At 70.6% G+C, this 57,245-nt stretch carries 53 protein-coding genes and 1 riboswitch (1 of these 54 only partly in view); of the genes, 27 read left to right on the top strand and 26 right to left on the bottom strand.

Annotated features, from left to right (window positions below; translation table 11 throughout):
* Positions 1–447: the 3' portion of an MFS transporter gene (locus JOD54_RS08905; RefSeq protein WP_307859902.1), read on the top strand. The gene continues 1,008 nt to the left of window position 1, outside the view; only the last 447 of its 1,455 coding nucleotides appear in the window; its start codon lies off the left edge, out of view; it ends in the stop codon at positions 445–447.
* A gap of 2 nt (positions 448–449) precedes the next feature.
* Here the strand turns inward: JOD54_RS08905 and JOD54_RS08910 are convergent, their stop codons facing one another.
* The 3 genes from JOD54_RS08910 to thiE form a co-directional block, all read right to left on the bottom strand.
* The gene (locus tag JOD54_RS08910) at positions 450–1,397 is read right to left on the bottom strand and encodes a threonine ammonia-lyase (protein WP_204450067.1); all 948 of its coding nucleotides are present in this window, start codon (positions 1,395–1,397) and stop codon (positions 450–452) included.
* Between the two features lie 49 nt (positions 1,398–1,446).
* Positions 1,447–1,947 carry a hypothetical protein gene (locus JOD54_RS08915; protein ID WP_204450068.1) on the bottom strand — a complete coding sequence of 167 codons (501 nt, stop codon included), beginning with the start codon at positions 1,945–1,947 and terminating at the stop codon, positions 1,447–1,449.
* A gap of 106 nt (positions 1,948–2,053) precedes the next feature.
* Positions 2,054–2,725: a thiamine phosphate synthase gene (gene thiE, locus JOD54_RS08920; RefSeq protein ID WP_204450069.1), complete on the bottom strand. Its 672-nt coding sequence runs from the start codon at positions 2,723–2,725 to the stop codon at positions 2,054–2,056.
* Positions 2,726–2,757: 32 nt separating this feature from the next.
* Positions 2,758–2,864, top strand: a riboswitch (TPP riboswitch).
* On the opposite strand from thiE, the gene thiO reads away from it, so the two are divergent.
* The 4 genes from thiO (at position 2,859) to JOD54_RS08940 (ending at position 5,851) form a co-directional block, all read left to right on the top strand.
* Positions 2,859–3,974, top strand: coding sequence for a glycine oxidase ThiO (thiO, locus tag JOD54_RS08925; protein ID WP_204450070.1), 1,116 nt, complete (start codon positions 2,859–2,861; stop codon positions 3,972–3,974). (Overlaps the previous riboswitch by 6 nt.)
* Entirely contained in the window at positions 3,971–4,171 is a 201-nt protein-coding gene (gene thiS, locus JOD54_RS08930) for a sulfur carrier protein ThiS (RefSeq protein WP_204450071.1), read from the top strand. Before thiO ends, thiS begins: the two co-directional genes overlap by 4 nt.
* Position 4,172: 1 nt before the next feature.
* On the top strand, positions 4,173–4,928 hold the full coding sequence (locus JOD54_RS08935; protein WP_204450072.1) for a thiazole synthase: 756 nt from the start codon (positions 4,173–4,175) through the stop codon (positions 4,926–4,928).
* Between the two features lie 485 nt (positions 4,929–5,413).
* The gene (locus tag JOD54_RS08940; RefSeq protein WP_204450073.1) at positions 5,414–5,851 is read left to right on the top strand and encodes a MarR family winged helix-turn-helix transcriptional regulator; all 438 of its coding nucleotides are present in this window, start codon (positions 5,414–5,416) and stop codon (positions 5,849–5,851) included.
* A 54-nt stretch (positions 5,852–5,905) separates the two neighbouring features.
* On the opposite strand, the gene thiD is transcribed toward JOD54_RS08940, so the two are convergent.
* The 5 genes from thiD to JOD54_RS08965 all read right to left on the bottom strand — a co-directional run bounded on the left by thiD (position 5,906) and on the right by JOD54_RS08965 (position 10,491).
* Positions 5,906–6,757, bottom strand: coding sequence for a bifunctional hydroxymethylpyrimidine kinase/phosphomethylpyrimidine kinase (thiD, locus tag JOD54_RS08945; protein ID WP_204450074.1), 852 nt, complete (start codon positions 6,755–6,757; stop codon positions 5,906–5,908).
* Complete coding sequence (thiC, locus tag JOD54_RS08950) at positions 6,754–8,406, bottom strand: phosphomethylpyrimidine synthase ThiC (protein WP_204450075.1); 1,653 nt, start codon at positions 8,404–8,406, stop codon at positions 6,754–6,756. The genes thiD and thiC overlap by 4 nt, the downstream gene beginning before the upstream one ends.
* A gap of 170 nt (positions 8,407–8,576) precedes the next feature.
* Positions 8,577–9,191 carry a hypothetical protein gene (locus tag JOD54_RS08955; RefSeq protein WP_204450076.1) on the bottom strand — a complete coding sequence of 205 codons (615 nt, stop codon included), beginning with the start codon at positions 9,189–9,191 and terminating at the stop codon, positions 8,577–8,579.
* A gap of 84 nt (positions 9,192–9,275) precedes the next feature.
* Complete coding sequence (locus tag JOD54_RS08960; RefSeq protein ID WP_204450077.1) at positions 9,276–9,878, bottom strand: LysE family translocator; 603 nt, start codon at positions 9,876–9,878, stop codon at positions 9,276–9,278.
* Between the two features lie 43 nt (positions 9,879–9,921).
* Positions 9,922–10,491, bottom strand: a complete 570-nt coding sequence (locus tag JOD54_RS08965; protein WP_204450078.1) for a peptide deformylase — start codon at positions 10,489–10,491, stop codon at positions 9,922–9,924.
* 141 nt (positions 10,492–10,632) lie between these two features.
* Between JOD54_RS08965 and JOD54_RS08970 the strand changes: the two genes are divergently transcribed.
* A complete protein-coding gene (locus tag JOD54_RS08970) occupies positions 10,633–10,947 on the top strand; it encodes a DUF3263 domain-containing protein (protein ID WP_204450079.1) in 315 nt (104 codons plus the stop codon).
* On the top strand, positions 10,944–11,573 hold the full coding sequence (locus JOD54_RS08975) for a LytR C-terminal domain-containing protein (protein WP_204450080.1): 630 nt from the start codon (positions 10,944–10,946) through the stop codon (positions 11,571–11,573). Before JOD54_RS08970 ends, JOD54_RS08975 begins: the two co-directional genes overlap by 4 nt.
* 775 nt (positions 11,574–12,348) lie before the next feature.
* On the opposite strand, the gene JOD54_RS08980 is transcribed toward JOD54_RS08975, so the two are convergent.
* The 4 genes from JOD54_RS08980 to moeA all read right to left on the bottom strand — a co-directional run bounded on the left by JOD54_RS08980 (position 12,349) and on the right by moeA (position 18,397).
* Complete coding sequence (locus JOD54_RS08980) at positions 12,349–14,574, bottom strand: AAA family ATPase (RefSeq protein WP_204450081.1); 2,226 nt, start codon at positions 14,572–14,574, stop codon at positions 12,349–12,351.
* A gap of 664 nt (positions 14,575–15,238) precedes the next feature.
* A complete protein-coding gene (gene pssA / locus JOD54_RS08985; protein WP_204450082.1) occupies positions 15,239–16,210 on the bottom strand; it encodes a CDP-diacylglycerol--serine O-phosphatidyltransferase in 972 nt (323 codons plus the stop codon).
* A 3-nt stretch (positions 16,211–16,213) separates the two neighbouring features.
* Positions 16,214–16,927, bottom strand: coding sequence for a phosphatidylserine decarboxylase (locus tag JOD54_RS08990; RefSeq protein ID WP_204450083.1), 714 nt, complete (start codon positions 16,925–16,927; stop codon positions 16,214–16,216).
* 255 nt (positions 16,928–17,182) lie between these two features.
* Positions 17,183–18,397 carry a molybdopterin molybdotransferase MoeA gene (gene moeA, locus JOD54_RS08995; protein ID WP_372440281.1) on the bottom strand — a complete coding sequence of 405 codons (1,215 nt, stop codon included), beginning with the start codon at positions 18,395–18,397 and terminating at the stop codon, positions 17,183–17,185.
* Between the two features lie 100 nt (positions 18,398–18,497).
* Between moeA and JOD54_RS09000 the strand changes: the two genes are divergently transcribed.
* The 3 genes from JOD54_RS09000 to JOD54_RS09010 all read left to right on the top strand — a co-directional run bounded on the left by JOD54_RS09000 (position 18,498) and on the right by JOD54_RS09010 (position 23,981).
* Positions 18,498–19,763 (top strand): protein kinase domain-containing protein, encoded by a 1,266-nt coding sequence (locus tag JOD54_RS09000; protein ID WP_204450084.1) that lies wholly within the window; start codon positions 18,498–18,500, stop codon positions 19,761–19,763.
* A 171-nt stretch (positions 19,764–19,934) separates the two neighbouring features.
* Positions 19,935–21,560, top strand: coding sequence for a chaperonin GroEL (gene groL, locus JOD54_RS09005; protein WP_204450085.1), 1,626 nt, complete (start codon positions 19,935–19,937; stop codon positions 21,558–21,560).
* 183 nt (positions 21,561–21,743) lie between these two features.
* Complete coding sequence (locus tag JOD54_RS09010; protein WP_504739765.1) at positions 21,744–23,981, top strand: HelD family protein; 2,238 nt, start codon at positions 21,744–21,746, stop codon at positions 23,979–23,981.
* 16 nt (positions 23,982–23,997) lie between these two features.
* Here JOD54_RS09010 and JOD54_RS09015 read toward each other — a convergent pair whose 3' ends face one another.
* From JOD54_RS09015 to JOD54_RS09040, 6 genes are all read right to left on the bottom strand, one after another.
* Entirely contained in the window at positions 23,998–24,474 is a 477-nt protein-coding gene (locus tag JOD54_RS09015; RefSeq protein WP_204456165.1) for a carboxypeptidase regulatory-like domain-containing protein, read from the bottom strand.
* A 5-nt stretch (positions 24,475–24,479) separates the two neighbouring features.
* Positions 24,480–25,085 carry an RNA polymerase sigma factor gene (locus JOD54_RS09020; RefSeq protein WP_204450087.1) on the bottom strand — a complete coding sequence of 202 codons (606 nt, stop codon included), beginning with the start codon at positions 25,083–25,085 and terminating at the stop codon, positions 24,480–24,482.
* A gap of 131 nt (positions 25,086–25,216) precedes the next feature.
* Positions 25,217–25,534 carry a protease inhibitor I42 family protein gene (locus tag JOD54_RS09025; protein ID WP_204450088.1) on the bottom strand — a complete coding sequence of 106 codons (318 nt, stop codon included), beginning with the start codon at positions 25,532–25,534 and terminating at the stop codon, positions 25,217–25,219.
* A 90-nt stretch (positions 25,535–25,624) separates the two neighbouring features.
* A complete protein-coding gene (locus JOD54_RS09030) occupies positions 25,625–25,786 on the bottom strand; it encodes a hypothetical protein (RefSeq protein ID WP_204450089.1) in 162 nt (53 codons plus the stop codon).
* Positions 25,787–25,911: 125 nt separating this feature from the next.
* The gene (locus JOD54_RS09035) at positions 25,912–26,208 is read right to left on the bottom strand and encodes a hypothetical protein (RefSeq protein ID WP_204450090.1); all 297 of its coding nucleotides are present in this window, start codon (positions 26,206–26,208) and stop codon (positions 25,912–25,914) included.
* A gap of 17 nt (positions 26,209–26,225) precedes the next feature.
* Complete coding sequence (locus JOD54_RS09040) at positions 26,226–26,447, bottom strand: PspC domain-containing protein (protein ID WP_204450091.1); 222 nt, start codon at positions 26,445–26,447, stop codon at positions 26,226–26,228.
* A gap of 95 nt (positions 26,448–26,542) precedes the next feature.
* Between JOD54_RS09040 and JOD54_RS09045 the strand changes: the two genes are divergently transcribed.
* Positions 26,543–27,385 carry an AAA family ATPase gene (locus tag JOD54_RS09045; RefSeq protein ID WP_204450092.1) on the top strand — a complete coding sequence of 281 codons (843 nt, stop codon included), beginning with the start codon at positions 26,543–26,545 and terminating at the stop codon, positions 27,383–27,385.
* A 270-nt stretch (positions 27,386–27,655) separates the two neighbouring features.
* Here JOD54_RS09045 and JOD54_RS09050 read toward each other — a convergent pair whose 3' ends face one another.
* Positions 27,656–29,017, bottom strand: a complete 1,362-nt coding sequence (locus JOD54_RS09050) for a M1 family metallopeptidase (protein ID WP_204450093.1) — start codon at positions 29,015–29,017, stop codon at positions 27,656–27,658.
* 32 nt (positions 29,018–29,049) lie between these two features.
* On the bottom strand, positions 29,050–32,928 hold the full coding sequence (locus JOD54_RS09055) for a Pls/PosA family non-ribosomal peptide synthetase (protein ID WP_239573321.1): 3,879 nt from the start codon (positions 32,926–32,928) through the stop codon (positions 29,050–29,052).
* Between the two features lie 279 nt (positions 32,929–33,207).
* On the opposite strand from JOD54_RS09055, the gene JOD54_RS09060 reads away from it, so the two are divergent.
* From JOD54_RS09060 to JOD54_RS09100, 9 genes are all read left to right on the top strand, one after another.
* On the top strand, positions 33,208–33,507 hold the full coding sequence (locus tag JOD54_RS09060) for a PadR family transcriptional regulator (RefSeq protein WP_239573322.1): 300 nt from the start codon (positions 33,208–33,210) through the stop codon (positions 33,505–33,507).
* 34 nt (positions 33,508–33,541) lie between these two features.
* Positions 33,542–34,639 carry a vWA domain-containing protein gene (locus tag JOD54_RS09065; RefSeq protein ID WP_204450094.1) on the top strand — a complete coding sequence of 366 codons (1,098 nt, stop codon included), beginning with the start codon at positions 33,542–33,544 and terminating at the stop codon, positions 34,637–34,639.
* A complete protein-coding gene (locus JOD54_RS09070; protein ID WP_204450095.1) occupies positions 34,632–35,744 on the top strand; it encodes an XdhC family protein in 1,113 nt (370 codons plus the stop codon). Before JOD54_RS09065 ends, JOD54_RS09070 begins: the two co-directional genes overlap by 8 nt.
* Before the next feature lie 182 nt (positions 35,745–35,926).
* Positions 35,927–36,418: a (2Fe-2S)-binding protein gene (locus JOD54_RS09075; protein WP_204450096.1), complete on the top strand. Its 492-nt coding sequence runs from the start codon at positions 35,927–35,929 to the stop codon at positions 36,416–36,418.
* Positions 36,418–38,853, top strand: coding sequence for a xanthine dehydrogenase family protein molybdopterin-binding subunit (locus JOD54_RS09080; RefSeq protein WP_204450097.1), 2,436 nt, complete (start codon positions 36,418–36,420; stop codon positions 38,851–38,853). The genes JOD54_RS09075 and JOD54_RS09080 overlap by 1 nt, the downstream gene beginning before the upstream one ends.
* Complete coding sequence (locus JOD54_RS09085) at positions 38,850–39,704, top strand: FAD binding domain-containing protein (RefSeq protein ID WP_204450098.1); 855 nt, start codon at positions 38,850–38,852, stop codon at positions 39,702–39,704. The genes JOD54_RS09080 and JOD54_RS09085 overlap by 4 nt, the downstream gene beginning before the upstream one ends.
* A gap of 11 nt (positions 39,705–39,715) precedes the next feature.
* Positions 39,716–40,399 (top strand): SRPBCC family protein, encoded by a 684-nt coding sequence (locus JOD54_RS09090; protein WP_204450099.1) that lies wholly within the window; start codon positions 39,716–39,718, stop codon positions 40,397–40,399.
* Positions 40,400–40,507: 108 nt separating this feature from the next.
* Positions 40,508–41,446: a ribose-phosphate diphosphokinase gene (locus JOD54_RS09095; protein WP_204450100.1), complete on the top strand. Its 939-nt coding sequence runs from the start codon at positions 40,508–40,510 to the stop codon at positions 41,444–41,446.
* Entirely contained in the window at positions 41,443–42,573 is a 1,131-nt protein-coding gene (locus tag JOD54_RS09100; RefSeq protein ID WP_204450101.1) for a CapA family protein, read from the top strand. Before JOD54_RS09095 ends, JOD54_RS09100 begins: the two co-directional genes overlap by 4 nt.
* Here JOD54_RS09100 and JOD54_RS09105 read toward each other — a convergent pair.
* A complete protein-coding gene (locus JOD54_RS09105) occupies positions 42,570–43,532 on the bottom strand; it encodes an o-succinylbenzoate synthase (RefSeq protein ID WP_204450102.1) in 963 nt (320 codons plus the stop codon). The genes JOD54_RS09100 and JOD54_RS09105 overlap by 4 nt on opposite strands.
* A gap of 66 nt (positions 43,533–43,598) precedes the next feature.
* Here JOD54_RS09105 and JOD54_RS09110 point away from each other — a divergent pair, with 66 nt between their 5' ends.
* Positions 43,599–44,414, top strand: coding sequence for a serine hydrolase domain-containing protein (locus JOD54_RS09110; protein WP_204450103.1), 816 nt, complete (start codon positions 43,599–43,601; stop codon positions 44,412–44,414).
* Here JOD54_RS09110 and JOD54_RS09115 read toward each other — a convergent pair.
* Positions 44,394–46,046: a DNA repair helicase XPB gene (locus JOD54_RS09115; protein ID WP_204450104.1), complete on the bottom strand. Its 1,653-nt coding sequence runs from the start codon at positions 46,044–46,046 to the stop codon at positions 44,394–44,396. The two genes, JOD54_RS09110 and JOD54_RS09115, sit on opposite strands and share 21 nt — an antisense overlap.
* Before the next feature lie 127 nt (positions 46,047–46,173).
* On the opposite strand from JOD54_RS09115, the gene JOD54_RS09120 reads away from it, so the two are divergent.
* Together JOD54_RS09120 and JOD54_RS09125 are read left to right on the top strand one after the other, a co-directional pair.
* Positions 46,174–46,773, top strand: coding sequence for an LppU/SCO3897 family protein (locus JOD54_RS09120; RefSeq protein ID WP_204450105.1), 600 nt, complete (start codon positions 46,174–46,176; stop codon positions 46,771–46,773).
* Between the two features lie 141 nt (positions 46,774–46,914).
* Positions 46,915–47,709: an LppU/SCO3897 family protein gene (locus tag JOD54_RS09125; protein ID WP_204450106.1), complete on the top strand. Its 795-nt coding sequence runs from the start codon at positions 46,915–46,917 to the stop codon at positions 47,707–47,709.
* Between the two features lie 501 nt (positions 47,710–48,210).
* Here JOD54_RS09125 and JOD54_RS09130 read toward each other — a convergent pair.
* The 4 genes from JOD54_RS09130 to JOD54_RS09145 are packed head-to-tail and all read right to left on the bottom strand — an operon-like array spanning position 48,211 to position 51,639.
* Positions 48,211–48,978, bottom strand: coding sequence for an ABC transporter ATP-binding protein (locus JOD54_RS09130; RefSeq protein ID WP_204456168.1), 768 nt, complete (start codon positions 48,976–48,978; stop codon positions 48,211–48,213).
* A gap of 7 nt (positions 48,979–48,985) precedes the next feature.
* A complete protein-coding gene (locus JOD54_RS09135; protein WP_204450107.1) occupies positions 48,986–49,837 on the bottom strand; it encodes an ABC transporter permease in 852 nt (283 codons plus the stop codon).
* The gene (locus JOD54_RS09140) at positions 49,783–50,559 is read right to left on the bottom strand and encodes an ABC transporter permease (RefSeq protein ID WP_307859905.1); all 777 of its coding nucleotides are present in this window, start codon (positions 50,557–50,559) and stop codon (positions 49,783–49,785) included. The genes JOD54_RS09135 and JOD54_RS09140 overlap by 55 nt, the downstream gene beginning before the upstream one ends.
* 39 nt (positions 50,560–50,598) lie before the next feature.
* On the bottom strand, positions 50,599–51,639 hold the full coding sequence (locus tag JOD54_RS09145; protein WP_204450108.1) for an ABC transporter substrate-binding protein: 1,041 nt from the start codon (positions 51,637–51,639) through the stop codon (positions 50,599–50,601).
* Positions 51,640–52,285: 646 nt separating this feature from the next.
* Between JOD54_RS09145 and JOD54_RS09150 the strand changes: the two genes are divergently transcribed.
* The 4 genes from JOD54_RS09150 to JOD54_RS09165 are packed head-to-tail and all read left to right on the top strand — an operon-like array spanning position 52,286 to position 56,976.
* Positions 52,286–55,228: a nitrate- and nitrite sensing domain-containing protein gene (locus tag JOD54_RS09150; protein WP_204450109.1), complete on the top strand. Its 2,943-nt coding sequence runs from the start codon at positions 52,286–52,288 to the stop codon at positions 55,226–55,228.
* Complete coding sequence (locus JOD54_RS09155; RefSeq protein ID WP_204450110.1) at positions 55,225–55,650, top strand: roadblock/LC7 domain-containing protein; 426 nt, start codon at positions 55,225–55,227, stop codon at positions 55,648–55,650. The genes JOD54_RS09150 and JOD54_RS09155 overlap by 4 nt, the downstream gene beginning before the upstream one ends.
* Before the next feature lie 29 nt (positions 55,651–55,679).
* Positions 55,680–56,390 carry a DUF742 domain-containing protein gene (locus JOD54_RS09160; protein WP_204450111.1) on the top strand — a complete coding sequence of 237 codons (711 nt, stop codon included), beginning with the start codon at positions 55,680–55,682 and terminating at the stop codon, positions 56,388–56,390.
* Positions 56,371–56,976 carry a GTP-binding protein gene (locus JOD54_RS09165; protein ID WP_204450112.1) on the top strand — a complete coding sequence of 202 codons (606 nt, stop codon included), beginning with the start codon at positions 56,371–56,373 and terminating at the stop codon, positions 56,974–56,976. The genes JOD54_RS09160 and JOD54_RS09165 overlap by 20 nt, the downstream gene beginning before the upstream one ends.
* Positions 56,977–57,245 lie beyond the last annotated feature (269 nt).

Here is a 57,245-nt window from a genome sequence, read left to right on the forward strand (position 1 = left end):
CTGGGTCCGCTGGTGATCGCCGCCGCGATGCTGCTGATGACCCGGATCACCCCTGGCGCGTCCTACTGGGGCTCGGTGCTGCCCTCGGTGCTGCTGTTCGGTCTCGGGCTGTCCATTGTGGTCGCACCGGTGACGGCGACCGTCCTGGCCGCCGCGCCGGACCGGTACGCGGGTATGGCGTCCGGGGTGAACAACGCGGTGGCCAGGACGGGTGGATTGCTCGCTGTCGCGGTCTTACCGGCCGCGGCGGGCCTGACCGGCGCCGCCTACACCGACCCGACCGCGTTGACGTCGGGCTGGCGCACGGCCCTGCTGATCTGCGCGGGCCTGGCCGCGGTCGGCGGTCTGCTCGCACTGAGCATCCGCGACAACGTCCTCGCACCGTCGACCCCGCCGCACTCGTGCGCGATCGACTCGCCGCCCACCCAGGTCGCCGAGCAGGCCTGAGGTCAGGCCTTCAGCAGTTCGACCAGGACGTCCGGGTCGATGTTGCCGCCGCTGACCACGGCAACCGTGCGACCAGCGGGCAGTTCGTCGGCGTGGTGCAGCACCGCGGCCGTGGCCACCGCGCCGCTGGGCTCGGCGACCAGGCGGGCCTGTCGGGCGAGCACCGCGACGGTCGACCGGATCTCATCCTCTGAGACGGTCACGATGCCGTCCACCAGGGCCCGCTGGTGGGCGAAGGTCAGCGGGGACGGCTGGCTGCGCAGCCCGTCGGCGATGGTCCGGTTGCGGTCCTCGACCGACCAGGACACCAGTTCGCCGCTGGCCAGGCTGGCCGCGGTGTCGGCCGCCAGCTCCGGCTCCACCGCCCACACCTGCGCCTGCGGCCGCAGCGCCTTGACCGCCGCGGCGATGCCCGAGATCAGCCCACCGCCGCTGACCGGCACCAGCACCAGGTCCACATCGGGCAGGTCGGCCACGATCTCCAGCCCGATCGTGCCCTGCCCGGCGATCACGTCCGGGTGGTCGAACGGCGGCACCAAGGTGGCGTCGCGCTGCTCGACGATCTCGTAGGCCTTCGACTCGCGCTGACCGGTCTCGACCAGCACCACCTCAGCCCCGTGCGACCGGGTCGCCTCGACCTTCACGGTGGGCGTGTCGTGCGGCACCACGATCCACGCGGGCACCCCGAACGCCTTCGCCGCGTACGCGACGGCCTGGGCGTGGTTGCCGCTGGAGTACGCCACCACACCGCGCTCCCGCCGCCCCGGCTCGATGTTGGCCACCGCGTTGTAGGCGCCGCGGATCTTGAACGCGCCGATCGGCTGCAGGTTCTCCGGTTTGATCCACAGTGGCCGGTCCGCCCACGGCGCGGGGACCAGCGGGGTCCGCACGGCGTGCCCGGCGATCCGGTCGGCGGCTGCGGTGATGTCGGCGAGGGTGACCAGGTTCACCGCACCAGTGTGCCCGGCCCGGCGGTGCGCGCGGTGTCGCGCTGCTCACTCACAACTCGTCGGCCCAGTCGTAGTCGTCGTGGTCCGGCGGCGTCGTGCTCACCCCGATGGCGGCCAGGTCGTCCTGGGTGAACACCCGGTCGGCCTTGTCGCCGAGCAACTGGGCGACCAGCGTGTCCAAGATGTCCAGGTGCGCGGCCTTGGACTCGGCGTTGATCTCCGTGATCCGCCCCATGTCGCGCAGCACCACCTCGTGGATGCCCGCCCGCTCCAGCCGCGAGTGGATCAGACCCGCCTCCAGGAACCCGCTCATCGGCCCGGTGATCGCCAGGTACGACCTGGTCGTGGCCCGGAAGAGCATGAACAACGGCCCGTCGGGAGCGGCCTCCATGGTCAGCTCGAGCTCGAACAGCCGCTCCAAGCCCGCCAAGAGCTCGGCCCGGTGCCTGCGCACCGCGTCGAAGTACCCCCCAGGCTTGGGATCGGTGATGTCAGGGTCGTTGGCCTTCGCGTAGGCCAGCACGAACGCTTTGCGATCGTAGGTGTCCACCTTTCGGAGGCTAGGCCGCTCCCGCCCAGCCCGCCTGCGCTGAGCAGCGCTTTCACCCGTGCCCACCCGCCCTGCCTGGGCCGCTCGCTCCCAGCGCGGCAGTGGTTCACTCCTGCCGCAGTGCCGCCGAGAGTGCCTCTGCCGCTGCCTTGGGGTCCTCAGCCTCCGTGATGGCCCGCACCACCACCGCCCTGCGGGCACCGGCGGCGAGCACCTCCGGCAGCCGCTGCGTGTCGATCCCGCCAATGGCGAACCAGGGCAAGGCAGGAGCCGCGGCCGCAGTCGCCCGGACCAGGTCGAGGCCAGCGGCCGGGCGGCCGGGCTTGGTGGGGGTCGTCCAGCAGGGGCCGGTGCAGAAGTAGTCCACTCCCGGCTCGGTCGAGGCGGCGATGGCCTGGGCGAAGTCGTGTGTCGAGCGGCCGATGACCATCTCCTCTCCGACCACGCGGCGGGCGGTGGGTACGGGGAGGTCGTCCTGGCCGAGGTGCAGCACGTCCGCCTGCGCGGCCAGGGCGATGTCGGCGCGGTCGTTGACGGCCAGGAGGGCGCCGTGGGCGGCGCAGACCTCGGCGATCACCGACAGTGCGCGCAGTTGCGGGCCCGCCTCCAGCGACACCCCGGCCCGCTTGTCGCGCAGCTGCACCACGTCGACCCCACCCGCCAGTGCCGCGTCCACGAAGTCGGCGAGGTCGCCGCGCTCGGTGCGCGCGTCGGTGCACAGGTAGAGCCGTGCGTCAGCGAGCCTGCGCCTGATCTGGGTCCCGTCGAGTCCTGGCATGGAGTTGACGCTAGCGCCTGCGCTACGGTGGGGATCGGTCGCACGGGAGTCCGGGAACGGGCTGAGAGGGAGCTGAACCGCTCCGACCGTCGAACCTGATCCGGGTCATGCCGGCGCAGGGAGCGTGAGGGACATGGGACATGAGCGGGTTGTCGCCGTCGTCGGCGGCGGGGTCATCGGGTTGTCGGTGGCGTGGGCGGTCGCCGACGCCGGGTTCTCGGTGCGCCTGATCGATCCGACCCCGGCGCGGGGCGCGTCGTGGCTGGCTGGCGGGATGCTGGCCCCGGTCACCGAGTCCTGGCCGGGGGAGGAGCACGTCCTCGAGCTGGGCAGCGCGTCGCTGGCGAGCTGGCCGGACTTCGCGTCCCGGTTGGCCGCTGCCGGTGGTGACCCGGGGTTGCGGTTCGACGGGACCCTCGCGGTCGCCATGGACTCCGCCGACGCGGCCACGCTGGAGGTCCTCGCGGAGTTCCTGCGCGGACTCGGCCGTTCGGCGGTGCGGTGCTCGGCGCGGGAGCTGCGCGAGCTGGAACCCGGCCTGGGCCCAGGTGTCCGAAGTGGACTCCACGTGCCCGGCGATTTGGCCGTGGACAACCGGGCGCTGCTCACCGCGTTGCACACCGCGTGCCGCCGTTCGGGTGTGGAGTTCATCACGGCCGCTGCCGCGCGGGTCCACCCGAACGCCGTGACACTGGCCGACGAGTCCACTGTGGAATGTGCGGCGGTGGTCGTCGCGGCAGGCGCGTGGAGCTCTGGTCTGCACCCCGCGCTCGCGCCGCTGGTGCGCCCGGTGAAGGGCGAGATCCTGCGGCTGCGCGCCAGGCGGGCGACCCTGCCGATCCCCACCCGCACGATCCGCGCGCACGTCGAGTCCCGCCCGGTGTACCTGGTGCCCAGGGCCGACGGCGAACTGGTCCTCGGCGCGACCCAACTCGACGTCGGTTTCGACGAGTCGGTGACCGCTGGCGGTGTCCGCGACCTGCTGCGCGACGCCGAGCAGGTGCTGCCCGGGATCGCGGAGTACGAGCTCACCGAGGTCGCGGCCGGTCTGCGCGCGGGCAGCCCGGACAACCTGCCGCTGATCGGCACCCTCGAACCCGGCCTGCTGGTGGCGACCGGTCACCACCGCAACGGCCTGCTGCTGGCCCCGGTCACCGCGTCGGCGGTGGTCTCCCTGCTGCGCGGCGATCCGCTGCCGGGGCCGGTGCTCGCCGCCGACCCCGCGCGGTTCACCGGGAGGAACACATGATCGTGACGGTCAACGGCACCGAGCGGGAGTTCGCCGACGGTGCGACGGTCGCCGACGTGCTCGCCGCGTTGGCGGTGCCCGGTTCGGGGATCGCGGTGGCGCTCGACGGAGAAGTCGTGCCCAGGGCGGCGCACGGGAGTACCGCGGTGCCCGCCGGGGCCGCGCTGGAAGTGCTGACCGCGGTGCAGGGGGGCTGAGGTGGACGACCCGCTGGTCATCGCCGACCGGGAGTACTCGTCCCGGCTGATCACCGGAACCGGTGGCGCGGCGAACCTGGAGGTGTTGCGCCGGGCGCTGGTCGCGTCCGGGACGGAGTTGACCACGGTGTCGCTGCGCCGGGTCGACGCGCACGGCGGCACCGGTGTGCTCGACCTGCTGCGCGGGTTGGGCATCGATCCGCTGCCCAACACCGCGGGCTGCCGCACCGCCGCCGAGGCCGTGCTCACCGCGCGCCTGGCCCGCGAGGCCCTCGGCACGAACTGGATCAAACTGGAGGTCGTCGCCGACGACAGGACCCTGCTGCCCGACCCGGTGGAACTCCTCGACGCCGCCCGCACCCTCGTCGACGACGGCTTCGTGGTCCTGCCCTACACCAACGACGACCCGGTCCTGGCCCTGCGGCTGGAAGAAGCGGGCTGCGCGGCGGTCATGCCACTGGGCTCGCCCATCGGCACCGGCCTGGGCATCCGAAACCCGCACAACATCGAGCTCATCGTCGCCCGCGCGGGCGTCCCCGTGGTGCTCGACGCGGGCATAGGAACGGCCTCGGATGCCGCCCTGGCCATGGAACTCGGCTGCGCCGCGGTCTTGTTGGCCACCGCGGTAACCCGCGCGACCGACCCGGAGAAGATGGCCACGGCCATGCGCTCCGCCGTCCACGCGGGCCGCCTGGCCAGGGCGGCGGGTCGGATCCCGCAGCGCTTCTGGGCCCAGGCCTCCAGCCCCCCGCGCTGAGACCCCGCGCGCCGCTGGGAAGCCGCGACGGCCAGGTGTCGCCGAACCCTCGGACCGGCGGCGCCGCAACGACACCGAGCCCACCGGGCTGGGTGTCGGGGTCCCGGTGAGCGGCTGCCAGTTTCCACGCGCCATGTGGGCCGCTTGGCCAGGGCGGCGGGCCGGATCCCGCGGCGGTTCTGGGCTCAGGCCTCCAGCCCCCGCGGAGGCCCTGCGAGTCCGCTGGGGAAGCTCTGGCGGCCACGTGCCGCTCGGCCCTCGGATCGGTGGCGATCGTCGCCACCGCAACGCCGCCAGTGCGCTGGGTGTCGGGCCGTGCGCGCGGTGTCTCGGCCCTCTCGTCGAGCCGCCGCCGGATTCGCGCGGCGATCGGGAAGGCCGCTAGGTGCTCTTATGCGCGGCGGTGCACTTGTTGGGGGTCGGGTGGCGTGGGGCGGGTGGGGGTCGGGTCGTTGAACTCCGGGTGGTTCCCGGCACAATGAGGTATGACGACATCGGCCGCCGAGCCCGCCGTCGGGGACGTGCCAGCCCGGTTGTACCTCGCGATCGGGCGGTTGTCCCGGGCGCTGCGCCGGTCCGGGTCCCCTGGCCTGGGGCACGGGTCCATCTCCGCTCTGTCCACTCTGGTCAACTGCGGCGAGCTGCGCCTGGGCGACCTGGCCGCCAAGGAGGGCGTCGCGGCGCCCACCATGTCCCGGATCGTGGCCAGCCTGGTCGAATCCGGGTACGTCGGTCGCGAACCGGATCCGGCCGATCGCAGGGCGTGGTTGGTGCGGGCCACCGATTCCGGCGAGCGGATCGTGTCCGGGGTGCGTTCCACCAGGGTGCTGGAGCTTGGCAGGCGGCTCGACCGGCTCGCCCCGGACGAACGCGAGCGACTGGTCGCCGCCATCCCGGTGCTGGAGTCGTTGCTCGCCGACTGAGCCGGGGCGGGCTTCGCTTGCGGTGCAAGGCAAGTCCGCCCCGGCTGGTCGTGCTCAGCCCTCCAGCAGGAAGGTGTCCCAGTCCGGCAGTCGCCACCGCGGCGACACCGGGCCGACGCCTGCGCCGAGCGGGTACGCGTCGAGTACGGACCGCTGGATGAACGACTTCGCCGCGCCGACCGCCGACACCATGTCCAGGCCCTTCGCCAGGGCCGAGGTGACGGTCGACGCGAGGGTGTCCCCGCTGCCGTGGGTGTGCTTGGCGTCGTAGCGCGGGCCGACGAACTCGTGGAACTGCGACCCGTCGTAGAGCAGGTCGAGGCACTCGGCGTCGTCGAACAGGTGCCCGCCCTTGACCAGCACCCACTGCGGCCCGAACTCGGCCAGTGCCTTGGCCGCGTCCCGCTGCTGGGCCTGCGACCGCACCTCGATCCCGGTCAGCAGCCGCACCTCGTCGAGGTTGGGCGTCACCAGGCTCGCCACCGGGAACAGCAGCGTGCGCAGCGCGTCGAGCGCGGCTTCGCTGAGCAGCGGGTCGCCGTGCATCGACGCCGACACCGGGTCGACGACGAACGGCGTGTCGCCGGAGCGTCCGATCCGGACCCGCTCGCAGGCCCCCGCGATGGCCTCGATGATCTCCGCCGTGGCCAGCATCCCGGTCTTGGCCGCCTGCACGCCGATGTCGGTGGCCACCGCCTCGATCTGCGCGGCGACCACCTCCGGCGGGATGGTGTGGAACCCGCTCACCCCGAGCGAGTTCTGCACGGTCACCGCGGTGATCGCGGTCATCCCGTGCACCCCGCAGGCGAAGAACGTGCGCAGGTCGGCCTGGATGCCCGCGCCACCACCGGAATCCGATCCGGCGATGGTCAGCGTGCGCGGCGGCGTCCCAGGTGGGCTCGTCACTGACCGACCACCGGGAGGTAGACCTTGCCGCCCTGCTCGGCGAACTCGTCGGACTTGGCGGCCATCCCGGCTTCGATGGCCTCCACAGAGGACAGACCGTGCTCGTCGGCGTACTTGCGCACGTCCTGGGTGATCTTCATCGAGCAGAACTTCGGCCCGCACATGGAACAGAAGTGCGCGGTCTTGGCCGGTTCGGCTGGCAGCGTCTCGTCGTGGAAGGAGCGCGCGGTGTCGGGGTCGAGCGCCAGGTTGAACTGGTCGGTCCAGCGGAACTCGAAGCGCGCCTTGGACAGCGCGTCGTCGCGCTCCTGCGCCCTGGGGTGGCCCTTGGCCAGGTCCGCGGCGTGCGCGGCGATCTTGTAGGTGATCACCCCGGTCTTGACGTCGTCGCGGTTGGGCAGGCCCAGGTGCTCCTTGGGCGTGACGTAGCAGAGCATCGCGGTGCCCAGCCAGCCGATCTGCGCCGCGCCGATGGCCGAGGTGATGTGGTCGTAGCCGGGCGCGATGTCGGTCGCCAGCGGCCCGAGCGTGTAGAACGGCGCCTCACCGCACAGCTCCTCCTCCAGCCGCACGTTCTCCGCGATCTTGTGCATCGGCACGTGGCCGGGCCCCTCGATCATCACCTGCACGTCGTGCGCCCTGGCGATGTGGGTCAGCTCGCCGAGCGTGCGCAACTCCGCGAACTGCGCCGCGTCGTTGGCGTCGGCGATGGACCCGGGCCGCAGCCCGTCGCCGAGGGAGAAGGTGACGTCGTAGGTGCGCAGGATCTCGCACAGCTCGGCGAAGTTGGTGTAGAGGAAGCTCTCCTTGTGGTGCGCCAAGCACCACGCGGCCATGATCGACCCGCCCCGGGACACGATCCCGGTCACCCGCCGCGCGGTCAGCGGCACGTACCGCAGCAGCACCCCGGCGTGCACGGTCATGTAGTCGACGCCCTGCTCGCACTGCTCGATCACGGTGTCGCGGTAGACCTCCCACGACAGCTTCGCCGGGTCACCGTCCACCTTCTCCAGCGCCTGGTAGATCGGCACCGTGCCGATGGGCACCGGCGAGTTGCGCAGGATCCACTCCCGCGTCTCGTGGATCCGCTTGCCGGTCGACAGGTCCATCACGGTGTCGGCGCCCCAGCGGGTGGCCCACACCAACTTGTCCACCTCGTCCTCGATGGACGAGGAGACCGCGGAGTTGCCGATGTTGGCGTTGATCTTCACGTGGAAGTTCTTGCCGATGATCGCGGGCTCGGACTCCGGGTGCCGCCGGTTCACCGGGATCACCGCCCGCCCGCGCGCCACCTCGTCGCGCACGAACTCGGCCGCGACGCCCTCGCGCTCGGCGCAGAACCGCATCTCCTTGGTGATGATCCCGGCCTTGGCGTAGGCCAGCTGGGTCACCGCCCCGTTCACCGGCCCCCGCTCGGCTATCCAGTCGGCCCGCAGCGCGGCGAGTCCACTGTGGACGTCGATGGTGGCCTCCGCGTCGGTGTACGGCCCGGAGGTGTCGTAGAGGTCCAGGTGCTCCCCGTTGGTCAGCTCGACCCGGCGGACCGGGATCCGCAGCCCGTCCTCGGTCAGCCGGTAGGCCTTCTTCGACCCGGAGATGGGTCCGGTGGTGACGGTGGGCCGCACGGAACGGTCGTCAAGAGCGGTCACGGAACAAATCCTCCCTACGCCGGCATTACCCGGTCAGGTTCATCGGTCGGCGGCACCGGGTCCTCGAATGGACACCAGCCGCCCTCTCAGCCCGCCATGGCGCGAGCTCCCGCGCTGTCTTCAGTTGTCGCCCCGACCCTAGCCGGCCGCGGCACCACTGCCAAGTGACGCTAGCCGGTGCGCCACGGCAGGTCGGCGAGCGCGGCCATGGCCGCGAAATCGGGGGCCTCGGCCAGCTCGTCGGCGCGGCCCGCGATCAGGTGCACCCGGATCCGGCCCACCTGCACCGGCGTGGCGACCGCGCCGACCAGCAAGAACGGCAGTGACAGCCGCCAGAACGCGAGAACGGTGTCGCGGCGTTCCCCCGCCCCCCGTAGGGCGGCGACGGCCAGCCGCAGCGCGTGTTCGTTGGCGGTGATCGCCCCGGCGGGCGCCGCGTGGTCCCAGCCCCACCTGGCCTGGTCGGCCTTGACGCAATGCGGGCACGCCGGGCCGGTCCCCAGCTCGCTGCGGCACACCGGGCACGGGAACACCCGCATGGCCCAGTCCGTGCAGGTCCACGCGTGCGTGCCCAACGGCGCGGCGAGCACCGCCGCGGCGAGCTCCCGCTCGTCACCTGCCGCGGCCGCCAGCGCCGCCCAGTCCGCCTTCCAGAAGGCGTCGACCCGCTCGGCGCAGGTGGGACAGGTCGGGTAGCCGCGGCCGAGGGGGTCCGCACACGCCGGACACGGCTCGACCGCCTCGGGTCTGGCCAGAAGCCGGGCTCCAGGCGGGTACGGCGGCATGGGGGAACCTTAGTGCTCACGCCCCGATCCCGGCGCGGTGCTCACAAGGCTTCCCCCGTGCCCAAGCTCACGGCCCCGGCCGGTTCAGGACTGCACGGCCAGCTTGATGCCGAGGCCGATGAGCACGGCACCGGAGACCCGCTCCAGCCGGGTGCGCACAGTGGCCCGCCGCAGCCAGCCCACGATCTTGGTGAGCAGGGCGATGATCAGCAGGTACCAGAGCGTGTCGACCAGGACCCAGAGCCCGGCCAGGGTGACCAGCACCCACTTGCCCGCGCCGGGTTCGACGAACTGCGGCAGGAAGGAGATCGCGAACACCGCCAGCTTCGGGTTCGCCACGTTGACGACCAGACCCGCGCGGAACCCGGAACCGCTGGTCGGCGGCTCCGGCTCGACGTCCTTGTGCTTGCCGAACAGGGCTTTCACGCCGAACCAGAGCAGCACGGCGACGCCGCCGATCCGCAGCGCCTGGTAGGCCACCTCCGAGGCGACCAGCAGAACCGACAGGCCCAGTGCCGCCGCGACCGCCCACACCGCGACCCCGACCTCCATGCCCGCGACTGTGGCCAGCGCGGCCCGGCGGCCACCGCGGATCGACTGCCGCAGCAGCATCGCCGTACCCACGCCGGGGACCATGGCGAGGATCAGGGAGGCCAACAGGAACGCGAGGAAGCCGGACCAGGTCATGGCGCGATGATGCGCTCAGCCCGGCCCCGGTCGCGACCGGATATCAGGCGAACGGGTCGTCGGACACCGACGGGTCCCAGGACAGGCCGGGCACGCCCCACTTGTTGGCCTTGAGCATCCGCTTGGCCTCGCGCTGGTTGCGGCCCACGAGGCGGTTCAGGTAGAGGTACCCGTCCAGGTGATCGGTCTCGTGCTGCAGGCAGCGCGCGAAGAACCCGGTGCCCTCGACCTCGATCGCCGCGCCCTCGAGGTCCTGCCCGGTGACCTTCGCCCAGCTGGCCCGACCGGTGGGGTAGGTCTCGCCGGGCACCGAGAGGCAGCCCTCGTAGTCGTCGTCCGGGTCCGGCATGCCCTCGGGGATCTCCGAGGTGGTCAGCACCGGGTTCACCACGACGCCGCGGTGGCGCACCCCTTCGTCGTCGGGGCAGTCGTAGACGAACACCCGCTGGTCGACGCCGATCTGGTTGGCCGCGAGCCCGACCCCGTTGGCCGCCGCCATGGTGTCGTACATGTCCGCGACCAGCGCCGAGAGTTCCTCGTCGAACCGCTCGACCGGCTTGGTCGGGTTGTGCAGTACCGGGTCGCCGACGATGCGGATCGGGTGAACTGTCATGGCGCAAGGGTAGAAGAGGTGGGGAGCCGGACGCGCCGCGGACGTGACGATCACATCCGGCGGTGACGTGGTGTAATGGCCACCGGCGGGTGGTGGGCGTGCGCCGCCCCGCCGGAGCCGACCCGTGAGGCGAGGAGCCAGATGGACGCAGCTGAGTTGCCCCCGCCGGAACCGGCGACGTCGCGGGCACCCGCTGGTCCGCAGGGGCTCAGTGAGCGCGACCGCGCGATCCTGGCGTTCGAGCGGCAGTGGTGGAAGTACGCGGGGGCCAAGGACCAGGCGATCCGCGAGCTGTTCGAGCTCTCCAGCACCCGGTACTACCAGGTGCTCAACGAGCTGATCGAGAAGACCGAGGCCCTGGAGGCAGACCCGATGCTGGTCAAGCGCCTGCGCCGGATGCGGGCCACCCGGCACCGCGCCCGCGCGGCCCGACGCCTGGGGATGGACCCGCGATGAGCACCGACCCCACCGGCCAGGCCCGCACCGCCCGCGTCGTCGGCCTGACCCTGCTGGCCGTGGCCGCCGCGGCCGCCGTGATCGGCGTGATCACCCTCTTCGACACCGGTGAGGAAGCGCCCCCCTCGGCCCAGGCCCCCCAGACAACGGTGACCACCACCCAACCCGCCCCACCCAGCGGCGACCTCACCAGCCTCCCGCCGCGCCCCACGACCCCCGGGTTGACCAGCGCCCAGCCCACCACCACGGCGCAACCCCCGGTGACCTCCGCGCCGCCGGTCAGCACCGCGCCCCCGGTCACCACCAAACCGGGCAACACCGCGGACGCCCCGAGCGAACCCCTCCGGATCTACAACAACAGCACCGTCGCAGGCCTCGCCGCCCGAGCCGCCGAGGACATCGGCTCAGCAGGCTGGAAAATCGCCCAAACCGGCAACTACTCCGGCGGCAAAATCCCCACGACGACCGTCTACTTCGAACCGGGAACCAGCCAGGAAGCGGCCGCCCGCCAGTTGGCCGACCAGTTCGGCTTCCGCGTCGAAGCCCGCTTCGACGGCATCAAGGACGCTTCCCCCGGCCTGATCCTGATCGTCACCAACGACTACAAGGTCGTCAAGGAGAAGTAGCCCTCCCGGAAGCACCCCCGCCAACCCAGCTCCCCGAGCCCACCGAGCCAGCCCCGCCAGCCCAACCACCCGACTCCGACCACTCGAACCCAGCCACTGGACACTCGGAAGTCGCTGGTGCCACCCCAGCCCGCTGAGTCAGCCCCGCCAGGCCGGCCACCGCTCCCGGAAGTCGCTGGTGCCAACTGCTCGATGGGGTGGACCTGTTTTGTGTGGGGTGGCGGCGTTCGTAGCGTTGTGCGCTGCAGGGCCATGCTTTTCGGCCCCAGCTTTGCGGTCCTGCCACGGGCGGTGCAGGGGCCCCGCGCAAAACAGGTCCACCGCATCGAGCTTTCGCTTTGTCGCGGATCCAGCCGATGGCGCAGCCGAGGCGAGGATCCGATGCAATGCCGAAGGCGAGCCGACTGACTACGACCCCATCGAGCCTTCACCCACGCGCATCGGGTCGCGTCGCGACCCGGTCCCGTCGTGGTGCGGTGTGCTCGATGGGGCGAACTTGGTTTGCGCGGGGCCCCTGCGCCACCCGTGGCAGGACCGCAAAGCTGGGGCCGAAAAGCATGGCCCTGTCCGCGCACAACGCTACGGGCACCGCTCCCCCACGCAAACCAAGTCCGCCCCATCGAGCATTGGGTGGGCGGCTTCCTGGGAGCGGTGGTGGGGCTGGCGGGGCTGACTCGGTGGGGCGGGTTGGCGGGACCGGCTCGGTGGGCTGGGTTGGCGGGGTCGGGTCGTGGTGGCTGGGTGGGCCGGCTCGGTGGGCTGGCGGGGGTTGGGTCTAGGTGCGGTTCGCATAGGCCTCCAGCTCTGCCAACTGCTGCGCATCCAGCGAAGGCCGCACGTTCTCTCGTGCTGCCTCAAGGTGCTTGGCGGTGACGACCGTTGCCTCCAGCGACTCCCGCATCGCGGTCAGTGCTGCCTCGCGAACCAGTGCCGCGCAGTCGGCGGCTGAGTAGCCCTCCAGCGTCGTCGCGTAGGTGTCTAGGTCTACGTCTTCGGCGAGGGGGGTGTTTTTGCTGGTCGCGCGCAGGATCGCTGCTCGGGCTTCCGCGTCGGGTGGGGGGACGTAGATGAGGCGTTCTAGGCGGCCGGGGCGCAGGAGGGCGGGGTCTACCAGTTCTGGGCGGTTGGTGGCGCCGACGACCACCACGTCGCGGAGGGGTTCTACGCCGTCGAGTTCGGTGAGGAGGGCGGCGACTACTCGATCGGCCACGCCGGAGTCTGAGGATTGGCCTCGGCGGGGGGCCAGGGCGTCGATTTCGTCGAGGAAGACCAGGGCGGGGGCGGCTTCGCTGGCTTTGCGGAACAGTTCGCGGACCGCGCGTTCGGACTCGCCGACCCACTTGTCCATCAGTTCGGCGCCCTTGACCGACAGGACGTTCAGCTGGCCGGTCCCGGCCAGGGCCCGCACGAGGAACGTCTTGCCCCCACCCGGCGGCCCGTACAGCAGGACACCGCGCGGCGGCGCGACCCCGAGCCTGGCGAAGGAATCGGGGTACCGCAGGGGCCACAGCACGGCCTCGGTGAGCGCCTGCTTGGTCGCCACCATGTCGCCGACGTCGTCGAGCTGGATGTCGCCGGTGCGGACCGAGGTGGTGCTGATCGACGTCGGGCGGACCGACTGCAGGGCGCCGAGCAGGTCATCGGCGCTGATCGTCCCGGCTTCGCGCAGCGCGGCGCGGATGGCCGACTCCCGGCGCAGCGCGACCAGGTCGGCTGCGACGAACCCGGGCGTGCGCTCGGCGACCACGGTGAAGTCCACTCCGGACTCGACCGGCAGGTCGCGGTAGAGCACGCGCAGCAACTCCGCCCTGGTCTTCGCGTCCGGCGACGGCAACCGCAGTTCCCGGTCCACCAGCTCGACCCCGCGCAGCCGCGGGTCGACCGCCTCCGGGTGCGCCGTCGTGGCCACCAGCGCGACCCGCGCGATGCCCATCGCGGACCGCAGGGTGTCCAGCACGACCGTCGACAGCGGCGGCGGTGCTGTCGCGGGCAGCAGCGCGTCGACGTCGTTGATCATCAGGACCGCGGCGCGACCGGCGGTCGAGTGCGCCCGCACCTCCTCGACCGCGGCACCGACCCTGGCCGCCGCCGCGTTCGCCTCCAGGACGGCGATCGTCGGCCCGGCCAGCTCCACCACCGGCGCCTCGACCGACTGCGCCACCGCCCGCACCACGCTCGCCTTGCCGACCCCCTCCGGGCCGCACACCAGCACCCCGAGCCGTGGCGCCGCGCCGAGCCGCTCCAGCAGCTCCGGCCGCAGGAACGCCAGCTCAAGCCACTCGCCGAGGGTGCGAACCGCCTCCTGCGCGCCGACCAGGTCCGCCAGCGGCACCGGTTCCGGCAGAGGTGCCGTCACCGCCGCGGGCTCCACCGGCCGCTCGACCGCGACGACGACCTCGCCCCCACCGACCGCGACGGCCGCCCGCTCACCCGTGCGCACCCCGTCCCGCCAACCGACCACAGTGGACGGGTGCACCGTCACAGCGCCGGGCGGCTCGACCGAGGTGACCGTCAGCAACTCGTTGGTCCAGGTCATCCCGATCGCACGGGACAGCTTGCCGCGCACCGCAGGCACGTCGGCCCCCGGCGGCGGCGCCAAGTCCTGCGGCAGCAGCGACACCGCATCGCCCACGGTGAGCACCTTGCCGATCAGCGCCAGCCGCACCGTCTCCGGACTCAGCGACGTCGCCGCCAGCCGGGAACCGGAGACCGTGACCGCGCGCGCCGCCGCCACCTCGACCGGCGCCACCACGACCTCCGAGCCCTCGGTGACCCCAAGGTTGGACATGGTGACGTCGTCGAGCAGCAACACCCCGGCGGCCCCGCCCGGGTCCCCCTCGGCGGCCAGCGCGGCGCTCACCCTGGCCCCGGTCAGCCGCACGGCGTCCCACTGCCGCAACCCGAGCGCGTCGAACACCTCGGGGTGCAGCCGAACAACACCGCGGCGGGTGTCCAACGCGGACGGCGTGAGCCGCGCGGTCAGCGTGATCTGATTTCCCACAGGACCAAGAGTAGTTCTTCTTCGAAGATCACCGCGGAAGTTGTCCACAGCGCCGCCCGCCCCTGCGGCACCGACTCACCGCACCGAGCGACCGCCCCCGCCAACCCCGGCTCCCACATCCGCGCCCGCTCCCCACCGGCGACCCACCCCAGAGGACGGCTGTCCCTCGCGCTGGCGGGTCACTGTTCCCCCACCCTGGCGGACGACAGACCCCGCCCACCTCGGGGGCCGCCCGCTTCCAGCGTAGTCGGTTCTCCGCGCTGTCAAGGGGGTTCGGGGGGAGCTGTGGATGGGCGAGCGGGTTGTGGACAAAGCCAACTGCGGGGAGCGCCGGGATCAGCGGGCTTGTTCTCGCCGGTCGGTTGTCACGCCTGCGGGCGGCTGTCCCTCACGCCGGTGGGCGGTTGTTCTCCATGCTGGCGGACGACAGACCCCGCCCACCACGGGGGACCGCCCGCTTCCAGCGTAGTCGATTACTGGGGCTGTCAAGGGGGTTCGGCGGGGGCTGTGGATGGGTGAGCGGGTTGTGGATGGGCGAGCAGCGGCGGCCAGCCAGGTGCGGCGGTTGGCGCGGGGAGAATGGGTGGGAGCCCGCAGCGTTGGGTCAGCCGCTCTCGGAGGCCGGGCGGGAGCGGTCCGAGTAGGCGGGGAACTGCTGGCGAGGTCAGCGGGGCTCGCCGGGGCGGTTGTTCTTGCGTAGGCCTGTGCGCCGCCACGCCCGGCCTCGGGCGCTGGGTGGGCGGGGGTCGGTGGGCAGGGAGATGCGCGGCCACTCGCCGTTGCGCATGGGGCGGAGGACGGCTCCGGCTGCTCGGCGTAGTGGGGGGCGTAGGCCCAGCCTGCGGCGCGAGCCGTGCGCTCGGCGGATGGCTCGGCGTTCCTTGGGGGGCACGTCCCAGGCTTCGGGGTGGTTCGCCAGCCAGTGCTTGCGGCGGACCGCGTAGGGGATGTGCAGCAGGTAGACGACCAGCACCACGGACAGGGTCACCAGCGGGTAGGTGATGACGGCGGCGGCTAGGAGTCCGACGAGGACCAGTAGCGGGGCCACCGCGCGCGGGGACACGCGGACCGTCTTGACCGACAGCGTGGGGAGGCGGCTGATGGCCAGGGCGGCCACCGCGACCACCCACACCATCACCGCGGCCTTGGACTGCCACCATTGGCCCGTGTCGCCGAACTCGTTGGTCAGGATCAGCGGCAGCAGGACCAGCAGCCCGCCTGCGGGTGCGGGGACGCCGACGAAGAACTCCTTGGTGTACACCGGTTGTTCGGTGTCCTCTAGGAGCGTGTTGAACCGCGCGAGCCGCAGCACCATGCAGACCGCGAAGATGAGGGCGAACACCCAGCCGACGCGGTCTCCGCTGAATCGCCAGATGTAGAGCATCAGCGCGGGTGCCACCCCGAACGAGATCGCGTCCGCGAGCGAGTCGAGCTCCGCGCCCATCTTGCTGGTGGCGTCGAGCAACCGGGCGATGCGCCCGTCGAGGCTGTCGAGCACGGCGGCGATCGCGATGGCGGCGATCGCGGCGCTGTACTGGCGGTTGAGGGTGAACTGGACGGCGGACAGGCCCGCGCACATGGCGAGGACGGTCAGCGCGTTAGGCAGCAGCCGGACACCGGGCGCGGTTGGGGCCATCGGTCAGCCCGCCGAGGGCAGCTCGGCGAGCACGGTCTCCCCACCGATGGTCCGCTGGCCGGGTTCCACCAGAACGCGGCTACCGGTGGGCACATAGAGGTCTACGCGCGAACCGAAGCGGATGAGCCCATAGGTGGTGCCTGCGAGGACCTTGTCGCCATCGGACACGTGGCAGATGATGCGCCGCGCGATAAGACCCGCGATCTGCACTACGGCGAGGTCGTGGCCTTCGTCGGTACGCAGGTGCAGGCTGTTGCGCTCGTTGACCTCACTGGCTTCGTCGAGGTCGGCCGAGAGGAACTGGCCCTTCTTGTGCACGGCGCGGACGACCTGCCCGGTCCCGGGCGCGCGCTGCACGTGCACGTCGAACACGGACAAGAACACGCTGACGCGCAGCATGGGCTCGTCGCCCAGGTCCAACTCCGCCGGGGGGACCGCCTCGATGATGTGCGAGACAGTGCCGTCGGCGGGCGCTACGGCGATGCCGGGCCGCCTAGGGGTGACGCGCTTGGGCTCGCGGAAGAACCACGCCAGCCACGCTGTGAGCACCGCGGCGCCAACGCCCGCCTTCTTGGACGCCAGTCGCACCGCCAGGGTCGTGCCGAGCGCGCCGAGGATGAACGGGCGGCCGCCCGGGTGCACCGGCGGGATGATGCTCTTGGTCAACTCGACGGCGTGCTGGAGCGCGCCTGCCTTCTTGGGCTGGTGAGCGGTCATCTGGTCGCGGTGTCCTCGTGTCTCGGCCGGATTTCCGCACACGCTACGCCAGCCGGGCGCGAGCCCGGGGAGGGAGCCGCCACCTGGTCGGACAGGGGCGCCCGATGGCTGGGTATGCACCCCCCGACGGCACATACCCGGCCATCGGGCGCCCATCCTGGAACCCGTCCAGTGTAGCCGGCGGCCACCATGTGGATCAATGGCCGGTGGTGAGGAATTGACTTGCTCGCGTCAGTATATGGTTACTTGGCGCCATCAGTCGAGCAGGACCAGGTCGACCTCGTCCCCGGCGGACACCTGGGCGACGCCCGCCGGGATCTCGATCAGGCAGTTCGACGCGGCGAACGAGGCCAACAGGTGGGAGCCCGGTCCACCCACCGGGACCACCTCGACCTGACCTGCGTCGTGGCGACCGCGCCGGTACTGGACCCGGGTCGGCGGTGACGACAACGCCGCCGCGACACGCGCACGCACCCGGGGTCGTTGCGTCTGGCTATGGCCCATGGCCGCCAAGAGGGCGGGGCGCACGAACAGTTCGAACGACAGCGCGGCGCTGACCGGGTTGCCCGGCAGTGTCAGCACCGGGAGTCCTGCGAACACCCCGCGCCCCTGTGGTCCGCCGGGCTGCATGGCCACCCGCACGAACTCGACCCCGTGACCGGTGAGGGCATCCTTGACCACCTCGTACGCACCGGCGCTGACCCCACCCGAAGTCACCAGCACGTCCGCGGTGGCCGCGTGCTCGGTGACAACCGCGCGGAACTCGTCCACGTCGTCGGGCACGAACCGCAGCACAGTGGCTTCGCCGCCGATCTCTTCCACGGCTGCGGCCAAGAGCACGCTGTTCGACTCATAGATCTGCCCAGGCGCCAATGGCTCGCCAGGAGCGACCAGTTCTGATCCGGTGGAAAGCACAAGAACGCGCGGCCGCCTACGCACTGGAAGCTCGCCTACTCCAACAGCGGCGGCCAGGCCCAGTTGCGGCGGGTGTAGGACCGTCCCGGCCCGTAGTACGACGTCCCCGGCGATCACGTCTTCTCCCGTGAACCGCACATGTGTCCGTGGCGGCACAGACGCATCAATCCGCACGGTGTCCACTCCGCCGTCGGTCAACTCCACTTGGATGATCGCGTCGGCACCCTCGGGCAGCGGCGCGCCGGTCATGATCCGCTGGGTTGTGCCGGGCTCGAGCGGACGAACGTCGGTCCGCCCCGCCGGGATGTCATCGGCGACCGGTAGCCGTACGGGGTTCTCGGCGGACGCACCGACCACATCGGACGCCCGCACGGCGTACCCGTCCATCGCGGAGTTGTCGAACGGCGGCAGGGACACGCCCGCCACGACGTCCTCGGCCAAGACCAGCCCCCTGCACCGCGCCAGGGGGAGCCGCACTACGGGCATCGGCGGTACCAACGCCTCCACTTCGAGCCGGTACTCCTGCGGGGTCAACGCGCGCTTGGCCGTGTTCACCCGTCAATCTTGTCAATCTCGCCCGGCCATTGGTCCAACCGGACGCGCCATTGGTCGAACCCGACGCGGCCGACACAACGCGGACGTTAGGCTCGCCTGCGTGTCGGAAGACCTCACCGGGCGTCGCCTCGGGCACTACCGCATCGACGGTGTGCTCGGTAAGGGCGGCATGAGCGTTATGTACCGGGCGACCGACATCCGCTTGGGTCGCAAGGTGGCCCTCAAAGTCATCGCCGAGCACCTCACCGAGGACCCCGAGTTCCGCGAGCGGTTCGTGGACGAGGCGCGCAACACCTCCGCCATCGACCACGCCAACGTCGTCCCGCTCTACGACTTCGGCGAGGTCGACGGCCTGCTCTACATCGCGATGCGGCTCGTCGACGGCTCCGACATGTCCAGCCTGATCAAGGACGGCCCGCTCGCCCCGCAGCGCACCCTGAGCCTGCTCGCCCAGGTCGCCGAGGCCCTGGACAACCTGCACGAGCGCGGCCTGGTCCACCTGGACGTCAAGCCCGCCAACGTGCTGGTCACCACGCGCGAGTCCGCCTCCGAGCACATCTACGTCGCCGACTTCGGCCTGACCCGCCGGGGCGCGACCGGCCACCGCACCCGGGGTGGCGACTTCCTCGGTTCGCCCACCTACGCCGCTCCGGAGCACCTACGCGGGGAGCCGGTCGATGGTCGTACCGACGCCTACTCCCTCGCGTGCGTCCTCTTCGCGTGCCTCGCGGGTAGGCCGCCCTTTTACGGTCAAGTGTCGGAAGTCATCCAGGGGCACCTCAACCGTGACGTCCCGTCGCTGACCGACTACATCGCGCTGCCGCCCGCGATCAACGACGTGGTCCGCCGCGGCATGGCGAAGAACCCCGCGCACCGCTACGGGAGCTGCCGTGAGCTGGTCGCCGCTGCCCGTCAGGCCCTGTCCCGGCCGATGCCGCCGCCCCAGCGCCTACCGAGCCAGACGCTGGTCGCGCCTATAGAGCCGATCCGGCAGCAGTACCAGGCCCCGCACACCCTGCAGCAGCCGATCCAGCACCAGGCGCCCCCGATCCAGCCCGAGCCGGTTCGCCTGCGCCCGCCCGCGCCGGTCAGGACCACCGCGTTCGACGAGAAGAGGACCGGCACCCGCTGGATCGTGCCGGTGATCGTCGGCGTGCTCGCCATCGGTGCCATCGTGGCCGCGATCCTGCTGCTCACCGGCGAGTCCGGGGGCGGCGACCCGGGGACGAGCACCGGTCCGACCGTGCCGTCGATCCCGGTGGGGCCGGAGACCGGGGTGAGCAGGCCCAGCACCCCGAGTTCGCCGCCGCCCACCACGACCACGCGCAGGACCGGTCCGTCCTTCACGATCGTGCCACCCCCCTGAGCTGCATTTCTTGCACTCGCGTGCCCCGAGTGCTAAACACGGACTAGCACTCGGGGTCCCCGAGTGCCAAAAGGTCGGGACGGTGAGGCCGGTGTCGCAGCCGGTCGTCCGTCGCGGGCACCGAGCCTGGCCGCGCTTACGTGTATCCATCCGATGGAGGACCACACCGCAATGGCCAAGTTGATCGCGTTTGACGAGGAAGCGCGTCGCGGTCTCGAGCGCGGACTGAACACCCTCGCCGACGCCGTCAAGGTGACGCTCGGCCCGAGGGGCCGCAACGTCGTGCTCGAGAAGAAGTGGGGCGCGCCGACCATCACCAACGACGGCGTGTCGATCGCGAAGGAGATCGAGCTCGAGGACCCGTGGGAGAAGATCGGGGCCGAGCTGGTCAAGGAGGTCGCGAAGAAGACCGACGACGTCGCCGGTGACGGTACGACCACCGCGACCGTGCTCGCCCAGGCGCTCGTGCGCGAGGGCCTGCGCAACGTCGCCGCTGGCGCTGACCCGCTGTCGCTCAAGCGCGGCATCGAGCAGGCCGTCGAGGCCGTCATCGAGCAGCTGCACAAGTCCGCCAAGGAGGTCGAGACCAAGGAGCAGATCGCGGCAACCGCGTCCATCTCCGCAGGCGACACCACCATCGGCGAGCTGATCGCCGAGGCCCTCGACAAGGTGGGCAAGGAAGGCGTCATCACCGTCGAGGAGAGCAACGCCCTCGGCATGGAGCTCGAGCTCACCGAGGGCATGCGCTTCGACAAGGGCTACATCTCCGGTTACTTCGTGACCGACCCCGAGCGCCAGGAAGCGGTCCTGGAGGACCCCTACATCCTGCTGTTCGGCTCCAAGATCTCCTCGGTCAAGGACCTGCTCCCGCTGCTGGAGAAGGTCATGCAGTCCGGCAAGCCGCTGCTGATCATCTCCGAGGACGTCGAGGGCGAGGCCCTGGCCACCCTGGTCGTCAACAAGATCCGCGGCACCTTCAAGTCGGTCGCGGTCAAGGCGCCCGGCTTCGGCGACCGCCGCAAGGCGATCCTGCAGGACATCGCGATCCTGACCGGCGGCCAGGTCATCTCCGAGGACGTGGGCCTCAAGCTGGAGAACGCCGACATCGCGCTGCTGGGCAAGGCCCGCAAGGTCGTCGTCACCAAGGACGAGACCACCGTGGTCGAGGGCTCCGGTGACGCCGAGCAGATCCAGGGCCGGGTCAACCAGATCCGCGCCGAGATCGAGAAGTCGGACTCCGACTACGACCGCGAGAAGCTCCAGGAGCGCCTGGCCAAGCTCGCGGGCGGCGTGGCCGTCATCAAGGCCGGTGCCGCCACCGAGGTCGAGCTCAAGGAGCGCAAGCACCGCATCGAGGACGCGGTGCGCAACGCCAAGGCCGCCGTGGAGGAGGGCATCGTCGCCGGTGGCGGCGTGGCCCTGCTGCAGGCCGCCGAGGCCGCGTTCGCGGGCCTGCGGCTCGAGGGCGACGAGGCCACCGGTGCCAACATCGTCAAGGTCGCCGTCGAGGCGCCGCTCAAGCAGATCGCGATCAACGCCGGTCTCGAGGGTGGCGTCGTGGTGGAGAAGGTCAAGGGCCTCCCGCAGGGCCACGGCCTCAACGCCGCGACCGGTGTCTACGAGGACCTGCTCGCCGCAGGCGTGCCGGACCCGACCAAGGTGACCCGTTCGGCGCTGCAGAACGCCGCGTCGATCGCCGCGCTGTTCCTCACCACCGAGGCCGTCGTGGCCGACAAGCCGGAGAAGTCCGCTGCCCCCGCTGGTGGCGGCGACCCGACCGGCGGCATGGACTTCTGAGTCCAGCCCCACGCCGACAAGGCCCGGTCCCCCTCGGGGGGCCGGGCCTTTCGCGTTGGCGGGGGAGGAGCTGACCGACCGCACGGCGCCATCCCGAGAATGGATGCGCTACATTGGGGAATCGGTGCGTGAATGGCCGAGACAATTGCGGCCCGTGGCGATTATAAGGCAATTGGAGGACGGTTGTCAACCGAGCTCGATGTGGAGCAGAACTACATCAGCATGCTCTACGCGCACCTCGACCGGTTGCGCGCCGACACCGACTCCCGGCTGGCCAGGACCCTGCGGGAGACCAGTAGCAGCCCCACGGCGATGACCCACCGGGACGCGGCGACCTCGCATTACAGCGACCAGTTGGCGCAATACGGCGCCGCCGAGAACGGTTTGTGCTTCGGCAGGCTCGATTTCGTCGACGGCACCCGCAGCTACATCGGTCGCATTGGTTTGTTCGACGCGGAAGGCGACTACGAACCGCTGCTGATGGATTGGCGGGCCCCGGCGAGCAGGCCGTTCTACCTGGCCACCGCCGCCTCCCCGGACGGGGTGCGCAGGCGCCGCCACATCCGCACGTCCCGGCGCGAGGTCACCGGCATCGACGACGAGGTGCTCGACCTCGCCGACGGCCAGGACGGGGCCGCCGCGGGCGTGGTCGGCGAAGCCGCCCTGCTGTCGGCCCTGAACGCGACCAGGACCGGCCGCATGTCCGACATCGTCGAGACCATCCAGGCCGAGCAGGACGAGATCATCCGCTCGGGGCTCAACGGGGTCCTCGTCGTCCAAGGCGGTCCTGGCACCGGTAAGACAGCCGTGGCGCTGCACCGCGCCGCGTACCTGCTTTTCACCTACCGCCAGCAATTGGCCCGCCGTGGTGTGCTCATCGTTGGTCCTAACGCGACGTTCCTGAAGTACATAGGCCAGGTCCTGCCGTCTCTAGGCGAGACCGGCGTCCTCTTGCAGACCGTTGGCGACCTCTACCCCGGAGTGCGTGGGCACCGCCCCGAGCCCGCCCGGGCCGCGGAGATCAAGGGCCGCATAGAGATGGTGGCGGCTGTGCGCCGCGCGGTGGCGGATAGGCAAGAAGCACCTGACGAGCCCTTGGTGCTCGTAGTCGAGCGGGTGGAGATGGTGCTCGACCCCGCGACCATCACTGCCGCGCGAGAACGGGCCAGACGCACCCGCCGCCCGCACAACGAAGCAAGACCGTTCTTCGCCGAAGCGATCGTCGCGGCGCTGACCAAGCAAGAGGCCAACCGCCTCGGTGCCGAGTTCCTCGACGAAGGCGACCTCGCCGACATCCGCCGCGAGCTCGCGGCCGATGACGTCGTCCAAGACGCGATCGAGGCCCTATGGCCGCAACTGACCCCGCAGCAACTCCTCGTCGACCTCTACGCGTCCGCTGACCGCCTAGAGTCCGCTCTGCCTGATCTCAGCGCGGACGACCGGGCGCTGCTGTTGCGGTCCCCCAGGCTCGGGTGGACCGCCGCGGACGCCCCGCTGCTCGACGAGGCCGCCGAGTGGCTCGGTGTGGACGACCGCGCCGAGCGGGCCGCGGCCGAGCGCCGCCGCCGCGACGAGCAGGACTACGCGCAAGGCGTCCTCGACATCCTCCAGATGGAAGACGACGCCGACCCGGACATCCTCACCGCCTACGACCTCATCGACGCCAGCCGCCTCGCCGAGCGCTACGACGACGAAGACCACCGCACGGCCGCCGAGCGCGCCGCGGCGGACCGGTCCTGGACGTTCGGCCACATCATCGTCGACGAGGCGCAGGAGCTGTCCGCGATGGCGTGGCGGGTCCTCATGCGCCGGTGCCCCACCAGGTCGATGACCCTGGTCGGCGATGTCGCCCAGACCGGCGACCTGGCCGGTACCGACACGTGGGCAGGCATCCTGGCCCCGTACGTCGAAGACCGCTGGCGGTTGACGGAACTTTCCGTCAATTACCGCACTCCGGCGGAGATTATGGCCGTCGCCTCTGATGTACTTGCCGCGCTGAAGACGGGATTGGTCCCACCCAGCTCGGTACGGGAAACCGGCGTCGAGCCATGGGCGCGGCGAGTGGCCTACGCGGATCTGCCAGGCACAGTGGCGGATCTAGCCGCTCAAGACCACCCAGGAACGTTGGCGGTACTCGTGCCCGCGGCTCTGGTCGAGGAAGTAGGCCAAGCGGTGCTCGCGCGGGTGCCGGGCGCGGCAGTAGGGGAGAGACCAGAACTGGAGAGCCGGGTCGTGGTGCTGACAGTCCGGCAGTCCAAGGGCTTGGAGTTCGACGGCGTGCTCGTTGTCGAGCCCGCCGCGATCGTCGACGAGTCCGAGCGCGGGCTCAACGACCTCTATGTGGCGCTCACGCGAGCGACGCAGTGGGTCGGTGTTGTGAGCTCGACAGACCTGCCTGCCGCCCTGAGCAGGCTGCGGTAGGAGGCGCTACAGCGCTCTATAGCTCCACAGTAGGGGTGACCACGGTGCGCGGCTTGCCGCCGTTCATCCGCACCAGGATCTGCGTGGTGCCCCGCGGCACCTCCGTGAGCACGAAGCGGCCGCCCTCGTCGGCCGTGGTCGCGGTCGAGCCGTGGTCGGCCACGCGGACCTCGACCCCGTGCTCGCCCGCGGGCACCAACCACCCGTCGATGCGCTGCTTCTCGCCGGTCCTGGTCACGTTGACCATCACCGTCAGGTCGCCGACGAAGAAGGTGATGGTCCCCGGTGCGCCGCCGCGCACGCCCGCCAGCGGGCGCTGGTCGGCCCACCGCGCGGCCTCCAGCTCCACCTCGGCGTCGATGTCCTCGAGGTCGATGGCGAACTGGGCCCGCTCGACCAGACCGGGGGGGACCGGGTCGAGTTCGTCGACCAGCCTGGCGACCTGGGCCAGCCAGTACTCCTGCTCGGCCGGGTCCATCTCGTAGTCGTCCATGGTCCTCATCTGCCACCATCCCCATTGTCGTACAGCGCGCGCAGTGCGGTGAGGCATCGCCCCCGCGTCGGTCCGATGCTCCCGTGCGGCATCCGCAGCACCTCGGCGACGACCTTGTACTCCGCGCGCCCGGCCAGCACGGTGAGCCGGAGCAGCTCCTGGCAGCGCTGGTCCAGCCGGTGGAAAGCCGACCACAGGGTGTGGTCGCGCTCGGTGCGCAGCGCCTCGGCCTCCGGCTGCGGTTCGGTGCTCGGTACGTGTTCGGCGACCTCCGGGGGCAGCTCGACCTGGGTGGCCGACCGCTGCCTGGTGCGCTTGGCCTCGCGCCGGGTGGTGGTGATCAGCCAGCCGACCACCGCTCGCGGTTCGGCGATCGAGTCGAGGTGGCGCAGCAGCGCCAGCCACACCGTCTGGGCGACGTCCTCGGCCGCTGAGCGGTCCAGTCCGGCGCCTCTGGAGATGTGCCACACCAACGGGGTCAGCTCGGCCACCAGGACGTCGAGCGCCCCCTTGTGGCCGTCTCTGGCGGCGATCACGCACGCGGCGTGCCGCTCGGTACCCTCCAGGCCCTCCCACGGCGGGTTCGTCCTCGTCGCGTGGAGCTCGGTCACCGCTCCCACCCCATTCTCCGTCTGCCGGGGTCGTGCATCGTGGCACTGGCTACATCGTCCGGTGCCCGGTCTGTGCGTCCGGGCCCATCCTGACTCACTCGTTCGGGTGAAGATGTACTCCACCAGTGTCACTAACGCGCGTGCAGGACGAACGTCAGGGCCTGACGCGCCTGCCCTTCCCACGGTCTGGCCAATTCGGCCCGGAGTTCGTGCCGCCCCGACGTGGTGACGTCGAAGGCCAGCCGCCGCTCGCCGGCGGAACCCGGCGCACCGGCGCCGACCGTCGCCGGGACGTGCTCGTCGGCGATCATGCGCAGTGCTTCCGGGAGCCACCAGCGCCACCGGAAGCCGGTGGTCGCGGACTCCGGGAGTCGCAACTCGACGGTATCCCCCCGGTGCAACTCGGTTGGCCCCTCGGCGTCCAGAGCCGACAGCTGCACCAGCGCCACGACGTGCTCCCCCTCCGCTGCGCTCGACGCGGGCGGCCCGGTGGCCGGACAGGTCCCCTGCACCCGTCCGGCCACCGGTCGCCGCCGCGGTCACACCGGCGCCCGGTCGAACCGACCGAGCGCGCCCGTGTGACCGTCTTCCCGCTGGTCGAACCCGGCGGGCGGGCTGGTGACCGCCAGGACCGCCGCCGCACCCGCGCCCGGCGCCGCCAGCGACCGCGGGATCCCCCGCGCGGTGTGCTGCTGGCTCATGGTGGCTCCGTGGGCGAGTAGTTCTACTCAGACACCGGTAAAGAGCCGGGACGGGGCCGCGGGATACAAACGAGCCTTGGCCGGTTTGTGACGTGGCACGCTTTTGTCACCCGTCAGGTCGCCAGTCAGGTCAGCAACCAGACCATCGCTCCAGCGGCCAGCAGCGTTCCGACCAGCAGCGTCCCGCAGCCACCCAGGACGACTCGGCGGGTGTCGACGGCTCTGACAGCGAACGCCACCGCGGTGGCCGCGGTGGCGAGGCTGAGCACTGTGTACGCGATGGCCCCGGCGACGGGGTTGCCGTCGCGGATCGCGGGGCCGAGCAGCAGGACGAGGAAGCAGACCACCCCACCGGCGGCGAACACCGCGGCCGAGGCGATCAGGACGAAGACGCGGGCGGTCCCGGTCCGCTGGTCGGCCACCAGCCGACCCTAGCCGGTCAGTCCTCCTCGGGGAGCAGGATCCAGCAGGCCAGGTAGATGACCGCGCCGGTGCCGAAGCCCAGCAGCGTCGCGGCGACCAGGCCGATGCGCACGATCGGCGCCTCGATCCCCATGGCCTTGGCGATGCCGCCGCACACGCCTGCCACCATCCGGTCGGACCGGCTGCGGCGGAACTTGCGGGTCTGCTGGTTGACCTTGGTGTACATGTCGTTCGTCATGACTCAAGAGTGGCTGGTCAGCGGCCTCCTGCCATCGGGGAGAGCCCCGGTTCCGGACTAGGGGTCGGGTCCGGGGCGGGGCTAGGGTGACCCGCATGCGGGTCCGGACTCCGGCCGAGATGGCCAGCGCGCTCGACCAGGTCGGGTACCTGGCCGACGAAGGCCTCGCCACGGCCGCCTACCTCGCCGTGGCGATGGGGCGGCCGCTGTTCTGCGAGGGGGAGCCGGGCACAGGTAAGACGGCCCTGGCGACCGCGTTGGCCTCGGCGTTGGGTGTCGAGCTCGTGCGGCTCCAGTGCTACGAAGGCATAGACGCCACGCAGGCCCTCTATGAGTGGGACTTCCCGCGGCAGCTTCTTGAGCTAAGAGCTGGTACGTCCGTCGAGTCGCTCTACACGCGGAGGTTCCTCCTAGCTCGACCGTTGCTGCGGGCGTTGGAGTCGCCGTGTGTGCTGTTGGTCGACGAGATCGACCGCGCGGACGACGAGTTCGAGGCGTTCTTGCTGGAGGTGTTGAGCGAGAGCGCGGTGACGGTGCCGGAGCTAGGGGAGATCCGCGCCGCAGTGCCGCCGTTGGTGGTTCTTACGTCGAATCGGACGCGAGAGGTGCACGACGCTCTTAAGCGGCGATGCCTCTACCACTGGTTGGATCACCCTTCGCTTGATCGTGAACTCGCGATTCTCCGGAAACGGCTACCGGGCTTGGAAGAGCGGTTGGCGACCCAGGTTGTAACGGCCGTTAGGCGGCTGCGTGAGATGGAGTTGTTGAAGCCACCAGGAGTGGCTGAGACGATTGACTGGGCGGCCGCTCTTGTCGCCTTGGGGCGCGAAAGCGCTGACGTGTCGACGGCGGCCCTGACGCTGGGTGCGGTCTTGAAGTACCGCGAGGACGTCGACCGGGTCGTGGCCGCCGGGCTGGACGCGCTCCTCGCCGGTTGATCACTTTCGGTGATCGGCCGCGGACCCGGAAAATCGCTCGTCAGAGTGGGTTTCGCGGTGCATCATAGATCCGGGAAACCAAGCGGAGGTCACCGTTCGCGGTGGGCGGTCCGGGCGGCGGTGGCGCGTGGCGGCGCCGTGGTGCGCCCACCCGGAACGCGGTTCGACGGGACCCCTCCCGGTTTTCCGAACGCCGTAACCGGTGCCTTTCGCGCCCGGCCTAACTAGCCGCGCGGCCGCGAAAGGCACACCTGGCGCGGACCAGTCACACTACTCCCGGTCCGCGCCAGGCGTTCGGCGTGGGAACGCGGGCAGAACGGGCGAGTTCAGCCAGCTCGCGAACAACTCGGTCAGCGGCCACGGGGTGTGCCGCTGCGCCAATGTCGTGAATTCCTCGGTTGTGACCGTGCTGTGCCGGTGCGCCGAAGTCCACACCTTCAGCAGCGCGAAGAACCGCTCGTCGCCCAGCCGCAGGCGCAGCGCGTGCAGGGTGACCGCGCCGCGCAGGTACACGCGGTCGTCGAACAGGTGCCGGGTGCCCGGGTCGGCGATGCGCAGGTCCTGCGGCAGGTCCGACAGTTGGCGCCACGCGCGTCGGGCGTGGTTGTCGGCGGGCTCGCCGCCGGAGGCCTCTGACCACAGCCACTCCGCGTAGTTCGCGAAGCCCTCGTTGAGCCAGATGTGCTGCCACCGCGCCACGGTGAGGCTGTTGCCGAACCACTGGTGCGCCAGTTCGTGCGCGACGAGCCGCTCGCTGCCGCGCACGCCGTCGACGTGGTTGCTGCCGAACACCGACAGCGACTGGGCCTCGATCGGGGCGTCCAGCTCGGCGTCGACCACGACCACCCCGTACTGCTCGAACGGGTACGGGCCGAACATCCGCTCGAACTCGACCAGCATCCGCGGCTGGCGGCCGAAGTCGTGCTCGAACGGCGCGGCGAGCCTGGCGGGCACTGCGGCGTGCATCATCGGCACCGTCGCGAACGACGACTCGGTGTACCGTCCGATTTGGACGCTCACCAGGTACGTCGGGGTCGGCTGCGAGAGCCGGAAGTCCCACCTGGTCAGGCTGGCCGACGACTGCTTGGCCTCCAGCACCCCGGTGGCGACCACCTGGTACGACGAGGCGACCGCCACCGAGATCCGGTAGGTCGCCTTGTCGCTGGGGTGGTCGTTGCACGGGAACCAGGACGGCGCGCCGACCGGTTGGCTCGCGACGATCACGCCGTCGTCGAGGTAGTCCCACCCGATCTCGCCCCAGTGGCTGGGGATCGGCGCCGGTGAGCCGGTGTAGCGGATCTCCACGGTGAACCGGCCGCCGTCCGGCAGGGCGCGGTTCGGGGTGATCTGCAGCTTCTTGCCGCGCTGGGCGTAGCGGACCGGCTTGCCGTTGACGCTGACCTTGCCGCTGCGCAACCCCGCGAAGTCCAGGCTGAACCGCGATAAGGCCTGGGTGGCCACCGCGGTGATCCTGGCGCGGCCCTCGAGCCTGCCGGGACCGACGCGGTAGGTCAGGTCCAGGTCGTAGTGCAGCACCCGGTAGCCGCCGTTGCCGTGGTTGGGCAGGTAGGGGTCCGGTGATGTGCTCGCGCCGGGCTGCCCGGCGCGAGCCGGGTCAGCCTTGGCGCTCATACCCACATTCAACATGACGACCGGGGCTCCAGTCAGCGCTTGCCCGGCCACGCGGCGATCGGGTTGCCCAGCCAGCGACTGCCGTCCGGTACCGATTCACCCCGCATGACCAGCGACGCCGGGCCCACAGTGGTCCGTTCGCCGATGGACGCGCCGGGCAGCACGATCCCGTGCGGACCGAGCGTGCCGCCCTCGCCCACGGTCACCTGCGCCATGCGCATCACGCGGTCGTGGAACAGGTGGGTCTGCAGCACGCAGCCGCGGTTGACCGTGGCGCCGTCGCCGACGTGCACGAGGTCGGCTTCGGGCAGCCAATAGGTCTCCACCCACGCGCCCTTGCCGATCTTGGCGCCCAGGCCGCGCAGCCACACGGACAGCAGCGGCGAGCCGTGCGCCCAAGTCGCGAACCACGGCACTGCGAGCATCTCGACGAAGGTGTCCGCCAACTCGTTGCGCCACACGAACGAGCTCCACAGCGGATGGTCCACAGTGCCGAAGCGACCCACCAGTGCCCACTTCGCCGCGATCGCCACTAGGCAAGCGACAACACCCGCGCCGAACAGCAGGAGACCCGCAACCGCGAGGCCCAGCCAGAAACCGGTGTAGGTCAGCGCTGCCGCGACCAGGAACAGAAGCGCGGTTGACGCCATGACCGGAACCACGCGGCACACCTCAACCAACGCGCGCGCGACCATGAGCCTCTTAGGCGGATCGAAGGTCTTGCTCTCGTCGGAGTCTTCAACCGTGCGCGGCAGCTTGATTGGCGGCATACCAAGGTAAGAGGAGCCAGCCTTGGCCTTCTTAGGCGTAGAGGACAGCACACCGACGAGGCCCCGCTTGGGGACAGCCCGGCCGGGCGCGGTCATGCCGGAGTTGCCGAGGAAGGCGCGCTTTCCGATGCTCGCCTCGCCGATCCGCAGCCAACCGCCGCCGAGCTCGTAAGAGCCGATCATCGTGTCGTCGGCGAGGAAGGCGCCATCGCCAACGGTGGTCATGCTCGGCAGTGCCAGCACCGTCGATGCCTCGACCCGCTTGCCGACCTTCATGCCAAGCGCCCGTAGCCACACCGGGGTCAGCAGGCTCGCGTACATCGGGAACAGCCCGGAGCGGGCCATCTCCATCAGTCGCTCGGTCGCCCAGGCCTGCCACGCGACGCGGCTGTGCACGGCGTGCTTACCAGCCCGGAGGCGTAGCGACAGCAGCCGAACCAGGACCAGGATGAGCAGCGCGTACGCGGCCATCCAGGTCAGCGTCACGGCCGGAACCGCCACCATCGCCTGGACAGTCGCAGCGCCGAGCGTCGTCGTCCCTTCGAGGAACGCGGACAGCACCAGCAGCGCCGGTACGGCTGCCGCGATCGGCAGCACACTCAGCACGAACGACGTCATCGCGTAGATGGCCACCCAGCGACGACGACGCGCGGGACGGGAGCCGGTGGCGTTGGCCTTACCGGTGCGCGCGGCGGGGGACCCGGACCAACGCTGCCCGGCGGGAACTACGCCGAGCACACCAGAGCCCGCAGCGACCTCGGCACGCTTACCCACCCGCGAACCGGGGAACAGCGTGCTGCGCGCGCCGACCGTGGCGTGGGCGTCCACCCGAACCTGGCCGATGTGCAGTACGTCGCCGTCCAGCCAATGGCCGGAGAGGTCCACCTCGGGCTCGATGGCCGCGCCGCGACCAAGCCGCAGCATGCCGGTGACCGGCGGCAGCGAGTGCAGGTCGACCTCGTCGCCGATCCGCGCGCCGAGTGCACGCGCGTAGTGCGTCATCCACGGCGCCCCTTGGAGCCCGGCGGCGCCCGTAAGGTCCACGATCCGTTCCGCGGCCCACAGCCGCAGGTGGACACTGCCGCCACGCGGGTACGAGCCCGGTTTCACGCCGCGCAGCAGCAGGCGTGCGCTACCGGCCGCGAGGGCCATACGACCCCACGGGCTCAGGAAGACGAACCAGCCCGCGAGGACGAGCCACCACGACACGTGGGGCGCCCACGAGAAGCCCAAGATGTTGTTCACCGCAGCCAGTGCGACGACCCACCGGGCGCCAACGACCGTCAGCATCGGGAGGGTCAAGAGCGTCTGGATGACCTGCGCGCGGCGCGGCGTCGGCAGGACGACCCGGTCGACCTGGGTGCTGGCCGCGGCCGCGTCGATGTGGTCGGCGAGCTTGCCCAGCGTGGGGTGCTGGTAGAGGTCCGCGACCGCGATGCTCGAATACTGCTCGCGGATCTTCGAGACCAGCTGCGCGGCGGACAGGCTGCCACCGCCGTTGGCGAAGAAGTCGGCCCTCGGGCTGCTGACCGCCACACCGAGCAGGTCGCGCCAGAGACCGGCCAGCCAGCGCTGGGTGTCGGTCAGCGCTGCCGTGTCGACCTCGGAGGTGTCGAGGTCCAGCGGCCACGGCAGTGCGTTGCGGTCGACCTTGCCGGACGTGCGGGTCGGCAGGGTGTCGACTTCGGCGATAAGAGGCACCAAAGCGGCCGGGAGCTCGGTCCGCAGCTGCTCCACAGCGGCGTCAGCGTCGAAACCCTCGGTCGCGACCACGTAGCCGACAAGAAGTTGGTTACCGGCGGCCGTAGTGCGAACAGCGGCGGCAGCGCCAGCCACGTTCGGCAGGCCCTGCAGCGCGGCATCGACCTCGCCGAGTTCGATGCGCCTACCGCCGAGCTTGATCTGCTCGTCGGCCCGGCCGAGGAACAGCAGCCCCTCGGGTTCGGCCTTCACCATGTCGCCACTGCGGTACGCGCGGTCCCACGACAGCGCGGGCAGCGCGGCGAACTTCTCGGCGTCCTTCACCGGGTCCAGGTAGCGGGCCAGGCCCGCGCCACCGATGACGAGCTGGCCGGTGCCGCCCATCGGCACCAGCTCGCCAGCCTCGTCGACGACGGCCAGCTCCCAGCCGTCGAGCGGCAGGCCGATGCGCACCGGGCCCTCGCCGGTCATCCTGGCGCCGCAGGCCACCACGGTCGCCTCGGTCGGGCCGTAGGTGTTCCACACCTCCCGGCCCTCGATGGCCAGCCGCTCGGCCAGCTCGGGCGGGCACGCCTCGCCGCCGAAGATCAGCAGCCGGATGTCGTCGAGCGCGTCGGCGGGCCACAGCGCGGCCAGCGTCGGCACGGTCGACACCACGGTGATGGCCTTCTCGACCAGCCACGGGCCCAGGTCGACGCCGGTGCGCACCAGAGCGCGCGGCGCGGCGACGAGGCACGCCCCGTTGCGCCAGGCCAGCCACATCTCCTCGCACGAGGCGTCGAACGCGACGGACAGGCCCGCCAAGACGCGGTCGTCGGCGTTGATGGGCTCGTCGGGCAGGAACAGCTCCGCCTCGGCGTCCACGAACGCGGCGGCGCTGCGGTGGCTCACCGCGACGCCCTTGGGCTTACCAGTGGAGCCTGAGGTGAAGATGATCCAGGCGTCGTCCTCGGTGGTCGGCGCGCCGGGGCGCCCGAGCGGGGTGGCGCCGGGCCGCAGGGTGATGGACCGGTGCTCACCGAGGATCGCGCAAGCGTTTGCCTCGCCGAAGACCAGTTCGGCGCGCTCGTCCGGGTCGTCGAAGTCGACCGGCACGTAGGCGGCACCGGCGGCGAGCGCGGCGAGGATGCAGATGTAGAGGTCGGCGGTGCCGGACGGGGCGCGGATGCCCACCCGGTCGCCGCGGCCGACACCGGCCTCGGCCAGCCGCGCGGCCAGGGTGCCGACCTCGGCCAGCAGGGCGCGGTAGCTGAGCACGGTGGTGCCGTCGTCGATGGCGTCCGCGTCGGGGTGCCGGGCGGCGGTGGCGGTCAGCACGTCGACCAGGGTGCGCGGTGCGCTCTCCGGGCCCGCGCGGAACACGGCGAGCCCCAGCGCCGCGGCGTCGGCGAGCGGGTCGAGGGCGGTGAGCAGAGGAGCCGGGGGGTGGACCATCGTCATCGCGGCGAACGCATTTCTCACCTTTTCTTGCAGCTATGCGGAGGGCGGTTGCCCCAGGTCGTGGCCGTTCCAGCGCCACGACCAGAGCACGTTACCGGTCGTGACATCGACCTGTCTCGTCGATCTATTACCGACGTGGTGCGGTTCACATCCTTGTGCCACAAGGGTTTTCCTATCGGGATCAGATATCGGTTCACGATATTTGCGGTTGCTGGGCCGTGTGGACTGCGGTTTTCGCCGCTTCTCCTGCTCGATATCGAGGTGCGATATCGTGGAGCGATGGATGTGGTGCGTGAGTTCGCCAACGGGGCGCTGCGGTTGCGGGTGCTGCGCTACGCGGCCAACGAGGAGGTCCACGGGGCCTTGCTGACCGAGGAGTTGGCCGCACGGGGGCACCGCGTGTCGCCGGGCACGCTGTACCCGCTGCTGCACCGGCTGCAGGAGGCCGGGCTGCTCAAGTCGCGCACCGAGGTCGTCGGCGGCAGGCGGGTCCGCCGCTACCGGACGACCAAACGCGGCAAGAAGGTCCTGGCCGACTGCAAGGCCGTGCTGGCCGAACTGGCCGACGACGTGGCCTGAGCGGCCACCCGGTGACCTGGGGCACACTGCGGGGGTGAGTCAGGTAGCCCCGCTCCCCGGTTTCGTCGGGTTCGCAGTGGCGTTGCGAGCCGCTGGCGTGAACTGCGGTTCAGAGCGCGTAAGGGCCTACCTGGCTGCCATAGAGCTGCTCGACCTCGCAGACGTCAACCAGGCCTACTGGGCGGGCAGGCTCACCCTGTGCTCCGAGCCCGACGACCTGCCCCGCTACGACAACGCCTTCCACGCCTGGTTCAGCGGTGACACCCCACGCGCGCCTAGGCCGACCCAGGACCCTCGGCCAAAGCGCGGTCACATCGCTGCTCTAGTCGCGGGCAGGTCCACTGATGGCGAGAGCGCTACTCACATAGACCCGCTGGCCAGCTCCGCGGAGGTCCTGCGGCACCGGGATCTTGCCGACCTCACTGCCGCGGAGCGGGCACACCTGCGCGAGATGATCGACCTTTTGCGTCCCGAGCCACCCCAGCGACCTGCGGTGCGGTGGCGCCCCAACCGACGCGGCCGGGTCGACGAGCGCCGCACGCTGCGCATGATGCGTGCCACGGGCGGCGAGCCCATGCGCATCGCCCGTAAACGCCGGGCCAGTAGGCCTCGTCGGGTGGTCCTGCTGGTCGACGTGTCCGGCTCGATGACGCCCTACGCAGACGCGCTGCTGCGTTTCGCACACGCTATGGCTCGTCGCGCGCCTACAGAGGTGTTCACCCTCGGGACCCGCCTAACGCGGCTCACTCGACAACTACGCCAACGCGACCCCGAACAGGCTCTTACCGCTGCCGCCCGCGCGGTGCCCGACTTCGCCGGTGGTACCCGGCTCGGTGAGACGCTCCGGGCGTTCTTGGACCGCTGGGGTCAACGGGGTGTCGCGCGGCAGGCGGTCGTCGTGCTGTTCTCCGACGGGTGGGAGCGCGGCGACCCGTCGCTACTCGCCGCCCAGATGGCCAGGCTGAGCCGCCTCGCGCACCGGGTGCTCTGGGTCAACCCGCACGCGGGAGCAGCGTCCTACGAGCCCGTGCAGTCCGGCATCGCGGCGGCACTACCGCACGTTGACCGGTTGCTCGCCGGGCACAGCGTGGCCACACTCGACCTCTTGCTCCGGGAGGTGCGCCGTGCGTGACGTGCTCGACGAGGTCCTGCGCCGCTACCAGGCGGGCGAGCCGGTCGCTCTCGGGACCGTCGTCGCCACCTTCTCGTCCGCACCGAGGTCACCTGGCGCAGCCATGGTGGTCGCGACGGATGGCACCGTCACCGGCAGTGTCTCTGGGGGGTGCGTCGAAGGAGCCGTCTACGAACTCGGCAGGGAAGTCCTCGACACCGGTAGTCCTGTTCTGCAGCGCTATGGCGTGAGCGATGACGACGCCTTCGGGGTGGGTCTTACCTGCGGCGGGATCATCGACATCTATGTAGAGCGCATCGCCGCCGACACCTTCGCCGAGTTCGAGCAGCTCGCCGAGTCGGTGCGGGCCGAGGTCCCCGTCGCTGTCGCGACCGTCGTCGCCCACAGCGACCCGGACCGGCTGGGGCGGCGCATCCTCGTCTGGACGGACCGGCACGCCGGGAGCACCGGCTCGGACCGGGTCGACGCCGCCGTCGTCGACGACGCCCGCGGCCTGCTCGCGGCGGGGCGCACCGGCATGCTCGGGTACGGCCCGGACGGGGAGCGGCGCGGCGAGGGCATGTCGGTGTTCGTCAGCTCGTTCGAACCACCGCCCCGCATGCTGGTGTTCGGCGCGATCGACTTCGCGGCCGCCATGGCGCGGATGGGCGCCTACCTCGGCTACCGGGTCACGGTCTGCGACGCGCGGCCCGTCTTCGCCACGACCAGCAGGTTCCCCAGCGCCCACGAGGTGGTGGTCGACTGGCCGCACCGCTACCTGGAGCGGCAGCTCGCCGAGGGCAAGGTCGACGAGCGCACGGTCGTCACGGTCCTGACCCACGACCCCAAGTTCGACGTCCCCGTCCTGCAGGTCGCGCTGCGCGCGAAGCTCGGCTACGTCGGTGCCATGGGGTCGCGGCGCACCCACGCGGACCGGCTGGCCCGCCTGCGCGACGCCGGTCTGACCGAGGCCGACCTGACTGCGCTGGCTTCGCCTATAGGCCTCGACCTGGGCGCGCGGACCCCGGAGGAGACCGCCGTGTCGATCGCGGCGGAGATCATCGCGACCCGGTGGGGCGGTGGCGGGCAGCGGCTGTCCGTCCTGTCCGGACGCATCCACGGCTAGTCGGCGCCGTCCCCAGTGGAACCACGCTGACCTGCGGATACCCCAATGGCGGGGGTCAGTTGTCCACAGGTCGGCCGATCGGGCTTGTCGGGACGGTCGAACCGGGGCAGGCTGGTTTGTGAGCCCGATCACGCGCCACGGGCTCACCCGGGCTGACCACCACGCCACCGCTGGGAGGCAGGATGCGCATCACCGTCACCGTCGACGGGACCACCTACACCGACGAGGTGGAACCGCGAAAGCTGCTGGTCCACCACTTGCGCGAGACCATCGGCAAGACCGGGACCGTCGTCGGCTGCGACACGAGCAACTGCGGCTCGTGCACGGTGCACCTCAACGGCCAGAGCGTGAAGTCCTGCTCGGTGCTCGCCGTGCAGGCCGACGGCGCCGAGGTCACCACCATCGAGGGCCTCGCCCGCGACGGCGTGCTGCACCCCGTGCAGCAGGCCTTCCACGACAACCACGCCCTGCAGTGCGGTTTCTGCACGCCGGGGATGATCATGCAGTCGATCGACCTGCTCGCCGACGACCCGGACCCGGACGAGGACACCGTCCGGCACGGCCTGGAGGGCAACCTCTGCCGCTGCACCGGCTACCAGAACATCGTCCGGGCGGTCCAGGACGCGGCCCAGAAGCTCAAGCCCGGGTCGCACCAGCCGGTTGGGGGTCAGTGATGACCGCGACCGCGGAACCCGAGGTCGGCAAGGCCAGGCTGCGCAAAGAGGACGCTCGGCTGATCACCGGCCGCACCCGGTGGACAGACAACCTCAGCGTCCCCGGGCTGCTCCACCTGGCTTTCCTCCGCAGCCCCGTCGCACACGCGAAAATCACCTCTATAGACGTCGAGGAAGCTAGGCACAGGCCCGGCGTCATAGCGGTGTTCACCGGTCGAGACCTCGCGGAGGCCCAAGGCAGCCTCCCCTGTGCTTGGCCGATCACAGCGGACCAGAAGGCCCCCACAGCGCCCTCACTAGCGGTCGACCAGGTGAACTTCGCCGGTGAGGCCGTGGCGGTCGTAGTCGCTCGCGGCAACGCAGAGGCGCACGACGCGCTAGAGGCCATAGAGGTCGAGTACGAGGATCTCCCGGTTGTGCTCGACATGACGGCCGCGGTCGCCGACGGCGCCGACCTCGTCCACGCGGATCTAGGCACCAACAAGTCCGCGCATTGGGTGTTCGACTCCGCGGAGGCGGGCACCGGCGGCGATGTGGAGCAGGCCATCGCGGACGCGGAGGTGCTCATCGAGCGCACATACCGCCAGCAGCGTCTCATCCCGGCCTTCATGGAGCCGCGTTCTGTCCTCGTAGACCCCACCGGTGAACAGACCACCGTGTGGTCCGCCACGCAGATCCCGCACATCCTGCGGCTCATGCTGGCGCTGACCACGGGCACCCCCGAGCACAAACTCCGCGTCATCGCGCCGGACGTCGGCGGCGGGTTCGGCGGCAAGCTGCAGGTCACTCCGGAGGAAGTCGTTTCGCTGGTGGTCGCGACCCGGCTGGGCAAGCCGGTGAAGTGGACCGAAACGCGCTCGGAGTCGCTGCTGTCGGCCCACCACGGTCGCGACCAGGTCCAGAAGCTCACGCTCGCTGCCCGCCGCGACGGCACAGTCACCGGCCTCAAAGTGGACCTGCTCGCCGACATGGGCGCGTACCTGCGGCTGGTCACACCAGGCGTGCCGATCCTGGGCGCGTTCATGTTCAACGCCATCTACAAGTTCCCCGCGTACCGGTTCGCGTGCACCAACGTCTTCACCAACAAGACCCCAACAGACGCCTATAGGGGCGCGGGTAGGCCAGAGGCCACCTTCGCCATAGAGCGGCTGATGGACGAGTTGGCAGCCGAGCTCGGCCGCGACCCGATCGAACTGCGCGAGCAGAACTGGATCAAGCACGACGAGTTCCCGTTCACCACCGTGTGCGGCCTGGAGTACGACACGGGCAACTACGAGGCCGCGACCGCCAAGGCCAAGGAGATGTTCGGGTACGACGCACTGCGCGCGGAGCAGCGGGAACGCCGCGAGCGCGGTGATGTCGTGCAGTTGGGCATCGGCACCTCCACCTTCACGGAGATGTGCGGGTTGGCTCCGTCGCGAGTGCTCGGGTCGCTGTCCTACGGCGCGGGCGGGTGGGAGCACGCCGCCATCCGGGTGCTGCCCAGCGGCAAGGTCGAGGTCGTCACCGGGTCGTCCGCGCACGGGCAGGGACACGAGACGGCGTGGAGCCAGATCGTCGCGGACCAGTTGGGTGTGCCCTTCGAGGACGTCGAGGTACTGCACGGCGACACCCAGTCCTCACCGAAGGGGCTCGACACCTACGGCTCCCGTTCGCTCACCGTCGGCGCGATGGCCGTGCTCAAGGCGGGGGAGAAGGTCATCCGCAAGGCGCGCCGGATCGCCGCGCACACCATGGAGTGCGCCGAGGACGACCTGGAGTTCTCGGGCGGCAAGTTCACCGTGAAGGGCACGGAACGCTCCACCGGGCTCACCGACGTCGCCCTCGCCGTCTTCGCCGCGCACGACCTGCCAGACGGCGTGGAGCCGTCGCTGGACTCCGAGGCGACGTTCGACCCGGACAACTTCTCCTTCCCGCACGGGACCCACCTGTGCGCGGTGGAGGTCGACACCGAGACCGGGTTCGTGAAGATCCGCAAGTACGTCTGCGTCGACGATGTCGGCGTAGTGGTGAACCCGATCATCGTGGAGGGCCAGGTCCACGGTGGACTCGCGCAAGGACTCGCGCAGGCGCTCTATGAAGAGGCCGTGCACGACGAAAGCGGCACGCTCACAACGGGAACACTGGCCGACTACCTCGTCCCGTCAGCCGTAGACCTGCCGCACTTCGACACCGATCGCACCGAGACGCCGTCGACCACCAACCAGCTCGGCGTCAAGGGCGTCGGGGAGGCGGGCACCATCGCCTCCACACCCGCCGTGGTCAACGCCGTAGTGGACGCGGTGCGGCACTACGGCGTCAACGACATCCAGATGCCGTGCACGCCGATGCGCGTGTGGACGGCGATCAACGGTGGACCCACCGACGCGGGCGGCCTCGGCGGCGAGGCGGGCGGCGGCCTCGGGTCGATCGACACCAGCGGAGGTGTGGCGTGATCCCAGCGGCGTTCGACTACACGGCTCCATCCACAGTGGACGAAGCGGTGCGCGCGCTTGCCGACGCGGGCGACGACGCGAAGGTCATCGCGGGCGGCCAGAGCCTGATCCCGGTGTTGCGCATGCGGCTCGCCGCGCCGACCACCCTGGTGGACATCGGCCGGATCCCCGAACTGCGCGGCATCCGCGACGAAGGTGACTCCGTGGTCATCGGGGCAACCACAACGCACTACGAGGTCCAGCGCGACCCTGCGGTGCGCGACCACGCCCTGTTGCTCAAGGTCGCGACGGACACCGTTGCCGATCCACAGGTCCGCCACCGCGGCACCTTCGGCGGAGCCATAGCGCACGCGGATCCCGCGGGCGACCTACTGGCGCCGGTCCTGGCTCTGGACGCGGAGTTGGTGTTGCACGGTCTGGAGGGCGAACGCACAGTCGCCGCTTCGGACTTCTTCGTGGACTACTTCACCACCGCACTGCGCCAAGACGAGATCCTCGTCGCAGTGCGCGTCCCGAAGCACACGGGCTGGGGCGCGCACTACGAGAAGTTCAACCGCGTTGCCCAGGCATGGTCGATCGTGGCCGTTGCCGCCGCTGTGCGCACCGAAGGCGGGGTAATCGCGGAAGCCAGGGTCGGTCTCACCAACATGTCCTCTGTGCCCGTGCGAGCGCGCGCGGTCGAAGAGGCACTGGTGGGCCAACCAGCAACTGCTGAGGCCATCAAAGCAGCGGCGGCCCACGCCGCGGATGGCACCAGCGCGACCGAAGACAGCAACGCAGATACCGCCTACCGCGAACACCTGGCCCGCGTGCTCACCTCGCGGGCTATAGCCGCGGCGGCGGGCGTCTAGGAGGTCATGCCGTGCAGTTGGAGCACCAGTTCACCGTCGCGGCCCCGCGGGCCGTGGTGTGGGCGGCGCTGCTCGACCCGAGCCGGGTGGCGCCGTGCATGCCGGGCGCCACCCTGACCGAGGTCGACGGCGACTCCTTCACCGGGACGGTCAAGGTCAAGCTCGGCCCCATCTCCCTGCTCTACAAGGGCAACGGCCGGTTCCTCGACCGGGACGAGCAGGCGGGCAAGCTCGTGATCAAGGCGTCCGGCAAGGACTCCAGGGGCAACGGCACCGCGACCGCGACGGTCACCGTGACCCTCACCGAGGACGGTGGCACCACCACCGGCAGCGTCCGCACCGACCTGGCGATCACCGGCAAACCGGCCCAGTTCGGCCGCGGTCTCATCGCCGAGGTGGGCGGCAAGATCCTCGACACCTTCGCCACCTGCCTGGCCGACAAGCTCGCCCCGGCCGAGGAAGCCGCGGCCGTGCCAGAAGAGCCTGAGCCCGAGTCTGAAACGCCCGAGGCGGCCCCGGCCGTCGAAGCCGAGCCGGACCCGGTCGTTGCGCCGGTGCCGCCGCCGGTGGCCGAGGCCGAGCCGGTGGACCTGCTGCAGTACGCGGGCGGATCGGTCGCCAAGCGGGCACTGCCGGTGGTGGTGGCCTTGGTGGCGCTCGTGATCGTCCTGTTGATCCGGCGGGGCCGACGCTGAGTGCCCGGTCGGGAGGGCCACTTGCCCTCCCCACCGGGTGTCCCCGGCGACCACTAGGGTTGGGTCGCAGCGACCGCTGCGGATCTGGCCTGGTCAACGGGAGTGCGTGTGCGGGACATCGCGTTGTTCGGTGGGAGTGCGCATCCGGCGCTGTCCGCGGAGATCTCCGAGCACCTGGGGGTGCCGCTGCACCCGGTGCGGGTCCAGCGGTTCGCCAACGACTGCCTAGAGGTGCAGTTGCAGGCGAACTGCCGCGAGCGCGATGTCTTCCTCATCCAGCCGCTCGTGCAGCCGGTGCAGGAGAACCTGGTCGAGCTGCTGCTGATGATCGACGCCGCCCGGGGTGCCTCGGCGCGGCGGATCACTGTTGTCCTGCCGCACTACGCCTACGCGCGGTCGGACAAGAAGGACGCGCCGCGGATCTCTATAGGCGGCAGGTTGGTCGCTGATCTCATGGTCGCCGCCGGTGCCGATCGAGTGTTGACCATGACGCTGCACTCGCCGCAGGTGCACGGGTTCTTCAGCGTGCCGGTCGACCACCTGCACGCCCTGCGCGAACTGGCGGGTCACTTCCGGAGCCTGGACCTGTCCAACACCACCGTCGTCTCGCCGGACCTCGGCAACGCCAAGGAGGCCGCGCGGTTCGCCAGGATGCTCGGGGTGCCGGTCGCCGCGGGCGCCAAGCAGCGGTTCGCCGACGACCGGGTGGCCATCTCCTCGGTGATCGGCGACGTCGACGGCCGCGATGTCATCGTGCTCGACGACGAGATCGCCAAGGGCAGCACCGTGATCGAACTGCTCGCCCGCCTGCGCGAGCACGACGTGCGGTCGGTGCGGGTGGCGTGCACGCACGGCCTGTTCGCCGCCGGGGCGCTCAAGCGGATCGGTGAGCAGCCTGAGGTGGTGGAGATCGTGTGTACCAACACGGTCCCGATCCACGAGGGGTCAGACAAGCTCACTGTGCTCTCCGTCGCGCCCGCGCTGGCCGAGGCCGTGCGCCGCATCCACAACGGCGAGTCCGTCAGCGCCCTCTTCGATGCGCAGTGAGGCGGTTGCCCGCCATCGCCGGGGTGTTCCTCCTGGCGGCGTGCAGCGGTAACCCCACTGTGGGTGAGGTACCGGAAGACCCGCAGGTCACCACGGCACCGCCGACAACCGCACCGCCCACCCAGGCCAAGTCCGGCTTCAGCTTGATCGCGGGTGGCGATGTCCTGATCCACCCCGCTCTCACCGAGCAGGCCACCAAGGACGGCGGCGGCACCCGCGACTACGTCCCGCTCCTGGAAGGCATCAAGCCCGCGGTTGAAGCTGCCGACGTTGCCTTGTGCCACCTAGAGGTGCCCATCGCGGCGCCTAGTGGCCCGTTCCGGGGCTACCCCAAGTTCAGCGCACCCCCAGAGGTCGTCACGGCTCTTGCCGCGACTGGCTTCGACACGTGTTCTACGGCCTCTAACCACACTCTCGACCAGGGGCCAACGGGCGTCACGAGCACGCTCGACGCCTTAGACGCCGCCAAGATCACACACACCGGCTCTGCCCGTTCAGCCACCGAGGCAGCCAAGCCTCTTATCCGCGAGGTCGCAGGCGTCAAAGTCGGCTTCTTGTCCTTCACCTTCGGTCTTAACCAGGGCACGTCACGGCCGGCAGGTTCACCGTGGATGGCCAACATGCTCACGCCCGAGGCAGTGAGCACCGCGGCTCGCGCGGCAAGGGATGCTGGCGCCGAGGTAGTGGTCGCCAGCTTGCACTGGGGGATCGAGGGGCAACACAACGCCAGCCCCGATCAGCTGCGCACCGCTAAGACCCTGCTCGCCGACCCGGCCATCGATCTGATCATCGGCCACCACGCCCACGTCGTGCAGCCCATAGAGCGCATCGGCGACAAGTGGGTCACCTACGGCCTGGGCAACATGGTCGCCCGCCATGAAACCCCCAAGGGCGACACAGAAGAGGGCGTCCTGGCTCGCTTCCACTTCACGAAGTCGGCTACCGGCTGGACCGTGGACACCGCCGAGTACCTGCCCATCCTGACCGACCTAGGGCCGCCGATCCGCCTACGCGACCTCACGTCCGACACCAAGGTCGCCGCCGCCCGCAAGAACGAGGCTCTTACCCGCACCGACGAAACCGTGCTCAGTCGAGGAGCGGCAGCTGCGGGGCTTAAGCGCCCTTAGCGGTGGGTGTGGTGGCCGCTAAGGGCCGTGACGCGGCCCAAGCGGGAGAGCCAGCGGTCGCGAGTGCGGTCGTCCGCTTCGGTGAGGGCATCAGGCGCCGGGGCGGTGCGTGGGACCGGTAGCCAGCCGTCGACAGGGCGGAAAGGGCGCGAGACGGCGTCGGTCGTGAGAAGCGACAGGGTGCCCAGGCCGCAGGCGTAGTCGAGGCTGGGTAGAGCGCCCGCGAGAGCCAACCCCGCTGCCATACCGACGCTGGTCTCCAAAGCCGAGGACACCACGCACGGCAGACCCGCGGACTCGGCCACGGCTAGGGCCCGCCGGACCCCGCCTAGAGGAGCCACCTTCAGCACAGCGATGTCCGCGGCCCCAGCCACCGCGACCCGCAGCGGGTCCTCAGCCCGCCGGATCGACTCGTCGGCGGCGATGCGCACGTCCACCCGCTTCCGGACGGCCGCGAGCTCCTCGATCGTGCGGCACGGCTGCTCGACGTACTCCAGCCCGGCGGCTGCCCGGTCGAGCGCCGTGATGGCCGCCACAGCGCGGTCCACGTCCCACGCCCCGTTCGCGTCCACCCGGACCCGCCCGGACGACCCCAGCGCGTCCCGGACCGCAGCCACCCGCTCGACGTCCTGGCCGAGGGTCGACCCGGGGTCGGCGACCTTGACCTTCGCTGTCGTGCACCCGGACTCGCGAACGATCTCCATCGCCCGCTCCGGCGACACCACCGGCACCGTCGCGTTCACCGGGATCCGGTCCCGCACCGGCTCCGGCCACCCGTGCTCGGCGGCCTCGCGGGCGCTGTTGAGCCACGGCACCGCCTCGGTGTCGGTGTAGTCGGCGAACGGGCAGAACTCACCCCAGCCCGCGTCTCCGCGAAGCAGCAGCCCTTCCCGCACGGTGATGCCGCGGAACCGGGTGTGCATCGGGATCGCGTAGACACGCGTCTGCTCGGCGAACACCCCTGCATCGTGGCAGACCAACCCGGGGGCCCGCTGAGGGAAGCTCAGCCCCTTAGGGTTGACAGCATGCTCAGCCTGGATGCGGTGCGTCAGTGGCCGGTGGACAATGCCGCCGCCGCGGTGGTGTCGGCGGACGCGGTCCTGGGGACCGTCGGCGACCAAGACCGCCGGTTCCCGCTCGCCTCGGTGACCAAGCCGTTGACCTCTTACGCCGTCCTGGTCGCAGTGGAGGAAGGCGCCCTGGAGTGGGACCAGCCCGCTGGCCCCGCGACCGTGCGGCACCTGATCGCCCACACCTCCGGGCTGGCCTTCGACTCCACCACCCAGCAGGCCGAGCCCGGAGCCCGCCGCATCTACTCCAACACCGGTTTCGACGTTCTGGCCGAAGCCGTGCACGAGGCCACGGGCATCCCGTTCCACCGCTACCTGGCCGAGGCCGTTTTCGAGCCGCTGGGCATGGCCAGTTCGGAGCTGACCGGGCCCGCCGGGTCCGGGGCCGTGTCCACCTGCGCTGACCTGGCCACGTTCGCCGCCGAGCTCCAGGCGCCCACCCTCGTCGCCAAGGAGACCCTGGCCGAGGCCACCACCGTCGCCTTCCCCGGCCTCAACGGCGTCCTGCCCGGCTACGGCATGCAGAAGCCCAACGACTGGGGCCTCGGCTTCGAGATCCGCGACAGCAAGAGTCCACACTGGACCGGCCGGCGCAGTTCCCCGCGCACGTTCGGCCACTTCGGCCAGTCCGGCACGTTCCTCTGGGTCGACCCGGACGCGGGCGTCGCCTGCGTGGCCCTCGCCGACCGCCCCTTCGGTGAGTGGGCGATCCAGGCTTGGCCGCCCCTCACCGACGGGGTGCTCGAGGAGCTAGGGCAGCGGCGGGCCTAGTAGGTCATCGGCGTCGCAGATCCGGTACGCGTAGCCCTGTTCCGCGAGGAACCGCTGCCGGTGCGCCGCGTATTCGGTGTCGAGCGTGTCCCGCGCCACTACCGAGTAGAAGTGCGCCTGCCGACCGTCGCCCTTGGGCCGCAGCAGCCGCCCTAGCCGCTGCGCCTCCTCCTGGCGGGACCCGAACGTGCCCGACACCTGCACCGCGACCGAGGCCTCCGGCAGGTCGATGGAGAAGTTCGCCACCTTCGACACCACCAGCGTGCGCAGCTCACCCCGGCGGAACGCGTCGAAGAGCTCCTCGCGCTCCTTGTTCTTCGTCGCGCCCTGGATCACCGGCGCGTTCAGCGCCTCCCCGAGCTCGTCGAGCTGGTCGAGGTAGGCCCCGATCACCAGAGTGGGCTCGTCCGGGTGCCGATCCAGGATCGACCGGACCACCGGGATCTTGGTGCGCGCCGTCGAGCACAGCTTGTAGCGGGTGTCCGGCTCGGCGGTCGCGTACTCCAGCCGCTCGTTGTCGGTCAGCGTCACCCGGACCTCGGTGCACTCGGCGGGCGCGATCCAGCCCTGCTGCTCGATGTCGCGCCACGGCACGTCGTAGCGCTTGGGGCCGATCAGGGAGAACACGTCGCCCTCCCGGCCGTCCTCGCGCACCAGGGTCGCGGTCAGCCCCAGCCGCCGCCGCGACTGCAGGTCGGCGGTCATCCGGAACACCGGCGCGGGCAGCAGGTGCACCTCGTCGTAGACCACCAGGCCCCAGTCGCGCGAGTCGAACAGCTCCAGGTGCCGGTACTCGCCGCCGGACTTGCGGGTGATCACCTGGTAGGTCGCGATGGTGATCGGCCGGATCTCCTTGCGCTCGCCGGAGTACTCGCCGATCTCCTCCTCGGTCAGCGACGTGCGCGCGATCAGCTCGCGCTTCCACTGCCTGCCCGCGACCGTGTTGGTCACCAGGATCAGCGTTGTCGCCTGCGCCAGCGCCATCGCGGCGGCGCCGACCAGGGTCTTGCCAGCGCCGCAGGGCAGCACGACGACGCCGGAGCCGCCCGCCCAGAACGACTCGGCCGCCAGCCGCTGGTAGCCGCGCAGCTCCCAGCCGTCCTCGACCAGGGTGATCGGGTGCGCCTCGCCGTCGACGTAGCCCGCCATGTCCTCGGCGGGCCAGCCGACCTTGAGCAGCGCCTGCTTGAGGCGGCCGCGCTCGCTGGGGTGCACGATCACGGTGTCCTGGTCGATCCGGGCACCCAGCATCGGGTTGATCTTCTTGTTGCGCAGCACCTCCTCCAGCACCGCGCGGTCGGTGGAGGTCATCACCAGCCCGTGCGCCGGGTGGTTGTGCAGCGTCAGCCGCCCGAACCTGGCCATGGTGTCGACCACGTCGATCAGCAGCGGCTGCGGCACCGGGTAGCGCGAGTAGGTCGACAGCGCGTCGACCACCTGCTCGGCGTCGTGCCCGGCCGCGCGCGCGTTCCACAGCGCGAGCGGGGTGATCCGGTAGGTGTGCACGTGCTCCGGCGCGCGTTCCAACTCGGCGAACGGCGCGATGGCGGTGCGCGCGTCCCCCGCGCTGGGGTGGTCGATCTCCAGCAGGAGGGTCTTGTCGGACTGCACGATCAGCGGGCCATCGGTCACCCGTCCAGTGTCGCAAACCCGACGGCCGGACCCGGGCCGGGCACAGTTCGGTAACCGGTTCGACAACGAGCGGGCCGGGACCGTTACCGTCCACGGGCCACCAGCACCCCCACCGCAGAGGCCCAGCATGACCAAGCCGGAAGGGCCGGAAACCCCGGCCGAGCAGCCCACGCCCGACGCCGACGAGCGCCCGTTGGACTTCCTGGAGGGCAAGGTCGAACCGGCCGGGCGGCCGCCGCGCAAGATGTTGCCGCTGTGGGCGGTGGCGATCATCGCGGTGCTGATCGCGGGGGTGGGGTTCGTGGTCTTCCGCTACGTGCTCGACGACGACGGCCCGGCGAACGCGGAGTGCGCCTCGGTCACCGGGTCCGGCGACGACGCCAAGGTCGAGTTCGTCGGGTGCGGCAGCGGTTCCGCGTCCTTCCGGGTCGCCGCCCGCAAGGACCTGTCGGTGGAGGGCTGCGCCGAGGGCGCCTACCGCGAGATGCGCACCGACAAGGAACTGCTCTGCCTGATGCCGAACTTCGTCGCGGGCAACTGCTACGTGCCCGACGACCCGAACCAGGCGTTCAAGGTGGGCTCGTGCGACGCTCAGGAAGCCATCCGGGTGACCAAGGAGCTGTCGGACACCGCCGACCCGTCCCCCTGCCCGGAGGGCAACGGGCTGGGCTACCCGGAACCGCCGGTGGTGTTCTGCCTGGAGACACCGAACGCGCCGCAGCCGTGACACCCGGTAATCCCGGGTCCGATTGTGGGGTTTGTGTTACGTCCGTTCGAGCGACAGGTTAGATTGCACCGCCGCACCGAGCGTATCCCAAAGGGGGGATGGTGTCGGCTTTGTCGCTTTCCAACGCCATTGAGGTGCACGATGTCCCACCCGCAGCAGCCGGGTCAGTTCCCTCCGCCGCAGGGCGGCCAGCCGTTCCCGCAGGGTCCGGGAACCCCGCCGGGCGGTCAGCAGTACCCGCCGCAGGGCCCCGGCACGCCGCCCGGCGGCCAGCAGTACCCGCCGCAGGGGCCGGGTACCCCGCCCGGTGGCCAGCAGCTGCCGCCGCAGCCCGGCTTCGGCCAGGCGCCGCCCCCGCCGCACGGCCAGCAGCCGGTCGGCTTCCCGGCCGCCCCGCCGCAGGCCGACCAGCCCGCCAAGAAGAGCAACAAGAAGCTGATCCGGGTGGGCATCCTGCTCGTCCTGGTGGTCGCGGTCGGCATCTTCGCCTTCATCCAGTTCAACAAGTCCGCGGCCAGCGCCGCGGTCGGTGACTGCATCAAGGTCAACAACGACTCGTCGAGCGACGCCGACGTCGAGAAGATCGACTGCGGCACCCCGGAAGCGGTGTTCAAGGTCGGCAAGAAGCTCGACAGCGGCAGCGCCACCTGCCCCTCCGACAGCGACTACCTCGAGTACGAGGAGACCAGCCGCCGCGGTGGCGGCGGCGGCTTCTCGCTGTGCCTGGTGCTCAACGTCAAGAAGGGCGAGTGCCTGACCGGCCTCGACAAGCCCGCCTCCGCCAAGAAGGTCACCTGCGGCTCCCACGAGTTCGAGGTCCTCGACGTGGTCGACGGCCAGTCCGAAGCCACCGCCTGCGACGCCGTCGAAGGCACCAACGACGGCTACCGCTACAACGAGCCCAAGTTCGTCGTCTGCGGCAAGTCAGCCAGCTAGTCCTCTAGGCAGTGAGAACGAGGGCCCTACCGGAGATCCGGTAGGGCCCTCTTCTTGTCTTGTCTGTGGAACCCAAGGTGCCAACTGCTCGATGGGGCGGACTTGTTTTGTGTGGGGGAGCGGCATCCGTAGCCTTGCCTCGCTGCAGGGCCATGCTTTTCGGCCCCGGCTTTTGCGGTCCTGCCACGGGTGGTGCAGGGGCCCCGCGCAAAACAAGTTCGCCCCATCGAGCACACCCAACCCACCACGATCCAGCGCAATGCCGAAGGCGAGCCGACCGCGCCCCATCAAGCACTCCGCTCCACCGCAAGCCCGAGCCGCGAGCCCGAGCCGCAAGCCCGAGCCGCGAGCCCGAGCCGCGAGCCCGAGCCGCGAGCCCGAGCCGCGAGCCCGAGCCGCGAGCCCGAGCCGCGAGCCCCGCCTCATCGAGCCCACCGCTCCACGACGGGTCCAGCTCGCGGCGCCACAACGGACCGGCGCGCAATGCCGCAGGCGAGCCACTCAACGAACGGTGACCGGCCCTCCCTGCAGCAGCCCCGCCACCTTGGCCCGCAGCTCCACGAACTCCTCACCCGCGCGGGTCGTGATCTGGTCGCGCACCGCCCCGAGTGGAACGTCCAAATCGGCCACCACCGTCGCCGGGGACTTCGACAGCACCAGCACCCGGTCGCCCAGGTAGACGCTCTCGTCGATGTCGTGGGTGACCAACAGGACGGTCGTGTCCTGTTCGCGGCGGATCCGCAGCAGTAGGTCTTCCAGCTCGAACCGGGTCTGGGCGTCCACTGACGCGAACGGCTCGTCCATCAACAGCAGCGACGGCCTATAGGCCAGCGCACGCGCGATAGCCACGCGCTGCTGCATGCCGCCTGACAGCTGCCAGGGGTGCTTACGGCCCGCTCCAGCCAGCCCGACCGCCGCCAGCGCCTCCGCAGCGCGCTGCTCCCGCTCCGTGCGCGACAGCGACTTCAGCGGGAACTCCACGTTCCTGGTCACCGACAGCCAGGGGAACAGCGACCGGCTGTAGTCCTGGAACACCACTGCCAGGTCCGCGGGCACCCCGTCGACCTTGGTGCCGTGCAGGCTCACCGTGCCCCGGGACGGCCGGATGAGCCCGGCGATCGTCCTGAGCAGGGTGGACTTGCCGCAGCCGGACGGGCCGACCACGCACACGAGCTCACCCGCCCCGACGGTGAAGTTGAGGCCGTCGATCGCCGTGTAGGGACCGTCCTTGCCCTTGTAGGTGTGGCCGAGCCCCTCGACCTCGAGCATGTTCACGTCAGCCTCCGGTGGCGAGCGCCTGCGCTTCGAGCGAGTGGCGCGGCTGCCAGGCGAGCGCGCGCCGCTCGAGGACCAGCAGCAGGGTGTTGAACAGGTAGCCGAGCACGCCGAGCAGCACGATCCACGCCCACATCGCGGTGGGCTCGTAGTCGCGCTGGGCCCGCACCAGCTGGTTGCCGATGCCGTTGGCCGACCCGATCAGCTCGGAGATCACCATCAGGATCAGCGAGATGGACAGGCTCAGCCGCAGCCCGGCGAAGATCTTGGGCAGCGCCGAGGGCAGCACGACCCCCAGCGTCCACTGGGTGCGCGAGAGCCGGAACACCTTGGCCGTCTCGACCTTGGTCGCGTCCACGCCGCGCGCGCCGTCGACGGTGTTGAGCAGCACCGGCCAGATCGCGCCGAACACGATCGTCGGGAACTGCATGTTCGTCGTACCGACCGCGGCGACGAAGAACGGCACCAGCAGCGGCGGCGGGATCGAGCGCAGGAAGTTGAACAGCGCGCCCAGGTAGGCCATCGCGCCGCGCGAGCGGCCGAGCAGGATGCCCAGGGCGATCCCGATGACCCCGGCCAGCGCCCAGCCCGCCAGCATCCGGCCGACGCCGGGCACGATGTGCTCGCCGAAGGCGGAGGAGAACCAGAGGTCCACCGCGGTGACCGCGATCTCCGACGGCGGCGGGAAGAAGAAGCTCTTGGGCGCCTCGGCCGCGCGCGCGAGCTCGGTGACCAGCTCCCACAGCCCGACCGCGACGACGAACACGACCCACCGCTGCGCGGTCCTGGTCAGCCGGTTCACTCGGCACCGCCCCGGGGTTGGGTCCAGCCGAAGGCCCTGCGGTGCACCCATTCCAGGCCCGCGTTCGCGCCGAACCCGATCAGTCCGGCCAGGACGGTCCCGGCCAGCACGGTGTCCATGTTGAACCCGCCGCCGCTGGCCACGTTGACCACCTGGCCGAGGCCGATGGTGCCGCCGGAGAACAGCTCGGTGCTGATCACCACCGCCAGCGCGATGGCGAAGGAGAGCCGGACCCCGGTGAGCACGAACGGCGCCGCGCTGGGCAGCGCGACCCGGCGCAGCAAGCCCAGGCGGGAAGTGCCGAACGCCCGGGCGGTCTCCACGTGCAGCGGGTCGACCTCGTCGAGGGCGTACATGGTGTTGAACAGGATCGGCCACAGCGCGCCGTAGACGGCGAGGGTGATCTTGGTGTCCGGGCCGGTGCCGAAGGTCAGCAGGGCCAGCGGGATCAGCGCGACCGAGGGGATCGGCCGCAGGAACTCGACCAGCGTCATCACCGCGCGGCGGACCGGCGGGACGCTGCCGAGCACGAGTCCGGCGGGCACCGCGACCAGCACGGCGATGCCCAGCGCGAGCAGGGTGGCCACCAGCGTGGCCAGCACCGCCCTGACGAACTCGACGTCCCCGAGCAGGCGCACCATGGTCGGCAGCACCACGCTGGGGGGACGGAGGTAGTAGCCAGGCACGAGACCGGTCCGGCTGGCGACTTCCCACACGGCGAAGAAGCCAGCCAGACCGATGACGCTCCTGGGAACTCGGGGAGTTCCGCTCACGGTGTTGTGCGGCCCCCTGGCGGGGGCCCGCCTCCAGACCTACTTGTTGCTGGTGGAGCTGGGGATCATCGAGGCGACGTCCAGGTGACCCTTGATCACGCCGAACTCCTGCATCAGGTTGGCCACCCGCTGGATGCGGTTGGCCTCCAGCGAGGTCGAGTACGTGGAGATGGTGACCAGCTGAGCGGTCTGCTGGTCGATCTTGGCGTACTTGACGAACATCGGCTCGACCTTGGTGCGGTCGGTGGCCTCGGCCTGGGCCTTGGCCAGCCCGCGCTGGAAGGCGGCGATGGTGTTCGGGCTGGTGGTGGCGAACTTGCCGGTGCCGCCGATGGCGACGTAGCCCGACATCGGCATCTCGGCGGTCGGGCCGGACGCGCCGTCGAACACCGGGACCGCGCCGAGCTTCTTCATCGCGGTGGTCACCCACGGCTCCACGACCACGGCACCGTCGACCTCGCCGCGCTCCATCGCCGGGATCATCTCGGCGAAGGTCATCTCGCGCCACTCGACCTGGGTGTAGTCAACGCCCTGGGTCTTGAGCACCGACATCGGGGCCAGGTCGGTCATGGTGTTGCGGGCGGTGATGGCGATCTTCTTGCCGGGGGCGTCGGTCGGCTTCTTCAGCGGCGAGTTCGGCGGGGCGACGACCACGATGTGGCCGGGCTTGGCGGTGAGCGCGTCGGCGACGATCTTGAAGTCGGCCACCTTCTTGCTCTGCGCCAGCAGCGGCGCGGGGTAGGAGGAGAACGCGACGTCGACGTCGCCGCTGAGCACGGCGTTGATCGAGGCGGCACCGGAGGCCATGACCACCGGCTCGATCTCGAGGCCCTGCTCCTTGAAGTAGCCCTGCTCGATGGCCCGGTAGAACGGTGCGACGTCGACGACGGGCAGCACGCCGACCTTGACCTTGGCCTTCTCCACCGCGCCGGAGCCGGAGGCAGCGGGGGTGCTGCCGGAGCCGGAGTCGTCCCCGCCGAGCAGGCCGCACGCGCTGAGCGAGGCGAGCATGGCCATGGCGAGGGCGGCGATCGGCAGGCGGACTCCTGCGGTCCGCCTGGTGGCAACGCGTCGAAGCATTTGGAGCCTCTCCTCGTAGGAGGTTGGTTTTGTCGAGGTGGGTGCGAGTCCCCCTGCGGCACCAAGACGCACTCTAGAGACAGCGGGGGCCGGGTCACAATGAGTGCGCACAGGATGCCTTGCGGTGAACTCTCTCACTGATTCGGGCGGCCCTGTTGACCCAAGTGGGGGAACTCTACCGGGGCTCTGACCTGGGGTTTACCGTCCGTAGTGACCCCGCCAGGTGGGTGGTGATTACTCATCCATATGGGCGATGGTGAACATAGGGAAAACCACCACTACATCACGCTCGTGAAATGTTGTCGGTACTAACTATCCGATACTCGCTGTGATGATGCCCTGGAAGGGTTACATCGTGACGGCGAGTTCGCTACCTTCTGTGTCCACAGTGAGGCGCTCGACCGAGCGGTCTGCGCAGCTGGTCGTACTGCTCGCGAGTAACGTTGGACCGCCCAGGTCCGACATCTTGCGGGCGGCCCGACCGCTGAGCGCCCGTGACGTGCCGCGACCTCCACTGGGGTAGGTGTCCGTAAGAGCAAGGCCTGCTGGACTACGGGCTACTGGCTCAGATGCAGGGAGAGTGCTGGCAGTGCCCGACCACACCACTGGGGTGGTTTCCGGCCCAGGGAAAGACGGTGGTGCCGCCGTGTCAGATCCAGACGGCAACGAGGTGGCGTCCGCGACCCCGAGGCCCTCCGGTCGCAAGACCGTGGAGGGTGGCTCTCGGTGGCGCCTGCGCAACTGGCGGCTGCGCACCAAGCTGGTCGCGGTCCTGCTGGTCCCGGTCATCACCGCGGTCGCCCTCGGCGTCCTGCGCGCGACCAACGAACTGGACCGGGCCGAGACCTTCGACCAGGCGGCGACCGCGGTCACCGCGACGCTCGACGTCGTGGCGCTCGTGCACGAGATGCAGAGCGAGCGCAACGTCATGGTCGCCTACGTGGCCGGTGGCCGCGCCGGTGACCTCTCCCAGGTCCAGGGCCAGATCCAGAAGACCAACGCCACCTTGACCCGGCTCAACCAGGCCGTGACCAAGGTGTCCACCGGCAACGGGCAGCTGCTCGACACCCTCGCCGACCGGCTCGCCGCCGTCGAGGCCGTCCGCTCCGCGGCCATCTCCAGCTCCTACCCCGACGTCGGCGTCTACTCCTCCTACACCTCGCTGCTGGAGGCCGTGCTCGCCGCGGGCTCGGAGTTCACCGCCTCGCTGGCCCAGCCCGAGATCGCCAGGCTCGCCGCCGCGTCGCTCTCGATCGTGGAGGCCAAGGAGTTCCTCGGCCGCCAGAACTCGATCCTGATGATCGCCGGGGCGCGCAACCTGTTCCCGTCGAGCATGCTCGACCAGGCCCGCGCCGCCGAGGCCAGCTACAACGCCTCGATCGCCAACTTCCGGGCCAACGCCGACATCAGCGAGGCGCAGTTCTTCTCCGACACGTTCTCCGGCGCCGAGGTCGACGACCGGGAGCGGATCAAGCAGACCGCCTTCGTGCACGCCGACGCAGGCGACCCGAACCTCGGCATCCAGATGGACCAGCTGGTCGCTGACGCCAAGGCCACCGCGACCGCGCTGCAGAAGGTCGAGGTGTCGCTGCTGGGCAAGCTGCGCAGCCTGGCGACCAAGGCCGCCGACGCCGCCAAGACCAACGCCTGGCGCGACGCGGTCATCGTCCTCGTGGCGATCCTGCTCGCCCTGATCGTCACCTTCATCGTCTCCCGCTCCATGCTGGTGCCGCTGCGCGTGCTGCGCCGCGACGCCCTGGACGTGGCGAACCGGCGGCTGCCGGAGACGGTGCAGCGCATCCTCGCCGACCCCGACCCGGTCGAGGCGTCGAAGAACGCGGTGGAGCCGGTGCCGGTGTTCACCCGCGAGGAGACCGGCCAGCTGGCCCGCTCCTTCGACGCGGTGCACGAGCAGGCGGTCCGGATGGCCACCGAGCAGGCGCTGCTGCGCGACAACATCAACTCGATCTTCGTCAACCTGTCGCGGCGGTCGCAGACCCTCGTCGAGCGCCAGCTCTCGCTCATCGACCGGCTGGAGCAGGACGAGCAGGACCCCGACCAGCTGGCCAGCCTCTTCGAGCTCGACCACCTGGCCACCCGCATGCGGCGCAACTCCGAGTCGCTGCTGGTGCTCTCCGGCTCCGGCCTGAGCCGCCAGCTCTCCCGGCCGGTGCCCGCCGCCGAGGTCGTCGGCGCGGCGGTCTCCGAGGTCGAGCAGTACGCCCGCATCGAGGTGCTCTCCGCCCCCGAGGTGTCGGTGCAGGGCCGCGCGGTCTCCGACCTCGTGCACCTCATCGCCGAGCTGCTCGACAACGCGACCTCGTTCTCCGAGCCGGAGAAGAAGGTCTACGTGCGGATGGCGGTGACCCGCAAGAAGGAACTCGCCGTGCAGATCACCGACTCCGGTGTCGGCATGAGCGACGAGGAGATCGAGACCGCCAACGGCCGCCTCGCCGACCCGCCGGACATCGACGTCGCGGTGACGCGGCGGATGGGTCTGTACGTGGTCGCGCGGCTGGCCAAGCGGCACGACATCAAGGTCAGGCTGCGCGACAACGAGGACATCGAGGGCGGCCTCATCGCCCGGATCACCGTCCCGGCGAACCTGGTGCAGACCTCCGGCTCGGCCCAGCCGACCAGCATCGTGGCGCAGACCCCCAGCCTCGGCGACACCGCGGCCAAGGCCAGCGGCATCGCGGGCGCCTTCACCGGCAGCATGCCGCGGGTGCGCCCGGACACCGCGGGCCCGCTCAGCGAGTCCGTTGTCGACCGCCCGGCCGAGGAGGTCGCGGGCTACCCGGCGTTCGACCCGGCGTCGTTCGCCAGCACCGGGAACCCGGAGGACACCGGCGGCTGGGGTCCCCCCGCCTCGCCGGAGGAGATCCGGTCCCGGCTCAACGGCCACATCGTCGACAACCAGGTCACCGGCTCGCTGTTCGGCCTGCCGCTGCCCGAGCCGACCGACCAGCCCGAGCCCGCTCGCAACGGCACCGGCGTCTACCACCCGGTGACCGAGCCCGAGCGGGTCGTCGACGCCCCGACCGAGCGGCTGCCGATCTACGAGGCGGTGCTGTCCCAGTGGTTCGAGGCGGGCGACACCGGCTCCACCCCGGTCACCGCCGCGGAGCCCGACCCCGACACCGACCCCGAGCCGACCCCGGAGCCGGTCGAGGCCGAGGTCGAGCCGAGCGCCGAGGTCGAGCCGCTGGTCGAGGCCGACTACCACGACGAGCTCGAAGCCACCCCGGAACCGGTGCTGAGCAGGGCGGACGCCTGGCACTCACCCGGCGACGACGGCTGGCAGCGGGCCAGGGCCCTGCTCGACACCACGGCCGACACGATCACCACGGCGGGCCTGCCCAAGCGCGTCCCCAAGGCGCACCTGGTGCCGGGTTCGGCCGCACCGAGGGAGACGACGGCGGAGCAACCCGTCGTCCCCGCGCTGCCCCCACGTTCGGCGGACGCCGTCCGCGGCCGCATGTCCCAGTTCCAGCAGGGGGTCCGTCGGGGCAGGCACGCCCTGATCGACGCCTACGCTGGTGACCAGACCGGTTCAGACGAGAGCCGCCAAGACGAGGAGCAGGAGTGACCACCGCGTCCGTACACCAGCCCGGTAGCTTCGGGTGGCTCATCACCGACTTTGTCCGACAGGTGCCCGGCGTCGCGCACGCCGTGGTGGTGTCCGCGGACGGGTTGCTGCTCGCGGGCTCGCAGGGCCTGCCCCGCGACCGCGCTGAGCAGCTGTCCGCGGTCGCCTCCGGCCTGGTCAGCCTGACCGCGGGTGCCGCGAGGTGCTTCGAGGCGGGCGGGGTGAACCAGACCGTGGTCGAGATGGACCGCGGCTACCTGTTCCTCATGTCCATCTCCGACGGCTCCTGCCTCGCCGTGCTCGCAGCGCCCAACTGCGACATCGGGTTGGTCGCCTACGAGATGACCCTGCTCGTCGAGCGCGTTGGCCAGCAGATGACCCCTGAGCTGCGCGCGCAGCTGCAGGGCACGCAACGCAGGTAAGACGGGCGAGACGGCGGGATGAGGACGCGATGACCACGGGCCGCAGACCCACGGGCAGACGCACCGAGGACGACTTCTCCTACCGGGACCTGTTCGAACCGGACGCGGCCTACGGTGGCCCGGACACCGAACACCCCCGGGACCAGCTGGTGGACGAGCCGGAGCGGAGGCTGGCCGACATGTCGGAACGAGGGTGGGACGACCTGTCCGAACCCGGGCTCGGTGACCCGCCGAACCGGTTCGACATCGACGGGTTCCGGGCGAGGCTGTTCGGCGGCCCCAGCGCGACCCTCTACGGCGACCCCGGCATCCCGTCGCAGTCGGACTGGGACAGCAAGGAGATCCCGGCCGTCGCCGACCTGGAGCCCGAGCCGGACCCGGCCGAGCTGGCCCCGCACGAGACCGGTTCACTGGTGCGGCCGTACACCAAGACCGGCGGCCGCACCCGGTCCGACTACGATCTCGCGATCGAGGCGCTGGTCTCCACCAGCGACCGGGGCAAGCTGCCCGACGCCGCGGTCCGCCCGGAGCACAGGTCCATCTGCGGCCTGTGCCTGGACACCCGGTCCGTCGCCGAGGTCGCGGCCCACCTGCGGCTGCCGCTGGGGGTGGCCAGGGTATTGATCGGTGACATGGCGGGCATGGGCCTCGTCTCGATCCACCAGAGCGGCATGGTCGTTGGCGACCGGCCGTCGATCGAATTCATGGAAAGGGTGCTCAGTGGGCTCCGCAGGCTCTAGTCCTCTCAGCGCGCGCGGCGCTTCCCCCCAGCCGACCACCTCGGCCAAGATCGTGGTGGCCGGTGGTTTCGGTGTGGGCAAGACGACCCTGGTCGGGTCCGTCTCGGAGATCGTCCCGCTGACCACCGAAGCGGTCATGACCGAGGCCAGCGTCGACGTCGACGACCTGTCGTCGACCCCGAACAAGGTGACCACCACGGTCGCGATGGACTTCGGCCGGGTGTCGCTGGACTCCGACCTGATCCTGTACCTGTTCGGCACCCCCGGCCAGCACCGCTTCTGGTTCATGTGGGACGACCTGGTGCGCGGCGCGATCGGCGCCATCGTCCTGGTCGACACCCGCCGCCTGGCCGACGCCTTCGCCTCGATCGACTTCTTCGAAGACCGCGGCCTGCCCTACGTGATCGCCCTGAACTGCTTCGACCGGGTTCTGCACCACCGCATCGAGGACGTCCGCGAGGCCCTCACCGTGGAACCCTCCGTCCCGATCGTCACCACCGACGCCCGAGACCGCGATTCCACCAAGGAAACCCTCATCACCCTGGTAGAGCACGCCATGCACCAACGCATGTCCCGCGCCGTCTAGACCCTGGCCACACCCCTTTCCTCTCAGTCCCCGCTGGGCCCTCGGCACCCCGAGGGCCCTTCGCGTCTCTTGGGCCCCGACTACAAAACCCAGCCACTGGACACTCGGACCCTCCGGTGCCAACTGCTCGATGGGGCGGACCTGTTTTGCGTGGGGTGGCGGCAGTCGTAGCGTTTCAGCGCGGACAGGGCCACGCTTTTCGGCCCCAGCTTTGCGGTCCTGCCACGGCTGGCGCAGGGGCCCCGCGCAAAACAGGTTCGCCCCATCGA

It is taken from the genome of Actinokineospora baliensis, from assembly GCF_016907695.1.
GTDB lineage: Bacteria > Actinomycetota > Actinomycetes > Mycobacteriales > Pseudonocardiaceae > Actinokineospora > Actinokineospora baliensis.

Excerpts from the sequence above, each read along its gene's own strand:
- JOD54_RS09125 (WP_204450106.1), top strand. The coding sequence starts at position 46,915 with ATGTCCCACCCGCAGCAGCCGGGTCAGTTCCCTCCGCCGCAGGGCGGC.
- JOD54_RS09135 (WP_204450107.1), bottom strand. The coding sequence starts at position 49,837 with ATGGGTGCACCGCAGGGCCTTCGGCTGGACCCAACCCCGGGGCGGTGC.
- pssA (WP_204450082.1), bottom strand. The coding sequence starts at position 16,210 with ATGGCCCCAACCGCGCCCGGTGTCCGGCTGCTGCCTAACGCGCTGACC.
- JOD54_RS09075 (WP_204450096.1), top strand. The coding sequence starts at position 35,927 with ATGCGCATCACCGTCACCGTCGACGGGACCACCTACACCGACGAGGTG.
- JOD54_RS09015 (WP_204456165.1), bottom strand. The coding sequence starts at position 24,474 with ATGGACGACTACGAGATGGACCCGGCCGAGCAGGAGTACTGGCTGGCC.
- JOD54_RS09030 (WP_204450089.1), bottom strand. The coding sequence starts at position 25,786 with ATGAGCCAGCAGCACACCGCGCGGGGGATCCCGCGGTCGCTGGCGGCG.
- thiS (WP_204450071.1), top strand. The coding sequence starts at position 3,971 with ATGATCGTGACGGTCAACGGCACCGAGCGGGAGTTCGCCGACGGTGCG.
- JOD54_RS08960 (WP_204450077.1), bottom strand. The coding sequence starts at position 9,878 with ATGACCTGGTCCGGCTTCCTCGCGTTCCTGTTGGCCTCCCTGATCCTC.
- JOD54_RS09110 (WP_204450103.1), top strand. The coding sequence starts at position 43,599 with ATGCTCAGCCTGGATGCGGTGCGTCAGTGGCCGGTGGACAATGCCGCC.
- JOD54_RS08955 (WP_204450076.1), bottom strand. The coding sequence starts at position 9,191 with ATGCCGCCGTACCCGCCTGGAGCCCGGCTTCTGGCCAGACCCGAGGCG.
- thiE (WP_204450069.1), bottom strand. The coding sequence starts at position 2,725 with ATGCCAGGACTCGACGGGACCCAGATCAGGCGCAGGCTCGCTGACGCA.
- JOD54_RS09060 (WP_239573322.1), top strand. The coding sequence starts at position 33,208 with ATGGATGTGGTGCGTGAGTTCGCCAACGGGGCGCTGCGGTTGCGGGTG.
- JOD54_RS09130 (WP_204456168.1), bottom strand. The coding sequence starts at position 48,978 with ATGCTCGAGGTCGAGGGGCTCGGCCACACCTACAAGGGCAAGGACGGT.
- JOD54_RS08940 (WP_204450073.1), top strand. The coding sequence starts at position 5,414 with ATGACGACATCGGCCGCCGAGCCCGCCGTCGGGGACGTGCCAGCCCGG.
- JOD54_RS08990 (WP_204450083.1), bottom strand. The coding sequence starts at position 16,927 with ATGACCGCTCACCAGCCCAAGAAGGCAGGCGCGCTCCAGCACGCCGTC.
- JOD54_RS09080 (WP_204450097.1), top strand. The coding sequence starts at position 36,418 with ATGACCGCGACCGCGGAACCCGAGGTCGGCAAGGCCAGGCTGCGCAAA.
- JOD54_RS08975 (WP_204450080.1), top strand. The coding sequence starts at position 10,944 with ATGAGCACCGACCCCACCGGCCAGGCCCGCACCGCCCGCGTCGTCGGC.
- JOD54_RS09040 (WP_204450091.1), bottom strand. The coding sequence starts at position 26,447 with ATGACGAACGACATGTACACCAAGGTCAACCAGCAGACCCGCAAGTTC.
- thiO (WP_204450070.1), top strand. The coding sequence starts at position 2,859 with ATGGGACATGAGCGGGTTGTCGCCGTCGTCGGCGGCGGGGTCATCGGG.
- groL (WP_204450085.1), top strand. The coding sequence starts at position 19,935 with ATGGCCAAGTTGATCGCGTTTGACGAGGAAGCGCGTCGCGGTCTCGAG.
- JOD54_RS09145 (WP_204450108.1), bottom strand. The coding sequence starts at position 51,639 with ATGCTTCGACGCGTTGCCACCAGGCGGACCGCAGGAGTCCGCCTGCCG.
- JOD54_RS08965 (WP_204450078.1), bottom strand. The coding sequence starts at position 10,491 with ATGACAGTTCACCCGATCCGCATCGTCGGCGACCCGGTACTGCACAAC.
- JOD54_RS08970 (WP_204450079.1), top strand. The coding sequence starts at position 10,633 with ATGGACGCAGCTGAGTTGCCCCCGCCGGAACCGGCGACGTCGCGGGCA.
- JOD54_RS09050 (WP_204450093.1), bottom strand. The coding sequence starts at position 29,017 with ATGAGCGCCAAGGCTGACCCGGCTCGCGCCGGGCAGCCCGGCGCGAGC.
- JOD54_RS09120 (WP_204450105.1), top strand. The coding sequence starts at position 46,174 with ATGACCAAGCCGGAAGGGCCGGAAACCCCGGCCGAGCAGCCCACGCCC.
- JOD54_RS09055 (WP_239573321.1), bottom strand. The coding sequence starts at position 32,928 with ATGACGATGGTCCACCCCCCGGCTCCTCTGCTCACCGCCCTCGACCCG.
- JOD54_RS09160 (WP_204450111.1), top strand. The coding sequence starts at position 55,680 with ATGACCACGGGCCGCAGACCCACGGGCAGACGCACCGAGGACGACTTC.
- JOD54_RS09045 (WP_204450092.1), top strand. The coding sequence starts at position 26,543 with ATGCGGGTCCGGACTCCGGCCGAGATGGCCAGCGCGCTCGACCAGGTC.